Raw genomic sequence first — 54722 nt, 5'->3', positions numbered from 1 at the left:
TTTTACGTGCCGGCAAGTCGCAAACCTGGGCGGATCGTGCGGAGTGAGTGCCGCCTGTCAGGCATACCCAACGCGGCTTTCAATCCGTCATGAGCTTCGGGCCGTGCTCCGTTCGCGGTGCTTTCTGGCGCGGGATTACTCCGCGAACAGGACGGACGTTATCATTCCGCCGAGCGTGCTGTCCCGTCGAAAGCACCCTCTGCCTCCCAGCGGCGCGCAATGGATCCAAGGGTGTCCAGCACACCGCGCAGCTCCGCGCCGCGTTCAGTCAGCCCGTATGTGACAGCGGGCGGGATGGTCATGGCCTGCTCGCGCCAGACCACGCCGGCATGTTCCAGCATTCTCAGCCTCTCAGTCAGGACCCGGGTGGAAATTCCAGGCACCAGCCGTTTGGTCGCGCCGAAACGCTGTGGACCCTGTTCGGACAGAACCCAAAGGATATAAATCGTCCAAGGTCCCGTGATGACACGCAGCAGCGCCTCCATCGGGCAGGAAGCTGGTTGGACGCTTTTCATTTTGGATAGCCCTCGCAGTCCACGAAAGTAAGTTACTTTTAAGTGCCTACTTTAACTGATGAAGCAAGGCACCTAATGATACTATATGGAAAACGGCAGCCTAACAACCCGCCGAAAACCGGGAGAGCGGCAGTGAGTGACAACGTGGCAAAATATGTCTACTGGATCGCGACCGGCCTTGTGGCGCTGGTCTATCTGGGTGCGGCGGCCTTCTACATCTCATCCCACGACATGGTCGCGGGCATGTATCGCGAGGTGTTGGGCTATCCCACATACATCATCTGGCCACTCGCAATTTTGAAGATCGTCGGTGCGGTTGTGATCCTCTGCCGCCCTTCGGCGGTGCTGGCAGATTGGGCCTATGCGGCAATGTTCTGGCATCTGGTGCTCGCCTTCGGGGCGCATGTGGGCGCAGGCGATCCGGGTTGGCCGCCGGCGCTGGCGACCTGGGTATTCCTGATCATCTCGTGGCTGACCGCCAATCGCGTGCGTGCGGTCAAGTCGGCCTATGCACCGGCAGTTCCGGCAGCGCCAACCTGATCTGCTGCGGAGTTGCCACGGCGCCGCCCATAGCCTCGGACTTTGGGGTACAAAGGGACGACAACATGACTGAAAAGCAGCCGACAGTGTTTGTTCCCCATGGGGGTGGCCCCTGTTTCTTCATGGACTGGAACCCGCCTGACGCCTGGGATCGGCACCGCAAATTCCTTGAGGACTTGCCTGCGAGCCTGCCGGCAAGGCCCAAGGCGCTCCTCGTGATCTCGGGCCATTGGGAAGAGCGGGTCTTTACCTTGCAGACCAACCCCGCCCCGCCTCTGCTGTTCGACTATCAGGGATTTCCGCAGCATACCTATCAGCTGACCTGGCCCGCGCCGGGCGAGCCCGCGCTGGCGACCCGCGTACGCGCACTTCTGGAAGGCGCGGGGTTCCAGACCGGGGCCGACGCTGTGCGTGGCTTCGATCACGGGGTATTCGTTCCACTAAAGGTGGCTTTTCCTGAGGCCGACATCCCCACCGTCCAATTGAGCCTGCGCGACGATCTCGACCCCGAGGCGCATCTTGCCGTCGGTCGCGCGTTGGCGCCCTTGCGCGACGAAGGGGTGCTGATCATCGGATCCGGCAATACCTATCACAACATGGGCAAGATGATGCGGGCGATGAGGGGCGGACCGGACCGCCCGGTGAACGGCGGAGACTTTGACCGATGGCTCACGAGTGCGGTGACCCATGAGGACCCCGCAGTGCGCCATGCCATGCTGGCCGAGTGGGATCAGGCGCCCGGCGCCCGCGACGCCAATCCGCGCGAGGAACATCTGATCCCGTTGCACGTCGTGGCCGGGGCCGCGCTTGCGGATCGGGGGGAGAAGACCCTCGAAGATGACGTGTTGGGCGCGGTCGAAAGCGCGTTTAGATTTGGATAGGACCAACCATGAGCTTCGAACTTCCCCCGCGGCAGGGCCCGCGCCCCGACACCACCGATTGCGCCCCGCATGAGCAGGTGTCGCAGACCTCCTCGGCAGAGATCCACGCATTGTTCAAGGAGAAGGCCTTCGCCCTGCCCTTCGTCGAGCGCTGCCGGTCGGGCATCTCGGTGCCCGGCGCCGAAGCACTGGTCTTGCCGGTGGCGCATGCCTGCGGCCCGCGTGAAGCCTTCATGATCGGACGCGAATTTGCCCATGTGCATCCCTCCTATGACGGTTCGTCGCACATGATGCTGCCTCTGGCGGCGGTCGAGGAACTCATCGCCAACGGCTGGGGCGAACCGCACCCGATGGCGTCGGCCGGACACATCCCGGCAAATGCCGTCATGGCCTTTGCGCCGCGCGATGGGTCAGAGGTCGACGTCATGATCAAAATCCTGACAACGAGCTGGGACTTCGCCCGCGGCAAGCTGGCCAACCCCGCGCAGGTTCACATCCACGGCTGACTCTCTCTCAAAGAACAGGAATACGCCCATGGCAAGCTTTCAGAACGGACCATTTATCGTCACAGGCGCCTCCGGCCAGCTTGGACGCCAGGTAATCGATCAACTGATCGAGGCGGGCGCCGGTCCGATCATCGCGGTCACGCGCAACGCCGACAAACTCGCCGAGTTCAGGGACAAGGGGGTGGATGTTCGCCAAGGCGATTTCAACGCGCCCGAAACACTGGGTCCGGCCATCGCGGGCGGCAAGCGGATCCTGATCATCTCCACCGAGGATCTGGAGCCGGGCAAACGGCTCGCGGCTCATTCCAATGCGATCACCGCCGCACGCGAGGCGGGTATCGCCCACATCGTCTATACCTCGCTTGCCAGCCCGGTACCCGAAAGCCCCATCACTTTCAGCAAGGATCATCAGAATACCGAGAAGCTGATCGAGCAAAGCGGCGCCAGCTACACGATCCTTCGCAACAACCTTTACACGGATCTGTTGCTTATGAGCGGACCGCAGGCGATCGACATGGGGCAGCTCTTTGCCGCGGCAGGGGACGGACGGGCGAGTTACGTCACGCGCGCCGACTGCGCCCGCGCCGCCGCTGCCGCGCTGATGAATGCGACCGACCGCGAGGTCCTGGACATCACCGGGCCCGAATCCACCGGCCAGGCCGATATCGCGGCGCTTTTGTCGGACATCGCCGGCAAGGACATCCCCTACGTTCCGATGCCGGCCGAAGACATGGTGCAGGCGATGATCGCAAATGGCCTGCCCGAGTTCATGGCGCGTGTTTTCGTCTCTTTCGACCAGGCAATCGCCGAAGGCTACCTTGATGTGGCCAGCGACGATCTCAAGACGCTCACCGGCAAGTCCGGACAGTCGGTTACCGATTTCCTGACCGAAAACCGGGCGGTGCTTCTTCGGGCGCCGCAGTAACTATAGAGGCGGACAAAATCATGAAACTCTACAACGCGAATTTCTCGCCCAATGCGCTGCGTGTGCGGGCGGTGGCACACGAACTGGGCGTGGACCTCGAAATCGTCCAGGTCGACATCCGGGCCGGGGACAACCGCGCGGCGGAATTTCTCGCTCGCAATCCCAATGCAAAGGTGCCCGTTTTGGAGGACGGGAATTTCGTGCTTTGGGAATCCCGGGCAATTTGTGCCTATCTGGCGGGGCTTCGGCCCGAGGCGGGCCTCTATCCTGAGGGCCGCAAGGCGCGGTCCCTCGTCGATCAATGGACCTGGTGGCAAGCGATCCACCTTGGCCCGGCGATGCAGAAATTGTCCTTTGAGCTGTTTCTCAAAGAGAAATTCGGCATGGGCGATCCCGATCCGACCGTGGTCGAAGCGGAACGAAAAGCCACAGATCAGTTCCTTGCCGTTCTGGAAACCGGACTCGACGGCAAGGACTGGATCGCAGGCGCACTCAGCCTTGCCGACTTCTATCTTGCGACCACCTTCATGTATCGCGATCAAGCGGGGATTTTACTGGACCAGTACCCAGGAGTTGCGAGTTGGATCGACCGGCTAGAAGCGCGTGACAGCTGGCAAGAGGCTGTGGCACCCCTAAGGGCGCTTTTCCGCTGACGTCGTGATCCAGGGGGTAACATACCCCTGACGAGTGCCGAGGTTGACGATACGGTCGGCCGTTGTCATCGCTTTGATCTGATCGTGGGTCAGAAAGTCAACTGACCCAGCCTCCCGATCAGGTCATCCAGTTCGCGGATCATCCGCTCACCTGACAGTGAGCGATCCACCACAGTGGCCGCCAAGGCTTCGCGCGTGCAGTCATCCACGATGCACAACACACGGAACCTTTGGCCATTAGCAAAGGCATCGGACACGAAGTCCAACGACCAACGCTGATTGGCGCGATCCGGCACTAGGATGGGCCTGCGCGTACCCAGTGCGCGTTTGCGTGATCACCTGCGGCGCACGGCCAGCCCTTCCTCGCGATAGAGACGGAAAAGCTTCTAATGGTTCACTTCAAAACCCTCTCTGGCCAAAAGGATGCCCTAACTACGATATCCGAACCGGCGACGTTTATTCGCCAGTTCCCGCAGCCATTGGCGCAGGGCGTGGTCGCTCCGATCCTGATTCCGATATGACTGGGAGTTCCATAAGTCCTTGATCCAGGCCTGTGGGTCACAAAATCTGTTGTCGCTTCATGCAGTTCTTTACGAAAAATATCTGCGGTACCAGATGTTGGTTCTTACATACCGTGGGCAAGAAGCCGTGGAAGAACATCGAAAAAGGCCTAGTCCACATGCTTGCGGCCTTCTGACGTTCTGCGAACTTGGCTGGCATGACCCCGGGTCCGACGCGGATAGCGGACTTAACTCTTGCTGCGGGTCTTAGGCGCGCCGCTTTCGCCCGAGAAGTATTCGTCCCAGGTGCGCCCGAGTCATGCGCACTCTTGGCCAAGAGCCAACTTAACATATGCTTGCTTATACGTTTTTGAGCCGTCACCCGGCAGATACTAAGCTGCAATCCGCCACATCCGGAACCGCCCCTGCCCTGTAACCTCGCGGATCAAGCCTTTCTTTTCCATCCACGCGAGGTTTCGTTGCATCGCCGCGCGACTGGCACCGATCTGAGTCTCAGCCATCGGCGCGGACACCAGAGGCCATTCCGCGAAGAGAGTTAGCAAAGCAGGAGGCGTCTTGCCTGATAGTTTCGCCAGTTCGCCCTCTGCCTGAACCGTCCAAGTCTCAACCAAATCCAAATGCCGCATCGCCGTTAGTATCGCGCTGTTCATCCCGTCCAACCAGCGGGCCAAGCGTTCAGGTGGCACGCCCGAGGCCCGCAGCCCCCCTGCCCCGCCCATGGCCAGCGGCGCAAAGATGGCTCCATTGCCGTCGCTGGCCGCGATCCTACCAGCAGTTACAGCGGCCTCAATACGGTCTCCATATTGGCCGAGGCCAGCCAGACTCCAGAGGTGAAACCCCATGCAAGCGCTCGTGATCGGGTGGAGGTCAACCGCTGCTGTCATCACGTCCAGCCAGCTCCCTGCACGCTCGTCAAAGCGCTCGGCATTGTCCTCGAACTTCTCAGGATCACGCCGATCCAGGAAGGACGCCAAATCTACCATTGGCTCCGGACCACTTGTCAGGCGTCGCACGGCCCATCCGGCCCGGGCCAGTGCTTCCGAGTCATCCTGCACTCCAGACAAACGCATGGATATCCAAAGCGCCAGCCGATCGGGGCTCACACGATCGCCTGCGAACCAGCTGAGATCCGCCGCCTCTATTAGAGCCAGTCTGTGCCGCCAGCCCTCCGGGCCGCGCAGCAACCGGTCATCCAGAGCACCCAGGCGTCCAGCCACCTTTGCCAGCCGCGCAGTATGAGCACCCTCTGCCTTTGCCCAATCTTCGATGACTACGGTATCAGGCGGTTCCGCCCGCGGCCCGGGAGGCAGATCATCCGGTTCCTCTTCGAGCGGCCCGGGCAGAAACCAGAGGTCTTCTTCGTGAGCCTCCTCATCCCCCTCGGTAATGATGAGAGGGTCATCGAAATCATCACTAAAAGTAGATGCTTGCGGCGTCATGTGTGTAAAATACCACCTTTATGCACATTACCCAAGAGATTTTGTGGCCATTGCCCATGCTCTTTACATAGTATTCGCGGGCGACTGCCGGAGGAACCTCTCTGATCGCGTTCAGGATAAGGAAACCAAGGGGTTCTGCACCAGCACGACGAGAGAGCACTCTCTTGCATTCGTTTACAAACGGTCGATTGCTGACGTGTTTCGCAATTGCAAAGAGCCAGAGAAAGGGAAGCCCGTGTGCCGGGCTTGAAAGGAAAGAGAGAGCCTCTTCCGGGTCCGGCGCGACAAGGATCCTGACCATGGCCAAGACCAAAACCACGACGCGTTCGAAACCCGCCACCTCAAAGAAAACCGAAACCGCCGGATCGGCTGCGCCTGACGGCGCCGCCGACATCCGGATGATCCCGCTCGACCAGCTGGAGCCGAGCCAACTCAACGTCCGCAAAGTCGCCGCGAGCGCTAGCGACGACGCCGAACTCCTCGCCAGCATCCGCGAGACAGGCATCAAACAGAACCTAGTGGTTCATGCGCTGTCAGAGACACGTTTTGCTGTTGACGCCGGTGGCCGTCGCCTCAAATCGCTGAAACAGCTGGCCGAGGACGGTGTGATCCCCGCAGACCACCCGGTGCCCTGCCTCGTCGAGGACGAACGCAACGCCATCCTCACCTCCGCCACAGAAAACCTTCAGCGCGCAGCCATGCATCCGGCGGACCAGTTCGAAGCTTTCGACAAGATGATTGGCGAAGGGCGCAGCGAGGACGAAATTGCGCTGAAATTCGGTGTCTCCGTCGACCTGGTACGCCGTCGGCTGAAACTCGCCCGTGTCGCGCCCGAAATCATCGAGCGATTTCGCGCGGGGGATCTGACCCTCGAATGTGTGATGGCCTTCACGCTGACCGATGATCATGATCGCCAGCTGGCGGTCTGGAACGCGGTGAAGGGCGGCTATCACATCCATCCGCAGAGCATCAAACGCCAGCTGACCGAGACCGCGCATTCGGCGAACTCGGCCCTCGGGCGCTTTGTCGGCATCGAGGCCTATGAGGCGGCGGGCGGCGTTCTGCTTCGCGATCTCTTCGACGATCGCGCCAGCGCCCATATGGAAAACCCCGAACTCCTGGAGCGCCTCGCCATCGAGAAGCTGCAGGCAGCGGCCAAACCCTTCGAGGGAACGTGGAAATGGGTCGAGGTGCATCCCTCGGTGGACTACGGCGCGTTTCGGAGTTTCGGACGGGTCTATCCGCAGGATATCGAACCGGATCCGGACCTGCTCGCCGAAGAGGAACGTCTCATCGCGCGTGAAGAAGAACTGGCGGCGCAGAATGACGGCGAGGATTGGACCGACGCCGAGACCGAAGAATATTACGCCATCGAGCCGCGTTTGCGCGAGATCGAGGCTCTGCAGCGGGAGCGGCAGCCTTATGCCGAGGAAGATCGTGCTATCGCCGGTGTCGTTCTGACCATCGGTCATGACGGTGCGCTGCGTGTCGAGAAAGGCCTCGTGCGGCCAGAAGATATCCCCGCTGCGGCGGTGCCGGGCGAAGATAGTGCTGATGCGGGTGATGCTCCCTCCTCTGCCCGCCCGCATGTGACGCCGCCGACCTCCTCTTCGCCCGTGCCGACCTCCGACCCAGCGGCCACTTTGCGCAAGGCGGACGGCATTTCGGCGAGCCTGGCGGATGATCTGCGTGCCACGCGTCAGCACATCCTCAGGGCGCATCTGGCGGCGGATTTCGAAGTGGCGTTCGATGTGATGCTCTACGCGCTCTGCGAGCAGGCTCTGGGGCGGTCCTACAACAATGAGGCGCTCGACATCTCGGTTCGACCTTTCCAGGCGCAAAACCGCGAGGTGCTGCATGCGGATACCGTCGCCCAGAAAATGCTCGAGGCGCTGGAACAGGATCTCGCCACAAACTGGATGAAGCTGGAGAAACCCGAGGACTTCCGGGCGATGTCGGCACTACCGATTGCGGATAAGCAGGCGCTTTTCGCCTGGGCGACGGGTCTGGCGGTCAAGCCGCAGCTCTCCTCCGACAATCGTCCCTCCCCCATCATCGAGGAGATCGGCGCGCGGCTCGATGTCGATGTGGCGGCCTGCTGGCGCCCGACCGCCCAAAACTATTGGGGTCGGGTCAACAAGGGCCATGCAGTGGCTACGGCGCGCAAGCTGATCGGCGACGATTACGCCGAGGATCGCAATCGCGAGCGCAAGGGCGATATCGCCGCGGCGATGGAGCGGGCTTTTGCCGAAACAGCCGGCGCGACGGAAGGTTTCGACGCCGCGACGGTTGCGAAGACGACGCGCTGGCTGCCCGACGGGATGTTGTTTGGCGGTGCGACGGAGGCTGTTGCCAACATGGGTAACGATTTGCGCGAGGCCGAAGAAGGCGACGTGCCCGCCTCAGATACTCAGATCGATGCCGAGAAAGACGAGCCGTCATCTTTGCCCGCTTTCCTCAGCGGGGATGCAGCCTGACGAAGCGAACACTGATCTAATCACGACATGAGCCTTGGGCCGTCCTCACATCGAGGGCGGCCCTTTCCGGCTGACGGGTTTCCTGCAGCCGGTGTCGGATTGGCTGGCCCGTCCCGGAGAAATCTCATGACCACCACACTAGATCTCGATCCCGTCAAGGAAGCCGCCCTGATCGCCGCTCAGAATGATGCCTTTCGCCGCTCCATCCTCGGGACAACCCCCGTCGCGGACGCACCAAAGGGCCAGTTTGTCATGACGCGCGGCGTTGCAGCACTTGAGCCGGAGGCCCAGCTTGCTCTCACCCGCAGCGTGGCTTCATTTGACGGGTTCAACGCTGACAGCGATCCTCATGGCTGGCACGAGATGGGCGTCATCGACCTCGACGGCACCACGGTCTGGTTCAAGATCGACCTCTACGACACCGACTATCAATTTGGTTCGCCCGAGCCATCCGACCCCCAACAGACACGCCGGGTCCTGATCCTGCTTCTGCCGTCAGAATACTGATGCCCCGCCTTCCAAGCACCACCTCGGATCGCCCTTGCACCAAGGGCGGTCCTTTTGCGCTGACGGGTTTTGAAGGGGCACGATCTCCGCGCCCCGCCCGCCACAGGAGACCAGAGATGGCCAAGACAATTGACTACGAGATCACGCTGCACCCCGCGCATCGCGACGGAGCCTTCATCGTCACTCAGTTCCAGATGATGGAAACCTGCCCGAAGACGCGCGTCCAGGCGGCCGGCATGGACGATCTCATCGACCAGGTGACGCGGTTCGCCATGGATCACGGGAAAAGCTGCCGTGCTTCGGTACGCTGTCTCGCTCCACGCAAGCCGCCGGGTTTCGGCAAGGCAACGGCCGAGCTGTACTTCAACCTCGAGGACCGCACCGGCTCCGTGTGAACCTTCAAAGCGTTGAACAGACGCAGATCACATGGGCGGCCTTGAATCGATGGCCGCCCGCCTATTCCCTTCGAAAGGAATGTCAAAATGACACAAGCGATTTATACGCGCAGATGCTCGAATCCCAGAGACGCGCTGCCGAACAGCGGGTCGAGACCCGCGCGGCGCTTCTCTCCGAGCTGCGCGCCATCGGCGTAACCGGCATCGAGGTGCAATACGAAGGCTACGGCGATTCCGGCAATGTCGAGGACGTTGTCGTGACGCCCGACACGATCACCCTCACGGAAGAGCTACGGCGCCGGGTCGAGGACTTCGGCTGGGACTTCGCCTATGCGCTCAGCCCCGGCTTCGAGAACAACGAAGGCGGCTATGGTGAACTGACCTGGGCGCTCGAGGCGGACAAGAGCGATGTCAGCCACTCGAACCGCTATATCGAAACCGACACCACCGAACATGAGGGGCTCTGATATGGCACACCCCCTCCACCACGCCGAAAGCTCCGCCCGAAAATTTGGTGGTATTCCAGAGGATTACCAACACGTGCATGATTGGTTCGATGCGTCCAAAGAGCACCTGGCCCTCTTCGTCCACAGAGCCCACCGTCACCACTGTCTAGGGGTATTTGAAGCCGAACGACAGTTCGGCCACAGCCTGACCAACAGCGCGGGCCGGGTCGTCCCGATCCGCTGGATCGGCGAGCAGCATGTGCGCGAGGATTGCCAAGGGCGTATCCCGTCGCTGGCGGACTGGCTCGGCCGCATTCAGCCGGAGCCGTGGATGGCCAATGGCCGGATCGACAACGATCCGACGCAGAATGGCAGCGATCCGCGCGCGGCTTGGGTCGCGGCAGTGGCCAATCACCAGACCATTCTCGGCTTCGAGGATTGGCTTCTGAAGGTTTCTGTCGAGCACGTCCAGCATCGCCAGAACCGCGCCGCCGCCTGATCGGCGGGGGGCGGCCTCACCAACAAACTCATCTCATCCAGATCGACCCGCCTGTGCCCATATCGGCCTGGCAAGTCGTCTTCGTTTCAAGAAAGGACATTGACATGCACGATCCCGTCTATGAGGAGGCCTATCACGGCCATACAATCAAGATTTTCCAAGACCTCGATCCCGAAACCCCACGGGAATGGTCCAACCTCGGCACATTGATCTGTTGGCACCGGCGCTATCGGCTCGGTGACAGCCATCAGTTCGACAGCCCCGAGGCGTTCCTGCGCGATCTTGCGGGTGTTTCGGATCAGAGCGATCTCTCGATGGAGCAGTTGCGCGAGCGCGCCGCGCGCAAGGCGATCCTGCTGCCCGTCTTTCTCTATGACCATTCCGGGCTCGCGATGAACACCATCGGGTTTCATTGCCCGTGGGATTCCGGCCAGGTCGGCTACGTCTATGTAACGCGCGAAGCCGCTCAGAAGGAGTATGCTGCGAAACGTGTCACCAAGGCTCTGCGCTCAAAGGCTGAAGACATCCTGCGCGGTGAGATCGTCAGCTGCGACGCCTATCTTGCCGGCCGGGTTTACGGCTACATCATCGAGCGTGACGGCGAGGAGGTCGACGCCTGCTGGGGCTTCTTCGGCGACTATGAGCTCGACTGCCTGTCCGAAGCGCGGGCGTTTGTGGACCAGTTGATCTTGCGAGACGTACACAGACCCCCGCCGCCGAGCATGGCGTAAGCCCACCCCCGAGTTGAAATGCGCGAAATACTCATATATCTTATTCATGCGTATTTCGGAGGTGAGCATGGCAAGCACAAGCGTCACACTTGGCCCCCATTGGGACGAATTCATTGCCCTGATGCTGAAGGAGGGGCGCTACGGGTCAACCAGCGAGCTGATCCGCGCCTCTTTGCGCCTGATGGAAGAGCAGGAAGGTCAGCGGGCGCGGCTTCGCGTTGCATTGATGGAGGGCAAACAATCCGGTGATGCTGGCCCGCTCGACATGGACGCGATCAAGCGCGAAGCGCGGAGCCGCTCCGGCGCTTCTGATGCGTGAAATCCATCACTCCCAGGCGGCAAAATCCGACCTCGTCGATATCTGGGTCGAGACACATGGGCAGTGGGGCGAGGCACAGGCGGACCGCTATCTTGACGACATCGAGCGTGCCCTGAAGGGGCTCATCGCTAACCCGCAAATGGGGTCGGAGTGTTCCGATCTCTTGCAGGGTGCGCGTAAACTGATCACGGGACGGCACCTCGTTTTCTACGAGGTGGATTCGGACAGGATATTCGTGATCCGGGTCCTGCATCAATCCATGGACGTGCCGCGCCATTTGCGGCCGACCTGACACCGGGTCATTGCGCAGCGGGGCTTTGCCATGAAAGAGCGAAAGACAGGGCGGGAGGGGTGACCCCTCCCGGGTGAGAGAGTGCGCGCGGGGCTTGGGGCCAACCCTCAACCTCGGAGATTGCCGATGAACGCTCACCCCCATTCCGTCCCGCTTGAGATCGAGTCCGAAGCCCCAGCCCTGCCAGATACCTCGCGCTCCGCTCAACACCTGATGCGGGCTGCAACTGCCCTCGTCCCCCAGTTCGAGGCGGGCAAAGCGATCGACGCCGCCGCCCTCCGCGCCGCGATGGAGGATGCTTTCGGCGCCAGTGACGCCAACGGCGCCTGGGTCTGGAAAGACGCCTATGACGCCGCAGAGATCGCGCAGATCCAGATGCTTTCGCGCTACGGCGCGCTGATGCAACGCCAGGCAACCTCGCCTCAGGCATTTCTCTCGATGATCGAGCGCCTCGCCGGTTTGGCTCCGTCGCACACGCGGCGTTCTGAAGACAGCGTGCGTCTGCAACAATTCTCAACCCCCCTGCCCCTCGCGGCCATTGTCGCCCAAGCTGCGGGGTTCCGCGTTGACGATCTGGTGGTCGAGCCTTCGGCGGGCACCGGCATGCTGGCAATTTTCGCCCGGATCGCAGGCGTGCGGTTGGCGCTGAATGAGCTTGCGGAGACCCGCCACGCTTTGTTGGGTGAACTGTTCCCCGATGCCACCGTTTCAGCCCACGATGCCGCGTCGATCGACGACCGGCTAGACCGGTCGCTCACACCCACGGTCATCGTGATGAATCCGCCGTTTTCGGCTGCGAACCATGTCGAAGGCCGGTTCCGGCAGGCCACCAGCCAGCATGTTATTTCCGCCTTGGCGCGCCTCGCGCCGGGCGGGCGCCTTGTCGTCATCACCGGCGAGAGCTTTCGCCCGTCCACCAAGAGTTTCCAGTCGACGTTTCAGCAGATCGGCCAAAGCGCCGATGTCGTGTTTTCCGCTGCGATCGACGGCAAGGTCTTCGCGCGACACGGCACCACGATCGACACGCGGCTTACGGTGATCGACAAGCGAGTGGGGGGCGAACAAGGGACCGCACCTATCGACATCGAGGCCGCCTATCATCCGCTCTGCGCGACCACGGGTGATCTTCTCTCCGCGGTGCTCACCCATTGTCCCGCGCGCCGCAGCCCCCCGCCCTGCCCCACTGGCGCCGCTCTTTCGGTGCCACCTCGCCCGACCCGCACCAACCTGCATGCCCTGCGCAACGCCGCCCGCCAGGAAACCCGCGCCCTCGCCGAAGAACGCGCCAAGCATCCCTTTGACGACATCGACACGGCCCCGCTCGACTACCTGCCGAGAGTCTGGAGCGAACCAGAGGGCGCGCTGCAGGATACGGTCTACGAAGCCTATGACCTGCAATCGATCCGGATCGACGGCGCGGCCGCTCATCCGACCGCACTCGTGCAATCCGCGGCCATGGCCTCTGTCCCGCCGCCTGTCCCGACCTACCGCCCAATGCTGCCGAAGACCCTCGTCGCGGACGGTCTCCTCTCTGCGCCGCAGCTTGAAAGCGTCATCTATGCGGGCAATGCCCACGAGACGCACCTGAAGGGCTGGTTCAAGCGCGGCGAGATCGAAGGCCAGCCGATGGCGTCGTCTGAGGGCGACAACGGTGCCTTTCGCCTGCGCAAGGGCTGGTTCCTGGGTGATGGCACCGGCTGCGGCAAGGGGCGGCAGGTCGCGGGTATCATCCTCGACAACTGGCTGCAGGGGCGTCGCCGCTCGGTCTGGGTCTCGAAGAGCGACAAGCTCATCGAGGATGCGCGACGCGACTGGATGGCGCTTGGGGGGCGTGAAAGCGATATCGTGCCGCTCTCGAAATTCCGCCAGGGGGGCGATATCCGTCTCCCAGAGGGCATCCTCTTCGTCACCTATGCCACCCTGCGCTCGGCCGAACGCGACGGGAAGGCTTCGCGCCTCGACCAGGTGACGTCCTGGCTCGGTGAGGGGTTCGATGGGGTGATCGCTTTCGATGAAAGCCACGCCATGGCGAACGCCGCCGGCGAAAAATCCGACCGTGGCGACAAAAAGGCGTCCCAGCAGGGCCTTGCGGGCCTCGCGCTGCAGAACGCCGTGCCCGACGCGCGCGTCCTCTACGTCTCGGCCACTGGGGCAACAGTCGTTAGCAATCTCGCCTACGCCTCCCGCCTCGGCCTTTGGGGCACAGGCGATTTCCCTTTTGTGACCCGCGCCGAGTTCGTCGCCGCGATGGAAGCCGGTGGCATTGCTGCCATGGAGATGATCTCGCGCGACCTGAAGGCGCTCGGGCTCTATCTGGCGCGGTCCCTCTCCTATGCCGGGGTCGAATACGAAATGCTGGTGCATGAGCTGACGCCCGCCCAGGTCGCGATCTATGACAGCTATGCCGACGCCTACCAGATCATCCACACCAACTTGGAGGCCGCCCTTCAGGCCTCGGGTATTTCCTCCGAGACCGGTACGCTGAACCCCCAGGCGAAATCCGCCGCGCGCTCGGCGTTTGAGAGCAACAAGCAGCGCTTCTTCAACCATCTCATCACCGCCATGAAATGCCCCTCGCTCATCCACGCGATCGAAGCGAACCTGGCGGCGGGGCATTCGGCCGTGATTCAGGTGGTCTCGACCAGCGAGGCGGTGATGGAACGTCGCCTTGAAGAGATCCCTCCCTCGGAGTGGGACGATCTGCAGGTCGATTTTACGCCCAGGGAAAACATCATGGACTATCTGATGCATTCCTTCCCGACGCAGCTCTTCGAGCCTTACACCGACGAGAACGGCGATCTGCGTTCCCGCCCCGCCCTCGATGGCGACGGCAATCCCATCATCTGCCGCGAGGCGGAGCGGCGGCGGGATGATCTTGTCGAGCATCTTGGTGCGCTCGCCCCGGTGCAGGGCGCGCTCGACCAGATCCTCTGGCATTTCGGCGGGGAGGCGGTGGCCGAGGTCACCGGACGCAAGCGGCGCATCGTAAAAACGCGTGAGGGGCGGCTCAAGGTCGAAAACCGTCCTGCCTCCTCCAACCTTGGCGAGACGCAGGCCTTCATGGACGACGCCAAGCGCATCCTGATCTTCTCCGATGCCGGTGGCACTGGGCGCAGCTACCATGCCGATCTTGGTGCGAAGAACCAGCGCCTCCGCGTTCACTATCTGCTGGAGCCCGGCTGGAAGGCAGACAATGCGATCCAGGGGCTGGGGCGCACCAACCGCACCAACCAGGCGCAGCCGCCGCTCTTCCGCCCCGTTGCCACAGACGTGAAGGGTGAGAAGCGGTTTCTCTCCACCATCGCGCGCCGCCTCGACACGCTCGGGGCCATCACCAAGGGGCAGCGCGAGACCGGGGGTCAGAACATGTTCCGCGCCGAGGACAACCTCGAGAGCCCCTATGCGCGGGCGGCGCTGCGGCAGTTCTTCTACAAGCTGCGCGCGGGCAAGATCGAGGCCTGCTCCTACGCCAAATTCCAGGAGATAACTGGGCTGACGCTCGATGAGGCGGATGGCACGATGAAGGAAAACCTGCCGCCGATCCAGCAGTTCCTGAACCGCTGTCTCGCGCTCCGCATCGACATGCAGGACGCAATTTTCGAAGCTTTTGGCGGATTCCTCTCGGCCATCATCGAAGATGCGCGCCAGGCGGGAACGCTCGATGTCGGGCTAGAGACCCTGCGCGCGGAAAAATTCGAGATTGTTGATCGCAAAGTGATTTTCGAGCATGAGGCGACGGGGGCAACGGCCACCGCCCTGACCGTGGAGCGCACGGATCGCAACGACCCGCTGACCCTGCCCCGCGTGAAAGCCATCTGCGCCGACACAAAAGGCGCGACGCTGTGCTGGAACAAGACCTCTAAACGCGCGGCCCTGATGGTGAAGGCGCCGGCCTTCATGGACGAGGATGGCGTGCCGATCCTGCGGGTGAAACTGCTGCGGCCAATGGCGACCGAGCTCTTCGCGCTCTCTGAGTTCTCAAAATCGCATTGGGTAGAGGTCGATGACGCGATGTTCGAACAGCTCTGGCAGGCCGAGGTCGACGCCGTGCCGGAGTTCACCACCTCGAAGATCACGCTGATCTGCGGCCTCCTTCTGCCGATCTGGGATCGGCTGCCCGCCGACAACATGCGCATCTACCGCCTGCAGACCGAGGATGGAGAACGCGCCATCGGCCGTCTGGTCAGCCAGGAGCAACTCCTGAACGTCTACGCGCGGCTCGGGCTCGATTGTCAGATCGAGATGACGCCGCAAGAGGTCTTCGCAGCGGTCATGGACGCGAAGACGACCCTCAGCCTGCTCGGTGGCTATCAGCTGCGCCGGTCGCTGGTCATGGGACAATCAAGGCTCGAACTCATCGGTGCGTCGGGTTCGGCCTTGCCCGGTTTGAAAGCCTTGGGCTGTTTCACCGAGGTGATCCAGTGGAAGACGCGGGTGTTCATCCCGGTGGATGGCACCGAGGCGCTGGCTCGCGTGCTCGCCGCGCATCCGGTTGGCGCCAACGCCGCGGATGCCGCCGTATGAGCGCGCGGCGCAGTATCGCAGACCTCTCGGCCGATCTGGCAGACCGGGCCGAGGGTTTCTGCCGCCAGTATTTTCCCGAGGGGCGCAAGCAGGGCAACTATTGGCAGGTTGGCGATACCTCGGGCGCAAAGGGTCGGAGCCTCGCCGTCCGCCTCCAGGCGGAAGGTGGTCGCAAGGCCGGGTCCTGGCAAGATTTCGCGACGGGTGAATATGGCGACCTGATCGACCTGCTGCAGGAACGGCTTGGATCGGTGACGCTCAAGGAAACGCTGAGGGAGGCTCGATCCTTCCTCGGCGAAGCCCCCTGCCCTGCCGAGTCTCGTTCTACTCGAAAGGCTGAGCGCCCGGATGCAGCCTCCAGCAAACGCATCGCGCGGGCGCGGAAGCTCTTTGCCGCTGGCAAGCCGGTCCTTGGCACCTTGGCCGCCACCTATCTGCAAGGGCGCAGCATCACACGGCTTGGCCCGGCCCTCCGCTATCACCCGCGGGTCTTCCTGCGGCCGGGCGAGGACGACCCTGATCTGCCGCAAAGGGCCCCTGCCCTGCTCGCGAAGATCACCGACAATCGCGGCCAGATCACCGGATGCGCAAGGGTCTATCTCGACCCCTCCACCGGCGGTTTGGCCGAGATCGAGAGCCCGAAGCGGATCCTCGGACAGCTGCACGGCCATGCCATCCGCTTCTGGTCCGGCACCGGGCGCACTGATCTCATCGTCGCGGAAGGTCTCGAGAACACCCTCTCGGTCGGAACCGCCCTGCCAGAATTCGATCTCGCCTCCTGTCTCACCGCCACCCATCTCGGCCTCTTCATCCCGCCGCCGGGCATCACGCGCATCTGGATCGCGCGGGACAATGACGAAGCTGGATGTAACGCATCAAGGAGATTGCGTAACCAACTGGAATCTCTTGAAATTGCCTGCGGTGATCTCGTGCTGGCCATGGGGGATTTCAACGACGATCTGCGGGCATTTGGCAGAGATGCGCTGCGCTGGTCTCTGTTAGGGGCCATGAAAGTACAAGGTCTGGAGATCGAGGACGACTGACCGCCAACCTCCCTGGGGATGTCCGACAGGACAAAGGTTCCGCGGGCTTGCTCTGATCCCGTTTGGATAAGGGGAGCGATGGACCGGCGGGTCGGGGCAGAGCGCCCCTCGCCCGGGCAGCAATGCGCCCCGCACCAGAAAATTCCCCTGCCCCTTCGGGCCATTCCTCGCGGGACCAATTTTCCGGCCCTGGGCGCATTCTCCGCTGCGCTCCGATCCTGACGGATGCGGCCCGGTCGCCGCTGGTCCTGATATCGCCCCATCCAAATTGGGTCAGATCAAACAGAGGAACCAGACAATGCCCCATCAGACAGACATCCAAGAGGAGACCGGCGTGACCTCCGCCATCCTCGACCACCTCGCACTTCACGGCGCAACACCGGGACCCGGCGAGACCGATCACCGCCCCCTGCCCCAACCTGATGAGGTCGAGCTCGCCATGGCGACCCTCTTCGACACCACCATCGGCCTTCTCAACGGTAGCCAGTTGGAAGACAATCTCGAAGAGATGCTCTGGTCCCTGACCTCGATCTTCCATCGCCGGCTTGCCCATATCCAGAAGCTCCTGGACGACAACGAATTCGAGGTCCGGGAAAGTTTGGGCGTACAGGACGGCTCCGAGGTCGCCTCGGTCGAGCTCGAGCGCCTCCAGATGATCGGGCTCAAGCTCTGGGACCATCGTGACGCCTTCGAACAGATGCGCGATCTGGCCGTGGACCACTTCTCGGCCGCCACCGGTTCGCCTTGGCTGCCCCGCACCGGTTCACGCGTCTCGCATCGCGGCCTGACCTCCGCCGTGGTGGACAGCCGGGCCTATCTTTCGGCCAAGCGCCGCAAGGAGACAGAGGTACACTGCCCCGAAGGCACGCGGATCGCGTTCTCGGGCGGGGACTATCAGGCCTACGACCTGATCTGGTCCGTCCTCGATGCCACCCTTGCGAAATATCCCGACATGGTGCTGCTGCACGGCGGTACGCCCAAAGGTGCCGAGATGATCGCGGCCCGCTGGGCAGATACCCGTGGCGTTACCCAAGTGGTCTTCAAGCCCGACTGGAAGAGCCACGGCAAGGCCGCCCCCTTCAAGCGCAACGACAAGATGCTCGAAACCATGCCACAGGGTCTGATTGCCACGCCCGGTTCGGGCATCACCGAGAACATCGTCGACAAGGCCCGCAAGCTCGGAATCCGCATCAAGAGGATCGGGGCTTAGGCCCTGGTACATTCCGACGTAGCGGTTCGAATGCGGACATCGGATCTGAGTAGTGGCAATGACCGGACTGCGGGACAGAGCTGATGGGGTGGATGGCTCCTGCTTCAACCGGCGTCGCAATGCGCCATAGTGCAGGTGTCAAAATCTGCTTATGAGAGGAGCCACCCCATGCAAGTTACCACAATCGGTGTTGATCTGGCCAAGAACGTTTTCCAAGTCCACGGGATCACCGCGAGCGAAGAAGTCGTGTTCAACAAGCCGCTGCGACGAGCGCAATTTCTGCCGTTCTTTGCAAAACTGGAACCGTGCCTGATTGGCATGGAGTCGTGCAGCAGTGCGCATCATTGGGCCCGTGAACTGACAGCTCTTGGTCACGAGGTTCGGCTGATTCCGCCGATGTATGTGAAGCCATATGTCAAACGCGGTAAGTCTGATGCCATTGACGCCGAAGCAATTTGCGAGGCAGTGACTCGACCCACCATGCGGTTTGTTGCGACCAAAACAGTCGAGCAGCAATCCCTGTTGTCGCTGCATCGGGCGCGTGACCTTTTGGTGCGCCAAAGAACGCAACTCATCAACAATCTGCGTGGTCTGGTCGCGGAGTTCGGTATCTTCATTCCCAAAGGGCTGGCCCGTGTGATTGGATTTGCTGAGGACATCACTCTTGGTGAAGTGCTCGACTTGCCAGACATCGCCAACGAGGTGATCCGCAACCTGTCAGAACAGCTCATGGCTCTGCATAAGCGGGTCCGATGGTATGAAGAGCGCCTCAAGCAAGTGGCCAAAGAAGATACGCGTGTCCGTTTGCTGCGCACTATACCCGGCGTCGGCGCGGTGACGGCTTCTGCGATCATCGCCAGCATTGGAGATGGTCACCAATTCAAAAACGGCCGGGAGTTCGCAGCATGGCTGGGTTTAACGCCTGCCAACAAATCCAGCGGCGGTAAAGAGAAGTTGGGGCGGATCACCAAGATGGGTGACCAGTATCTGCGATCATTGCTTGTCGTTGGTATGACATCACTCGTTCGACAAACACGATCCCACCCCGAGCGAGCCAGCAAATGGCTTACATCCTTGCTTGAACGCAAACCTGCGCGTGTCGCAACTGTTGCCATGGCCAACAAGACCGCCCGGATCGTCTGGGCTGTCCTGACCCGCAACGAACCCTACAGCCCACGCACTATAGCCTGAGACGAAAAGAACAATGAGTTAGCAAGACCCGCGAGATGATGGTGCATAAGTCTGCCGCCAAAGCCAAGACACTCCGCCGAATGGCGCGGGCATAATAGCCCGTAAAGCTGATAGGAACTTGGTTTGCGGAACCCATCAGGGCCAGCGGTCAAAACCGCGCAAACAGGCCGGACACATGACTGCTTCTGACAAATGCACAAATCAGATCAAAAATGTCTTGCTATGCAGGAGCCATCCACACATGCCATTCGCTGCGGCTGCTCCAAAGGCAGCTTTAGAACGAACTATGAGTCCAGGTCCTTTTTGAGCCATTTGACAAAGGTTGAGACTGCCGGTCTTTCAAACTTCTCGGCAAGTGCGACAGCATAATATGCAAAGGCGGTCGGCCATGCGGCACCCAATGCGCGCACCAACTGCCCTGAAGCCAAGCCCTCGTTCACGTAGACATCATTCAACAATGCCAATCCCTGACCGTCGATCACTGCCTTAACCGTTAAAAAGTCGTTGCCGTATTGTGTGCCGTAGGTCGCGCCGCTGGCCTCAATGCCCTGCGCCTCAAACCAGATCGACCAATCCTTACCTGTGGCATCGGGCAATAAACTATACCGCAGACAGTCAGATGGGTTTTCAAGCGGGCCAAGGCGGTCCAAGAGCTTGGGACTGGCGACAAGCATCAGCTCTGGAGAACATAGCCATTCGGACTGCAGTCCCGGATAGTCGCCAAGACCATGGCGGATCGCCAGATCAACGGGTTCTGACCTGAGGTTCACCAATCGGTCTTCGGTTTCGACCGAAACTTTGATTGCTGAATGCGCCTCTGCAAACCGCCCTAGACTGGAAACAAGCATGGAATGGGCAAAAGTCGCCGATGTGGTGATCCGCAGCTTGTGACCGAGACCAACAAAGTGTTTTTCGTGAGCTGCTTCAATCGTCGAGAACGCCCTACTGACGTCTGATTGAAGCGCAAGACCTGCCGTCGTGAGTGCGATTCCATTTTTACTACGGGTGAAGAGACGTACCCCGTGGCGCTCCTCGACTGCACTGATGCGTTGACTGATCGCACCCGGCGTCACGCCAAGTTCGTGCGCGGCGTCCTGCATTGCGCCTGCGCGTGCGACGACGTGGAATGTGTAGAGGTCCTGGATGCGAAGTGCCATTCATCACTTTAGATCAGCTAAAGTTATTTGACCAGTTTCTCGTTCGTCAAAACGCAAGTTACGTGGCATTTCGCGAGGACAAGGAGATACACCATGTCAGCAACCACATCCGCCCAACCACGCCAGAACTGGACCGTTGTCATCTTCGGGTTCCTGGCACTGTCGCTCGCCTTCTCCAGCCGAGCCGCCCTTGGATTGATCATGCCTGTTTGGCAAACCGAGTTCGGGTGGACCAGTAGTTATATCTCTAGCGTCGGAGCGGCAGCGCTCTTGATTATGGCTATTGTTGCCCCATTTGCAGGGCGCTTGGTGGATCGTCGCGGATCGCAGTTCACACTCAACCTGGGCATGGGATTGCTAGGGGTCGGCTGTGCAATCGTGGCACTAATGAACGGCAAGCTGATGTTCGTCATCGGCTTTGCCGGGTTCTGTGCCATCGGCTTTGGAATTGTCGCGACCCATGTTGTGGCCACGGCAGTCACCCGCATCTTTTCCGACAATCAGGGGCTGGCGACAGGGATTGGCACATCAGGTGCGACGGGTGGTCAATTTCTGATCGTCCCTTTGATCGCAGCGCTATTGGCATTTGCAAGCTGGCGCTGGAGCTTTGGTGCCTTATCGCTTGCGAGCCTCGCGTTGATCCCATGCATTCGGATGAGCATGCGACCAGATATGTCATCAAACGAAGCCGAAGGGCGAAAAGACGACCCATCAACAATGCGGCAGGACTTCACCTCCATTGTACGACAGCCTGCCTTTCATCTCCTGTTTTGGAGCTTTCTGATTTGTGGGTTTACGACGACTGGCGTCGTTGAAACACATTTGCTGCCCTTTGCGGCATTCTGTGGATTTCCACCCATTCCAAGTGCAACCGCCTATGGTTTGCTGTCCCTCGTCAACCTCATCGGCATGATAGCTGCCGGTTGGCTCACGGATCGTGTCAATCGTCCGATGTTGCTGGCAGCAATATACATGCTGCGGGCGCTGACATTCATCCTACTCGGCAGCATTCCCGGAACATCTATTGAAATGCTGTTCTTGTTCGCCGTTCTGTTTGGCGCGGTCGACTATTCGACAGTTCCCGTCACGGCCAGTTTGGTCGCGAGCCATGTTGGGATCAAAACGATGGGTCTCGCTATGGGTTTGATCTCTGCAGGCCACGCCCTCGGCGGGGCAATGGGTGCGTTCGCTGGCGGCTATATCTTTACCGCGACACAGACCTACACCCTTGTCTGGACAGGCTCAGTTTGGTTGGCAGTCGGGGCCGGAGCGTTGGCGTTGTTTTTGAAAGCACACCCAATAACCAAAGCTGCGGCATCTTGAAATGCGGACATTCAGTCGCTTCGCAACATCCGGTAAAGTGGGCTCTGAGCCGCCATTCGCCGCGCAAACTCTCAATGTCCGCATCGGAGTCTGACGCCTCATCCGATCTTGGCGCGTTTGTCTAGTCACCTATCCAACGGCGTCGCCCATGGCGCACCAGCAACAACTTCCTGGTTCGTTTGGCCTTGGGGTGATGCGTCGAGGCCGGGTCTTGGTCCAGAGTGTGCGAACAGTCGGATACACTCCGGCAAGAAGTTGGGTACAGCATCGACCGCAGTTCAGCTGCATCTCCCTCGGCTGTTGACCCATCTTCCTTCGCGGCCACCGCGCTTCTCCCGATGTCTGAGTTGCATGACATGCTGGTCGCAGCTGTCGTCGCGTCCACAAAGGTTGTCGCCGATCTTTTTCCCCTGACCCTGCGGGTCATTCCGCGCGGACCAAAAAGACCGGCGCCTGCCCCTCTCCGCTACGCTTCGCCTTCGGTGTGGCCGGGCCTTGGCCAGCTGCAAGGTGACCATCATTGCAACGCAAACAAGGAGAAGAGCAATGACCACGAACTGCATCAAATTCACCAGCGCCGATATCGAAACCGCCAAGGGCGTCGGCTCCATCTCGACGCTGACCTTTGACCTGGACATCACGGTCGAACCCGTCGCGAGCGCGAACCCGATGGCCCCCACGCACCGCGTCCTCGGCCGCTCCCCGCGCGGCAAGCTGGTCGAGTGCGGCGGCATCTGGAAGAAGCAGAACAAGGAGACCGGCGCTGACTACTACACGCTGACCATCCGCGATCACGGCTTCAACGCCAACCTCGGCAAGGCCGCGAACCAGGACGATCTGTCCCTGCAGGCCATCATCCCCTGGGGTCCAAAAGACGCCGCCTGAGACCAAAGTTGGCGGGGGCTTACCTCCGCCAATTCGTTTACAGCTGTAAACTCGACCTAGATCGCGGCCGTGGATATAGTCTCTTCAAGCATTGATAGACACTATATAGAGGAAAAATCTTGACTTAGTCGCGTGAATCACTGCTTTTATCCCCAAGTGGCGCGGAAAAGGCCACATTTCCGAAATTGGGGCAACCAGATGATTCCTGTGACACCATTGGCAAATGAGCGCCCTTCGGCTCTTGCAACGGAGATTTCCGAACGGCTCAACGCTGCCATCAGGGAACATCTGCTCTCTGCTTTTGCCCCAGACAACACGAAGACGCTACGCTCTTTTTCGGCACCTGAGGCCGCTGAGCTCTTGGGGGTATCCGGACAGTTCATGCGAAAGGTTCACGCTGAGGGCACAATCCCTGAACCTGACGATATCCGGGGTGGCCGACGCTACTACACAGCCCAAGAGATATGGGACGCGCGCGAAGTTCTAGAGAAGAGCTCTCGGAAGAAAGGCCGTTATCTGCCTCGCCGCTCGGGAGAAGAGCAGTTGCAAGTTTGGCAGCTGATGAATTTCAAAGGCGGTTCCAGTAAGAGCACGACGAGCGTCCACCTCGCCCACTACTTTGCTCTTCGAGGATATCGGGTCTTGGTTGTTGATCTGGATCCTCAGGGATCTCTCACATCAATGTGCGGGATCAGCCCTGAAATCGAGTTCGATGGACTGACTGTCTATGATGCGATCCGCTACGACGAGCCGGTGAACATGGCTGATGTCGTCGTTCCGACATACTTTCCAGGGCTCTCGATTGCGCCGTCCCGCTTGATGCTGTCCGAGTTTGAGACTGAGTCGGCCGTTCATTCGAACCCAGACCAACCATTCTTTACTCGTATCCGAAATGCTTTGGCACAGGTAGAAGATGACTTTGATCTGGTTCTTATGGACAGCCCGCCACAGCTTGGTTTCCTGACCATTGCTGGGATGGCTGCCGCTAGTTCTTTGGTTGTCCCTCTAACACCTTCGATGTTGGACGTTTCGTCAACTGCTCAGTTTCTTGAACTAGCCGGGGCGTATATGGGTGTGATCGAGGATGCTGGCGCAACTCTCCAATATGATCACTTCAAATTTCTGATCACGCGAGACGAACCAACGGACGTTCCCTCTCAGCAGCTAACGTCTTTCATGCGGGCTTTGTTTCAAGACCGTGTCATGTCGGCAACCGCCTTGAAGAGCACGGCAATCAGTGACGCGACCATGCTCAAACAGTCGATTTATGAAGTGGTCCGTTCCGAAATGACACGGGCCACATATGATCGTGCAAAGGGCTCCATGGATGCTGTGGGACATGAAGTCGAAACGATGATCCAGCAATCGTGGGGGCGTAAATAATGGCTAGGAAATCACTTCGCGATATGTCCGGAATTGCAAATACGATCGCTCGTTCTGGCGGGTCGCTGTCAGAGAGGCCGTCGAAGACCAGTGCTCCGGCTTTGGGGGCCCTTCAAGGTTCTCTGGCATCTATCCGAGAAATTGATCCCAATATAATCGACGATTGGGGGCCAGTAGATCGCCTTGAAGAGTTTACAGCTGTAAACGCCGAAGACGATGACGAGAGCTTCGAAGGACTAAAGAACAGCATCCGAGAAGGTGGTCAGCAAGTGCCTATTCTCGTTCGGCGATCAAAGGCGGCTGAGGGGCGTTTCGAGGCGATTTATGGGCGGCGGCGCTTAAGGGCCTGCCGTGAACTCGGCATCAAGGTTCGCGCAAACGTCCAAGATATCGACGACGCTACGGCTTTGCTGGCGAAAGGACTGGAAAATGCCGCGCGCCGAAACCTCTCTTTTTACGAGAAGGCGCGGTTCGCCGTGGCCATCCAGACGGCGGGCCACGACGCGGCAACTGTTCGGCAGGTTCTCAACCTCTCTGCGTCGGGTCATTCACACCTTACAAAGGTAACACAGAACGTCCCGGTCAAGGTCGGCGACCTGATTGGCGCGGCACCAAAGTCCGGGCGTCCAAAATGGACGGAGCTGGCTGAGTTATTTCTCTCGAAGAAGCTAACTGAACGCGCGGCGCTCGATATCTTGGCCAGAATCAGCGCCTCATCGGGTTCGGATGATCGCCTCGAATTTCTCATTAGGGAAGCGACTAAGCGCGGCGCGAAGACGTCGAGCGGGGTAAGAGAGATAACGCCGTTGGAAGGCGTGACTATCAAAACTGGCCGCGGAACGTTGTCATTGTCAGTCAAGAAGTCTGGCGCAAACGCTGAGTTTGCGACCTGGCTTGAGAGCAATCTCGCAGAGATAATCAAAAAATCCTATGCCGAATTTTCAGATGTAAATTCGGTGGATGACAACTGAGGACGAGCAGAAAGGAGGAACGGCAAACAAAGAAAACCCCCGAAACCGGAGCTTCGAGGGCTGCTGCGCAGAGCGCAATTCTTAGATTAGACACCTGGAATCTAGCAGCCAACGAATCACCACACAAGAGAAAACGCTTCTGAGCGAACGGGATTTCTTTGTCGCTGGCATAAAGATGGGAAAATTTAGTGATGCTCCACAGGGAGCGGCTGAGACAGGCATGTCTCAGAACAAGAGAGTTATGTCCAACATAGGCCAACGGTCAGGGTGGCGAAAAGCAACGGCCGGGCTAGCTACTGCTGAGCAACTTGCCCAAGCCGGTGAACGGGTAGCAGTACCCAAAACACGGGCATTTGTCGCGCTCAAGCGCGTTGGTGCACATATCGGCCTGAAGGCTGGCGACATGATGCTCCTCGACACGCTCGGGGCCTTCACGCAGGCCCAGGATTGGGAGGAGGGGCAGCGCCCGATCGTCTGGGCGTCGAACGCCTATCTGATGGAGCAGACGGGCTTTTCGCTCTCCGCGCTCAAGCGCCATGCGCGGCGCCTCGCAGAGATCGGCGTGATCTCCTTCCAGGACAGCCCGAATGGCAAGCGGTGGGGCCGCAGGAACGCTGAGGGGCGTATCGTCGAGGCCTACGGCTTTGATCTGTCGCCGCTGTCGGCCCGCGTCGATGAGTTCGAGGGACTTCATGCCGAGTTGCGGGCCGAGCGCGAACTCTGCCAGCGCCTGAAGCGCCAGATCACGGTGGCACGCCGGATGATCCGAGCCCGGATCGAGGCAGCTCTCAGCAGCGCGCTGCGTGGGCCCTGGAGGCAATTCACGGGGCTTTTCGAAGAGCTTCTCGACCAGCTACCGCGCCGACACGAAGCGTCCGAACAGCTGGTGCGCTTGCTCACATGGTTCAAGGAACTCCAGGAACGGGTTGAGGCGGCCTATCTCAAAGCGACTGGCGCGGTGAAACCTGTGGAAAACACCGATAACAAAGATGTCCATGTCATAGAGAAGACTCAAAAAGTGAACCCCAGGGAGGTCATTTCCGAACCTCATATACTAATTACAAAACAACTTAATCCTGTAATTAGTAATTCCTCTGAAAAAGAGGAAGCGGCGGGTGTGGTGCCCAATGCCCCACCCGAAGAGCGGGTTAATAGGGATCTGGAAGACTGGGTTGCCGAGGTGCGCAAGAAGCGCACAGCGCTCGACCTGCCGACAATCATGCAGGCCTGTCCGGAATTCGCGTCTTGGGCGCGTAATATGGGTGGATTCCTGAAGGATTGGGGCGATTTGCACCGGGTTGCCGGTCAACTCAGGCCGATGATCGGGATCTCGGAGCATGCCTGGAACGTGGCGCAGGACCGAATGGGCACTCAGGTGGCCACGGCAGCGTTTGCGCTTGTCTTCGAGAAGCACAGCGCGGGTGAAGTTTCCTCGCCGGGTGGATATCTGCGCGGCATGGTCGAGAAAGCCGGGGCAGGGGAGCTGCATCTGGAGCGCAGCTTCTATGGTAGGCTCAGTGGGCAGGCAGCGTGACGTATTGATAAATAAGTGGCATTGGCATATATTGCCAATAAAGGAGACCTGACCCATGGTGACACGCAACGTTGTCCTGACCGAAACCCAAGACCATCTGGTTCAAGCGCTGGTGGCGTCCGGGCGATACCAGAATGTGAGTGAAGCCATGCGCGCTGGCCTGAGGCTGCTCGAGCAGGAAGAGGCGCAGATCACGGGCATCCGCCAAGGACTTCTCGAAGGTCTGGCGCAGGCAAATGCGGGTGATTTTGCGGAAGGCAGCGGCAAAAATGCGATCCGTAGGGCCTTTGCGACTGCGCGCACGCGTTCATGAGCCGATCCATCCGGCTGACCCGTCGTGCAGAAGCCAGCCTCACTGAAATCGCCAGATGGACGATTGAGAATTTCGGGCTGCGCCAAGCGGAGCTTTACGAGGCCGAATTGCTCAACCGCTGTGAGAGTATTCTGAATGGCCAAGCCCATAGTCGGAGTTGCGCAGTTCTCGTTGATGATGTCGACGACCTGAGGTTCATAAGGGCAGGGGAGCATTTCCTGGTCTTTCTGGATCGATCGGACGAGGTCATCATCGTGGACATCCTCCATTCCCGCAGCGATCTCCCTCGCTATGTTGCCTCACTTTCGGCTTTGAAATCCGAAGACTCCTGATCCACATCACAACCCGGCTGCCCTCGTCAGGTTGACGCGGAACCTGTCTCGGCGGCGCTGATAGCGGCGAGTCATCTCGGCCGAAGCGTGCCCCAACTGCTTCTGGACATAGCGCTCGTCGACTTCGGCGGAGCTGGCGAGACCGGCGCGCAAGCTGTGACCGGAGAACAGCGCCAGGCGGTCTTTCTCGGGCAGATCCGACCGGATGCCGGCGTCCAGCACCGTGCGCTTGATCAGGCGTGCGACATGCTTGTCGTTCAGCCGCGCCTCTGATGCCCGTTTGCCATCGCGCGAGGTCCCGACAAAGACCGGACCGAAGTCGATCTTGGCGAAATGCAGCCATTGCTCGAGCGCATGGACTGGGCAGGTTTGATCCTTGGAGCCACGGCCAACCTCGACCTCGCGCCAGCCAGTCTTTGCATTGAGGGTGAGCAGGGCGCCCTTGTCGAAGATCTCGATCCAACCGCCCGAGTCCGGCGTATCGTCCTTGTGAACGTCGAGGTTGACGATTTCCGAACGGCGGAGGCCGCCAGCGTAGCCGATCAACAGAATCGCCCGGTCCCGGAGCCCGCGCAGATCGAAAGGAAGGGTAGCCACCATCGCGAGGATGTCCTCGGCCAGAATTGCCTCCTTCTGAACCGGCGGACGTGCGTGCCTACGCTTGATTCCGGCCAGCACCGACGCGATGTGCCGGTTCTTGCGATCGAGGGCAAAGCCGCGCTGCGCATAGTTCCAGGCGAGGCCCGACAGGCGGCGGTCGATGGTGCTAACCGATCGGGCAGGGGAGGGGCCCGTTCCGGACGCCAGGTCCGCAAGGTAGAGCCCGATCATTTCGGGTGAAGGGGGCAGAGGCTCCGCGCCCTTCATCCGGCACCAGCGCGTGAAATGCGCCCAATCCTTGGCATAGGCCTTCAGCGTATTGTCAGAAGCTGCGGCGTGGGCATAGTCGCGGGCCGTATCGACGAGGCGATCCAGGCTGCCGGAGCCCGCGACGTGGGCGGGTAGGGAGATATCGTCGCTTTTTTCTTGATCTCTCTCGTCGTCCTGAGCGATACTAAACGCACCAGAGTTTGATGATGTCGATTTCTCGTCCTCTGCGGCCATTTCCAGTGATTCCAGCGATGAAATTGAACTGTCTCGCAGCATATCTTTTTGTGTCCGATAATGCAAATTTATTGGACATAACTGATGGCGACAAGGTGGGGCGGTTTGCGCACTAAATAGTAGGCAAAAGCGCCGTGAGAGGATAGTGTTGCGGCATGACATATCAGGCCGCCACTATTTCGAACCACCTGAACACCCTACCGCAGCTGCCGGGATGGGTCACCTCAGGACGTGCCGAAACCCTTGAAGATGTTGCGTTTTTGTCGGGCGCGGCGTTGAACCACCTGCATCTTGTGTTGGGGCGCGTGGAGGTGCCCCAAGCCTTGTTGCGGGATCGGCTCGCGCTGCGCGCGGCCGAGGCTTGTATGGCCTTTTCTGGCCGACCGGAACGGGCAGGGGAGCTGCGCGACGCGATTCATCTTCTGCGCCCTAGCGATCTACCTGGCCCCGCGGGGGAAACTTACCTTGCCTGGCGTCGCGCGGTGGAACGGTCGGTGTCGGTCAAGGCTTTGAGCCGAGCTTTACCGACGTTCGAGTCGTGCCAGATCGCCACGTGGCTTGATACGGGGAAAGGGTTGCCGGTAGCCCGTGCCGCGATGGTGCTGGAGGCGGTGCTGACCGAAGTGCCTCGGGCCGATGTGCTGGCGTTGATCCTCGCGGATATAGCCCTCGCCCAAGCACTTGGTTGGGGTCATCTGATGCCGCTGCTGGCGACTGGCCTGAAACGGGCTGACCTGCGCAAGCAAGGCGATGATCTTCGCTTCGCCTGTCATCTCGCGCTGATCTCCTCAGTGGTTGAGGTCGTGCGTCTCTCCGCCGACCTCGCGCGGCGGGCGGCGCATCTCAAGGCGGTCGCACCCAAGCTGCGGGCGAAGGGGGCGGGGGAGGCCGTGGAGATGTTCCTGACCCGCGATGCGGTGGCGCCTTCGGCCTTGCCCTTGCCGGACCGCGCTGCGCGGCGGCTCTGCGACCGGCTGGTCGAACTCGGCGCGGTGCGTGAGCTGACCGGCCGCGATACTTTCCGGCTCTACGGGGTGTAGCGATGGCAAAGGACAGATCGGAACCGGAGCTTGATCGCGCGTTGACGGACCTGCCGCCGGAGCTGCGCTGGCGGGAATGGATGCGCCGCATCGAGGGGGTGCTGTTTGCCTCCGCCTCCCCTGTGCCGCGCGAATATCTCGCCCGCGTGGTGGGGCAGGAGGCCTCGGTCGATCTGCTGGTCGAGGACCTTGCCGCCGATCTGGAAGGGCGGGCCTTCGAGATCGCGCAGGTCGCCGGCGGGTGGATGTTCCGGACGCGGGCCGCCTACGCGCCGGCGATCCGCGCCGCGGCGGATGTCGGGGACCAACTGCTCGATCTGAGCGAGTTCGACGTCGCGGTCCTGGCCGCCATCGCTTACCACCAGCCGATCACCCGTGACGGGCTCAAGGACATCTTCGGCAAGGAAATCAGCCGCGATTTGATCGGCCGACTGCATGCGCGCAACCTGATCGGGACCGGGCCACGGTCGCCTCGACGCGGGGCGCCCTATACCTTCGTCACCACCGAACAGTTCCTTGTCGCGTTTGGGTTGGAGAGCCTGCGCGATCTGCCCGATCGCGAGCAGTTGGAGGACGCGGGGGTTGTGGGCGCAGCGCCACAAGTCGATTTGGGCTAACGCGTTGGCGATGCGGAGCGTGAAGTCCACCGTTCTGCTTATCGTTTCACTTGCCGTGCAACGATTCATTCGCGTGCCAAGAAAGTTTTACGATTACAATGTGATAATCGTTTCAGGATTTCCAAACGAAGCCTCATGCATCTATTGGCGACAGGGTATTCCCTCCTTGTCGTTGTGGGCGGATTGTGTTGAAAAACTCCGGTTTTCGCGAAAATGGGTAAAAAATTTGTCCATAGAAGGCCTCTCCGAAAATTCGTCGAGGGGGTCGGTCTAAGATCAGCGTTGGCAATGTCCGACGCTCCCAGATGCTCCACAGGGCACTCGGCTTCAATTTGGCAGGAGCGCCGAATTCTGGCAGCAAAATACAACTGCCAGATTTTCGGGTTTTTCAACACAATCGGCGGAAAGCGGCCCCGGAGGCTGCTGCACTGCAGACGCAGCAAACCAGTAATAGCGGTCGTTCGTGACGAAGCCCCGTGACAAGACCCCGGGGATGCATGGGCGTCACCTTGGTACATTGATGCCGTCGGGGGGGACACATCGTCAAAACCGCGCGACTGCCCCGGCACCGCCCCGGCGCAAAGATGCGCCGGGGCCATTCTTTTGCGATCACGCCTGACGCAGATGCAGATCCCGTGCGCGATCGAGCGCCTTCATCTGGTCCCCGGTCGGGTCTGCCGTCAGCAGCGAGGGCTGGAACCGCACGGTTTCGATCTTGGCCACCCCGATGAAATCGAGCCACCAGTCCAAATAGGTCGAATGGTGATCGGTGCCGTATTTGGCGTGTGCCCCCGGCGCATAGACCCCGGAGGTATAGAACACCCGCGCCGACTTGCCGCGCAGCAAGCCGCTGTAACCGGCCTCGGGATCGAAGCCGAAGAGCAGGCCGGGCTGGGTGATGATGTCGATATATTGCTTGAGCTTGTAGGGGATGCCGCCGTTCCACATCGGCACCGAGAGCACATATTCATCCGCCTCGATAAACCGGTTCGTGACGGTGACCACCTGGTCCCAGGCGCTTTGGCGCGGCGCGTCCATATCGCCCACGCCGAAGAAGGTCATCTTTGCCGCCGCCTTGTCGCCGTCGAATTCGGGCAGATCGGCGCGCCACAGATCGAGCCGGTCGATGCGGATCTCCGGCTGCGCCGCCTGCCGCGCCGCAAGATAGGCCTCGGCCAGCTTGCCGGATTGCGACATCGCACCGCGCGGCGAAGCCGCAATATAGAGAATCTTGGTCATTGGCTTGGTCCTTTGGGTTGGGGTAATCACTGGGTGAAGGTGTCGCGGATCGCGGCGCCGATCTCCGGGGCGTGGGTTTCCAGAGCGAAATGGCCGGCGTCGAGAAGCCGCGTCTCGGCATTGGGCAGCAGCTTTTGCAGGCCGGTCACGGCATCCATGGTGAAGAACGGGTCATTCGTGCCCCAGACGATCAGCGTGCGCGGTTGCGCGCTGGCCAGATAGGCCTGCCAGGCGGGGTAGGCGGCGACGTTGTCACGATAGTTCCACAGATACTCAAGCTGGATGGCATCGTTGCCCGGGCGGTCCAACCCGGCCTGATCGACGACCCAGGCATCGGGGCTCAACCTGTCGCGTCTTGTGCTGCCCTGCTCGTATTGCCAGCGCGTCGTCTCGGGCGCGAGGAACGCGCGGACCGGCGCCTCGGTTTCGGGCGTGCGCTCGCTCCAGTACGGGGAGAGCTGCGCCACCACCTCCGAGGACCAGCCTTCGGCATGCACGGTGGCGTTCTGGAACACAAGGCCCGCGATGCGATCCGGATGAGAGACAGCAAGCCGCATGCCCACCGGACCGCCGTAGTCCTGCATATAGAGCGTGTAGTCCTCGAGCCCGAGAGCCTCGGTAAAGGCGTTCATGGTCTCGGCCAGGGTGGCGAAGTCATAATCATAGTGCTCTGCCGCCGGCGCCGAAGACTGGCCGAAGCCGGGGTAGTCGGGGGCAATGACGTGATAGCTGCCCGCGATTTCCGGGATCAGGTCGCGAAACATATGCGACGATGCGGGGAAGCCATGCAGCAACAGCATGACGGGCGCATCCGGCGGTCCGGCCTCGCGGTAGGCGATCGAGAGGCCGCCAACGTCCGCGCTGCGGTAGCTCACAGGCCAGGAAGCGGGGTCGCCCGCGACGGCGGCAGAGGCGAAGAGGGGCAGCGCAAGGGCTGCCGCAATGGAGAAGCGGCTCGAGGAAGATCGGGTCATGTTACACCGTTGATTGAGGTTCAAGGCTGGTTCGGTGATCCTTTGGTAACCGTCAAAAATAATTTTATACAGTTACTTTATTGTGATGGGGCGCACGGAGTCGTAACTGGTGAAATGCGCTGAAACCGGTTATCAAGGCGAATCGCAGCCTTGCCTCGCAGACGGAGGAGCAGATGACCGAAGGCACAAGACCGGCGCCGTTCTTCATCGGCGAGAGCCCGGCGCTCGATTTCCTGAACAGTGTCGCGATGCCGCGCTCCGTGCGCTACGACTGGCTGGAGACCGGCCCCGATCTGTTGGACTGGCTTGTCGCGGCGAGGCTTGCCTCGGAGGTGGAGCTGGCCCCGTTCCGCGCGGCGGCCGCCGCGCCTGCACTGGAACAGGCCCGGCAGCAGATCGTGGCCTTCCGCGAACGGCTCCGGCCCTTCGTCGCACAGGCCAGCGATAGCGGGTTAAGCGATGCGCGCCACCCCGTGATTGCCGAGATCAACGAGATCCTCGCGCGCGGCGCGCGGTTCTTGCAGATCGCCCCCGCCCCCGCCGCAGAGCCCGGCGGCGACCGTGCGCGCCCCTTTATCCTGACCGACAGGCACCCGCTGACCGCCCCGCGCGATCTGATCGTCAGGATCGCCGCAGCCGCTGCGCGCCTGATCGCCGAGGCGGATTTCCACTATGTGCGGAATTGCGAGGGGCCAAGCTGCACGCTTTACTTCCTCGACATTAGCAAGAACCACAAGCGTCGCTGGTGCTCGATGGAGGTCTGCGGCAACCGGGCCAAGGCGGCCGCCCATCGCAGGCGTTGACCGGCGCGCAGGCCCCGCCGCAAGATTACCGGACTTTCTTTGTCACAGACTCGCTTGCCCCCGCCTCTTTCTTGACATGCGGTTGGGACTGGCCCGGCGCAAATCAGCGAGGACGCAAGATGAAAACCCATGACGTGCAATCCATCAGCATCGCAAGACCCCGCGCGGAGGTGTTCGCCTATATCGCGAACCCGGCGAACCTGCCCGAATGGACCAACGCGTTCAAATCCGCAGACACGGAGCGCGCCGAACTGGTGACCCCGAACGGTTCGGTTCCAATCCAGTTGGAAACTCGCGCTTCTGCCGAGCATGGCACGATCGACTGGATCATGACCTTCCCGGATGGCTCGATCGGCGCGGCCTATTCCCGGGTGACCGAGGATACGGGAGATAGCGCGATCTATTCCTTCGTTCTGATGGCTCCGCCGGTGCCGCTCGAGGCGCTGGAAGGCGCTTTGGAGGAGCAGAAAAAGACACTCGCGACCGAGTTGGTGTCGCTGCGCAAGCGGCTCGAAGTATGATCCATCTGGACCCGGACCAGGTGAGCGCCGCGCGGCAAGGGGACCGCGCGGCGCTGGCATCCGTGGTGAAGTCCCTCCAGGGCCCGGTCTTAAGGCTCGCGCTGCGGATGCTGGCGCATCCTGCAGATGCCGAGGACGCCACGCAGGAAATCCTGATCCAGATCATCACCCATCTCGGAACGGTCCGCGACGACCGGGCCGCCGGGGGCTGGGCGCTGAAGGTCGCCACGCGGCACCTTGTCGGGATGCGCAAGCGCAGCCGAGTGGAGGCGATGCGGATGAGTTTCAAGGATTTTGCTGACGATCTGGAACATGGATTGGTCGACGCCGAGGGCGATCAAGCCGAAAGCGCGATCACGGCTATCGCGATTGAGGAGATCAAGGTTGGCTGCACGCTGGCGATGCTGACCTGCCTCAGTCGCAGCCTGCGCATCGCCTATGTCTTGGGCGACATTTTCGAGATGTCCGACAGCGAGGCGGCGGAGGCGCTCGAGATTTCCGCCACAGCCTATCGGCAAAGGCTGAGCCGAGCCCGGCAGGAGGTCACGCGCTTCGTCAAGACCCATTGCGGGATAGTGGCGCAAACCGCGGCCTGCAGATGTGAGAAACGCCTGACGGCGGCACGGGCGAGCGGCCGGATCACCTTGGGCGCTCCGGCGTTCCCGCTGACCTCGCCGGCCTGCGACATCCGCGACCTGCGGCGGCGGATCAGGACATTGGAAGAGGGGCGCAGGGCGGCCGCGCTCATTCGCTCGAACCCGGATTTTCCGACCAATGTCGGCGATCTGATCCTGGAGGCGATGAAGTAACGCCGCCAAGGGACGGCTTCCACGCCAGTCGGTCTGATTGCTCGAACGCTGGCGGCGTGCCTCCTCCAAGGCTGCGCGGCGGCTTGGCGCGCGCGGGGGAGGGGCACCGCGCCTGCCCGCATTCGGCCAATTCTGCGCCTCAGACGGCCAAGGGCAAGTTTTGATCCCGGATTGCGCGTTGAGCTGATACAGAGGACTGTCGCACAGACAAGGACGCCCGGAGATGAACAAACAGCCCCTCCTGTCACGGCTAGAGAGATCGATCACCACCGCCTTTCTGTCCGGTCAGACAGCGCGGGGGGTCTGGATCAATGGCTGCCAACAGGCGCAGACCATTACCAGGATGGATATCTCCGCCCCGATGCTGATGTTCCCGATCATTGGGCTCAAGAGGGTCGTCGCGGATCGGCAGACCTATGTTGCACATCCCGGGCAGGTTCTGATGCTCCCCAAGGGCGTGCGATGTGATGTCGAGAACATTCCAGACCGTGGGCAAAGCCGGTTTCTGGGCGCATCGCTGGTCTTTGACCGGCAAACCATGGACCTGTTCGGCAAGGTCTATTCCGATGGGCAGAAGGACTGGGATCTGACACCGAAGTGGAAGGCCGCCGGGTCAGAAGAGCTTTTCGCCATCGTCGCGGACTGGATCACACATGACCAGACCTATCCCTCAGACCTGACCCAGACCCGCCACCGGCTCGTCGAGATCCTCCTGATCCTTGCGCGGCAGGGTCTGGCCGGAAACCTTCTGATCTCTGGCGGGGAAACTCTGTCAGAGCGGATCACCCAACACTTCAGGACCGATCTGTCGTACGATTGGTCCATGAAGGATCTGACCCGGATCCTTGCGGTGAGCGAGCGGACCCTTCGCCGCCGACTGCAGTCCGAGAACACCGGCTTTCGTGATCTGCTGGAGGATACGCGGCTCAATCAAGGGGTAGAGCGGGTCATCTCCTCTGACATGCCGATCGGACAGATCGCTTTTGAGTGCGGTTACCAATCGCAATCGCGCTTTGCCGAACGGTTCCGCCTGCGTTTCTCCATGAGTCCGACCGAGTTGCGTGCGACGCAAGGGCGGCCGATGGGCGAACTTGTGACCCTGAACCCGCAGCGCGCGCGCAATTGACCGTTTGCGGCGCGCCCTTGACCATCCGCAGCGCGAAAGCCCCCCGTATATAGCCCAAGTCTTGTCCAGCAACTCTGGAAAGGACCTCTGAGATGTTCTCCCCCAAACCCCTCCTGCTCGCTGGCGCTGTAATCGCTGTCTTGCCTGCCTTGGCGATGGCAGAAACCGAAATTCTCCTGCCCGATGCCGCATTCGCGCCGGAAGGCATCTCGCATGACGCCGCGGGCAACCTCTATGTCGGCAGCCTGACCCAGGGACGGATCCTCAAGATTTCGGCCAGGCGGAGCATCTCTGAATTCGCGCCTGCCGGGGCAAATGGCCTTGTCAGTGTCGTCGGGGTCCATGTCGCGGGCGACCAAGCCTATGCCTGTTCGTCCGATCCGGGCGTCAGCGCATTGACGGGAACCGCTGTCCCGGCACTGACCGCCTTCGGCACGCAAACCGGCGCGCCCGCGGGCCGATACCCGCTGCCCGAGGGGGGCATGTTCTGCAACGACATCGCCGCCTTGCCCGATGGCACGATCCTGGTCACCGACAGCTTTGTGCCCCGCATCTATGCCCTGGCCCCCGGCGCGGATCGGCTGGACATCTGGCTCGACGACGCCCGCTTTGTAGGCGAAGGCTTCAACCTGAACGGAATTGCCTATGATGACGGGGCGGTTTTCGTCGCACGCTACAACACCGGCACGTTGCATCGGATCGCGCTGGACGCAGAGGGGCGGGCCGGGGTGATCACGGATCTGACGATGTCAACGGAGATCCATGGCGCGGACGGTCTGACGGCGCTAGGCGGTGGCAGGTTTCTGATTGTCGAAGGCGGAGGATTGTCTGCGGGCGCGCGCGGTGCCCTGTGGGGCGCCACCGTTTCGGGCGCTCAGGCGAAGCTCGAGGTGATCGCAGAGAATCTGAACGTCCCGACGACGGCGACGGTCATCGGCCAGACGGCCTATGTCGTCGAAGGTCAGCTCGACCATCTGTTCGACCCGACGGCAGGTGCGGCCGATCCCTACCGCATCCTTGCGATCGAACTGCCCGCAGAATTTCGATAATCCCAAAAAGGAATTAGCCATGACAACGCATGTGATCGTGCTCTCGAAACCGGACCCCGCCAAGGCGGACGGTGCCAGACGCTACGCGGACGCGGTCCAGCCCCTGCTGAAGGCCGCAGGCGTCGTCCCGACGCTGCGCGCGCCCGTTGCGGCGAGCGTGGCGGGCAAGGCCACTCCGGCCACGGTGTTGGTTCTGGAGTTTACCGATGAAGCCGCGGCGAGAGGGTTCTTTGATCAGCCAGCCTATCGGGACCTGATCCCGCTGCGAGACGACAGCTTTGTCCATATGGAAATCCATATTCTGGGCGGCTGAGCGATGATTGCGGCCCCGGCCTGTCACCGGACGGCGCCCGAACCCGGCCACACCGAGCGGTGCCCGCACAAGCGCGTAACGCAACTGTGAGGGTGCCTTCTCTTTCAATTAATAAGAGACTGGTCTATTCTCAACTCGTGAGCAGCCGGAGATCCCGAAATGGCACGACTGTTGATTGTCACTGAGAACTGACCCGGTATGCCGATAAATTGTCACTGAGAATTGACCCATGTGAACACACTGCCCCGACGGTTTTCGTTGGGGGGATTGGGAGTGATAGACATGGGATTTTTGAGTGTCATCAGACGCTGGGCATTGCGTGACAAGATGCCAATCAGAGAGATTGCCCGTCGGACGGGTTTGTCTCGAAATACGATCAAGAAGTACCTGCGCGAAGGCGCGGTAGAGCCAAGATTCAAGAGGCCCAAGCGTGCAAGCAAACTGGACCCCTATGCGGATCGGTTGTCTGCGTGGCTTTTGATCCAAACACGCAAGTCGCGGAAAGAACGGCGAACCTTGAAGCAGATGCACGCGGATCTGGTGAAGTTGGGGTATGACGGATCTTATGAACGCGTGGCGGCTTTTGCACGAGCCTGGCGTGATGATCGGCATCGTGCTGAACAGACGACAGGGCGGGGCACTTTTGTACCTTTGGTGTTCCAGCCAGGGGAAGCCTTTCAATTCGATTGGAGCGAAGACTGGGGCAATATCGGTGGTGAGCGGGTCAAGCTTCAGGTCGCTCATATCAAGCTGTCACATAGCCGAGCCTTCTTGGTCCGCGCTTATCCGCTGCAAACCCATGAGATGTTATTCGACGCCCATTGGCATGCATTCCGCGTGTTTGGTGGTGTGCCGGGCCGTGGCATCTACGATAACATGAAGACGGCCGTAGACCGCGTTGGGAAAGGTAAGCAGCGCGACATCAACGCACGCTTCAAAGCGATGGCCAGCCACTACGTGTTTGAGCCTGAGTTTTGCAATCCAGCCGCAGGGTGGGAGAAGGGTCAGGTTGAGAAGAACGTGCAGGATGCACGCAATCGCATGTGGCAGGTCATGCCGGTCTTTGCCGATCTGGAAGAACTGAATCAGTGGCTCGAAGGTCGCTGCATCGCGCTTTGGACAGAGACGCCGCATAAAGCTCTGCCAGGCTCCATCGCCGACGCGTGGGATGCCGAGAGACCCATGCTGATGGCCCTGCCGCCAGCATTCGACGGCTTCATAGAACACAGCAAACGTGTATCACCTACATGTCTGATCACTTTTGAACGGAACCGCTACAGCGTGCCTGCCAGCTTTGCGAACCGCCGTGTGAGCCTGCATGTTTATCCAAAAAAGCTGGTCATCGTGGCTGAAGGGCAAACGATTTGTGAGCATGTACGGATTATTGAGCGGTCACATCGCAAGCCCGGCAAGGTCGTCTATGACTGGCGACACTATCTGGCTGTTATCCAACGCAAACCGGGCGCACTTCGCAACGGGGCACCCTTCACGGAGATGCCCGCAGTCTTCCGCCAACTCCAAGATCACATGCTACGCAAGGACGGCGGCGACCGGGAAATGGTCGATGTCCTGTCGTTGGTTTTGCAACACAATGAAGAGGATGTTTTGCGGTCAGTGGAGCTGGCACTCGAAGCCGGCGTTCCCACCAAGACGCACATCCTAAACCTGCTCCACCGATTGATCGACCGCAAATTGACGGATCACCCAGAGATCGACCCGCCAGACGCATTGGCCCTGCAAATAACGCCAGAGGCCAACGTAGATCGCTATGACGGCCTGAGGCAGGCCGGGGAGAAACACCATGCGTCATGACCCAGCAGGAGCATCCATCGTAATCATGTTGCGCAGCCTCAAGCTCTACGGCATGGCAAACGCGGTCGAAGACCTGGTCGCCCAAGGTGCGCCGGCGTTCGGAGCCGCAACCCCGATGTTGTCACAACTGCTCAAAGCTGAGATCGCGGAGCGCGAGGTGCGTTCAATCGCCTACCATACGAAAGTGGCGCGCTTCCCTGCATACAAGGACCTTACAGGCTTCGACTTCTCTTCAAGCGAGATCAATGAAGCCACTGTGCGGCAGCTGCACCGATGCGAGTTCGTTGAAAGCGCAGAGAATGTCGTGCTGATCGGCGGTCCAGGAACGGGCAAAAGCCACACAGCAACAGCAATCGGCGTCCAAGCCATCGAACACCACAGGCGCAAGGTACGCTTCTTCTCGACCGTAGAATTGGTCAATGCATTGGAGCAGGAAAAGGCGCTCGGCAAGGCAGGGAAACTGGCTGAGACGCTAACGAAAGTCGACTTGGTTATCTTGGACGAGCTCGGTTACTTGCCATTCAGCGCGTCTGGAGGTGCGCTTCTATTCCATCTGCTCAGCAAATTGTATGAGCGCACCAGCGTGATCATAACCACCAACCTCAGCTTCTCAGAATGGGCGCAGGTCTTCGGAGATGCCAAGATGACCACTGCGCTCCTCGATAGGCTCACACACCGCTGTCACATTCTGGAAACCGGAAACGACAGCTACCGCTTCAAAGCCAGCTCTGAGGCTGCAAAGAAAACAGGAAAGGAGACCGCAACATTGACCACATCATAAACTACAGCGCATAACTGAAGGTGGGTCAAATCTCGGTGAAAATACCGGGTCAGTTCTCAGTGACAATCAACATAAGGGGGTCATTTTTGGACGCCGATCACCCCTCTACGGGGTCAAAATTGCATGCCGGTTCACATTTCTGATCCATCTTCAGCCGAGTAGTTTCTCTAGCTCTTCCCCTTGGGCGGCATGCTTCTTGGGGTTATCTGCTTTCAGCTTGTTCACGTTGATGAGCTTCCATCTGACCGCTGGAAGCTCGGCCGCTTGAGGGCGGTCGATCGCGTCGAAGTCGGGATCGCCTTCATGCAGGGTTCTCAGAAACCTTTTCGCGTCCACATCCATGCGGGATTGGATGTCCCCGATCAGGCGGTCGCGCGTTGCAATCAATTCCGTAAGGTTGACCGCTTCCTTCGTCATGCCCTCGAATTCCCGGGCATAGGGCTGATCCAGATCGATCAGGTTTGGGTTCAGAAGTTCGTGCGGCGGGCGGGGTGAACTCGCAATGTAGATCAGAAAAGTACGGAACAACTCGTCGGTAAACCCTTCATTCTCGTAGAGGAGCTTGACGTCGTAGAGGTCTCGCGGGTGCTGGCGATCGAGGGCCGCATGTAGCTTACCGCCGAACAAATCTTCGAAAGCGACGATGTTCATCGTCGCATATCCGAACTCCTGCTCGACGGCTTCGGAGACTTCACGTTGTTCCGGATCATGCACGACGCCCCGGGTAACGGGGGAGGTTTCGATTTTGATTTCGGCTGCGCCGAGGCGTGCGAGCGCACGCGTGGCGCCGCCGCCACCGCCGGCAATGCGCTGCGCTTTGGCGCCGGTGATGCCGCCTTCGATGGCGGCGGCAATCCGGTCCATCGCGTCGTTGATCTCGACGAGGCTTTCGGCGCGGTCCTTGACAGGCAGATAGGTCAGATCGATATCGACTGAGAGGCGCGGAAGGTCGCGATAGAAGAGGTTGATGGCCGTCCCGCCCTTGAGCGCAAATATCTCCTCCTTCGCGACATATGGAAGTACCCGCACGAGCAGGGCCACTTGGGCGGCATAGTCTTCACGCGCCATCACCACGTTCCTTTCTTGCAAACTCTTCGGGCACCATGATCCTGTAGCGCGGATGTATCTTGCCACCTTTGACCAATGCGCGATCCCCGCTGCCGAGGTCGAACTCTTCCGGATCGAGACGCTTGCGCCAGGCATGGTCGTGGCGGTCGGCAAAGACGAAGAACAGGCGTTTGACCTTGATCTTCTTGCAGCTTCTGAGCAGTGCCGAGAGGGTTCTCGGGCGCAATGTCGTCAGGCTTTCGAACGCCATGTCGAGGGTGTGAAAGCTCTCCTGATCCGGCAACTCGTCCAGCGCCTCAAAGATCGCGCGTTCCGGTGAGGACATCACCAGTTTCCAGTCCCACGGCAGGGACGATACTGTCTCTCCTTGATTATCTCGCGCGTCATCGACACCCAACTCCGGGTCGGAGAACAGCGATACGCTGCGTGTGCGGAGTTCGGTGTTGAGCGGCAGTTTTTCGAGCCAGTTGGGGATTTTTGAGCCGTAGAGCCAGACTGTGCTCTTGTCGCCGAGGGAGAGATAGTGCGCATAGCCTTGCAGGCTCAATGCCGTCACCCCGCCGATATGGACAGGGTAGTGCATGATGTGCTGGAGCGAGAGCAGGCAGGTCTTCCAGTCGAGGGTGTTCGTGGTGGCGCTGCTTGGTGAGGGGCGGCGGAAGACGCCGCGGCCAAGGCGTTCCAGCCAGCCGCGTTGGACATAGGCGTAGGACGAACGCCGGCCTATCCCGTGGTGCTCAAGCCAGACCGAGTCCACGAGGAACCCCGCGGGGACAGCCTCAAGAAGGTTCTTTAGTTTTTCGTGTTCTTGTCCGCTCATAGGCGACACAATGATATATTTTTAAAGAGATCGCCACTTGTTTCTTTGAAAACCTGTGAGATAGTCCACCAAGGATCGACAAACTCTGAAATTCTCAAAGAGACTGGTGGCTGTCAGCTCTGAAGCTCACCAGCAAAGCAGGGCGTGGGTGCCCTAGATTGGCCGAGGAGACGCTCGGCCATTCGGATCGAAAAGTTGAAGCTTTGTGCCCATGGCGAAGCCGCTGCGCCAAACCAGAGCCAGGTTTCACTTTCGATTGTGGCGTTCTTTTGCCCATACAAACATCGCACCGACGGCAGCATTGGCTTGCTGCACGCTGAACACTTCCGGTTCGAACGCGCCCGCCCATTGCTTTGTATCACGATGTTCCGGGTGGTGTTTGTCGGTCAGCGCGTCGAGAAACTCTTCATAAGAGTAGGGCCCGCCACTATCCTCTGGCGGACATGCGCGCTCTCCTGCCACACAGGCGGGAAAGTCCTGATCTGGCCTTCCGGTTGGTTTTCCAACCTTTTCGACAGTGACGAGGTGTCGCCAACCATCGCCGAAATCGTAAGTGTATGTGAACTGACTGCCATTCTTGACCAGCTCTCCAAGAGTAAACCTCTTCTCGTCCTTCCGGCCATCGTCAGGATCCCAGCTGTCGTCACTTTCGTCGCGGGCCTCGAACCTGTCCTCGCCAATCTCGAACTCATGCAAATGATAGTCTTGCCACGGCATAGCGCCCTGAAGAACGGAATGCAGGATGTCCAAGCTGATGTCATTCGGCACGAGGATACGGCGCCAGATGGGTGGTTTGATGCCAACCAGTTCGATTTTCAGCTCAATCAAAGTGTGTTCCGCCTGTCTCAATGGCCCTACCGTTGAAGTAACTTTCGATTTTTAGGCTGGCGCATTCAAGGGGAACCTTGGCCCCTCCTGCCCTTTGGTCAGGACCGCGCCCTACTCGGTCAGCTGCGCGCAGCCGCCCTCCCCGAGCTGAAACGCCGCCTCTCCCTGCGACGTGCTGCTGGCCGAGCAGTCTCCTCCGGAGCCAGCCCGCCAGCCGTCGCATGGTCGTGGCAACGCTTCATCTCGGCCGTTCCGGTTACGGTCGCTGGGGCGGGGCGGGTCGCCTCAATGGTCTCGTCCACCGCGCCTCAGCCGGTGTTGGTCCTCGCTTTGCCGAACATGCTGTTCAGCCATCATTGGCCGTAAACGATGTTCGACGCCCGCGGGATTGCTTTGGCAGCAGCTGGCAGAGGGCCGGTGATCAGTGCGATGCAAGAAATCGCAAACGATTGGGCTGCCGAAGAGGGGTTGTTCGAAATCGGGATGAACCGCGCGCGGTGCAGATGCCTCGACGGTCTGCTTGAAATCGCTCTGCCTGATGGCACCGCACGCAACCAGCTCGCCATGGATGCGCGAGGTTGCGCCACGTTGGGCAAGGCTCAGCAACGCGCGAACCCGTCCGACTGCGGTTTGTGGTGAGAGGGCAGAAAAGACACCGCCCCCGGCAGTTCCATCGGCTGTTCACCTGGGTTTCCTTCGCGGCCACCGCGCTTCTCCCGATGTCTGAGTTGCATGACATGCTGGTCGCAGCTGTCGTCGCGTCCACAAAGGTTGTCGCCGATCTTTTTCCCCTGACCCTGCGGGTCATTCCGCGCGGACCAAAAAGACCGGCGCCTGCCCCTCTCCGCTACGCTTCGCCTTCGGTGTGGCCGGGCCTTGGCCAGCTGCAAGGTGACCATCATTGCAACGCAAACAAGGAGAAGAGCAATGACCACAAACTGCATCAAATTCACCAGCGCCGACATCGAAACCGCCAAGGGCACAGGCTCCATCTCGACCCTGACCTTCGACCTCGACATCACGGTCGAACCCGTCGCGAGCGCGAACCCGATGGCCCCCACGCACCGCGTCCTCGGCCGCTCTCCGCGTGGCAAGCTGGTCGAGTGCGGCGGCATCTGGAAGAAGCAGAACAAGGAGACCGGCGCCGACTACTACACGCTGACCATCCGCGACCACGGCTTCAACGCCAACCTTGGCAAGGCCGCGAACCAGGACGATCTGTCCCTGCAGGCCGTCATCCCCTGGGGTCCCAAAGACGCCGCCTAAGCCGAAGGCCAGGCCGCTCCGGCGGTCTGGCTATTTCTCGTTCCTGGCAAGTAGCCCTCGCCCGACGCACTATCGGTGTCCGAAGGATGCGGCATATTTCGGAAGCGGATAGTCGGACTGGATAGGTCGCTGACTCGGCTTCTATCTTTCTGCTCAGTGACAACGTGCATAGCGCGAACCCGAGCCTGAACCGAATTTCCGCAGGGAGAACAGGCAGCCCACAGAGCGAGGCCAGCGCACCCCTTCTCTCATTCGAGCAACCCGCGCCTGGGTCGTGTTGGCGAAGCTCCCAGGGGCGCCGAACTCACACTGTGCCGCGAGGGTGCAAACCGCAGATCTCCGTCATGCATCCAAGGGCAACGTCTCACGCCAGGGCCACCGCCGCGCGCCTTTCCGTCGACCTGTTGGCCTTAGAGATCGCTAGCCCGGGGTCGAGCGGTCGGCAACGCCGAGGGCAGGTTTCTGGACGGCTTGCGCCTTGAGCGCTGCGGGGCATCGCTCACAACAAACCTGCCCTCGGCGTGCTCCATTTCATTCCGCCCCGTGCCGGGTGCAGCCCGCCCTCATGCCCCCGGTCTTTTCCACGATCCGTCCAACGACGATCAACGGAAAGGATCACACCATGACACTCGAACAATCCATCGACCTCGCAGAACTGCAAGCCGACATGGCCTTCGAGGCCTACCTCGCCGCCTTCGATGATGACGCCCATCCCGAGACCCTCGACAGCCTCGAGACCGAGGCTCTGATCGCCCGCAGCCGCTTCGACGACCAGCGCAATCAGGGACTGGGTCACTGACCCAGATACCCCTGCGGGTCTTCGGATCCGCAGGGGGCTGACGCTGTTTCGTTCAAGTTCTTGACGCCCTAGCCGGGCGTGACCTGCGCCATCCCGCGCGGCCCGTTTTCGTGCTCTTGGCGCCCGAGCCGTGATCGGCTCGGACTGCTCGTCCTTGCGTGCTGCTCCAGCACAAGGTTCAGCAGATTTTTTCGACCAGATTGCCGCGCATCGATGAGGACTGCGCCCGTTCCATGCCGCGCTGCGGAGCAGTCTTCAGTGCACCCTATTGCTAGCAAAAAGACACAACACGCTAAACGTAATATTGCGCAATGTGATGTATTGAAGTATAAGCGAAGGAGAGAAGAAAGACGTTGGCAGGATATGTCCAATGTTTACACATTTTGTCCGAGGGGTCTGTGATGGGCCGAGCCCGCAAAAATCTGACGCTAGAGGCGCGCATCGAAGTCGCGCGGCGCTTCGCGGCGGGCGAAAGCGCGAAGGACCTGGCAGCGGCGTTCGGCATCTCTCCGCGCCATGTGAACCGGCTCGCGAAAGAGGAGGCGGGCGAGGGGATCGCGGTGCGCGATCCGAGCGAGACAGTGGCGTTCCGGGCCAGTCAGTCTGAGCTTGCAGCGTTCGATGCCGAGTGGCGCGAACGGGGCTATGTCAACAGGTCCCAGGCGTTGAATGCGGTGCTGCGCGGGCGGTGCGGGTTCCTCGATGTGCCGCGTGATCTGGTCGCGGAATTCTGCGCCGCATGGCGTCAAGCGAAGGATGTGAGCGACGCCGGATTGGCGCTCGCCAAGGCGGTCCATCGTGGTCGGCTGGAGGTCTCGGAGGCGGATCGCGCGGTGCTGATCGAACTGCTCGATCTGGCGCAGTCCATGAGCCGTGAGATGGGCCGAATGAAGGATGCGGCGCAGGCGCTGCGTCATCAGGAGTGGCCGCAAAAGGAAGAAGGGCAGGGGGCGAAGAGCGCGGTTCTGGAGGATGGTCCGCGCGCGATCGAATGCGGATTGAGGCTGGTCAGGAATGGCTGATCCCCTCGCCCTCTACGCCTCGGTCATGGGCCGGCTCTGGGAGGATGAGCGCATCCGGGGCCAGGCCGCGGCGCGGATCGACGCGCGGCTGGCGGGGCGTCGGCAGGGTCGCAGTTTCGCGCGCGTCGGCTCGATGTCGGCGCGCAATGCGCTGAAGGCGGCGTCGGGTCAGAGCCGGGCGGCGGTGTTCAAACGGATCCGGGCCGGAGGCTGCAAGACGCAGGCATCCCTCGGGGCGCAGATTTCCTACATCAACGACAAGGCGGTCTACACCTACTCGACGATGACCAACGCGCTGACGGACGCAGTGGTCCTGACGGACGAGCAGAAAGAGGACATCATTGAGGATTGGGCGGAGACCTGGCGCGGCTCGACCAAGCTCGGCTTCACCTCGCACATGCTGCTGTCCTTCCCGACCGACGTGACGGTCGACCAGGTGCGCGACATCGCGATGGACTGGACGGAGCATTTCTTCGAGAGCGGCGAATACGGTGATCAATGGGACTACGTCCTCGCGGTGCATGACGACCGGGCGCACAAACACGCCCATATCATCCTGAACAATCGCGGCGTCGAGGAGGGCACCTGGTTTTCGTGTTGGGCCGAGGGCGTGATGTCGCCGCAGCTGATGCGCGAGAAGCAGGCCGAGATCGCGGAAAGATACGGCGTGATGCTCGACGCCACCACCCGGCTCGAGCGCGGCATCTTTGAGAAGCCTGCGGGTATCGAGGAAATCTACCGCGCCAAGGAAGAAGCCCGCCTGCCGCGTGAGATTGTCATGTCGGCCCAGGAATCTGCCATCGCGCAGGCCCAGGTGGTGGGCTTCGCCAAGGACTACAAGAACCTCGCCGACTTGCTGGACCGGATGGACCAGCGCCACATGGCACGTGCGGTCCGCGGCATGGCGGACGGGCTTGGCTCCGGCACGCCGTGGAACTTCACCGAAGGAGAGATAGACATGAAGGACATCAAGACCGTCGGTGACGCGATCGACTATTCCGAGCGCACGATCGAGGCGCTGAGGCTCAAGGCCGAGGAACTGGATCCGGCCGAGCGCGCCGCTTTTGAAGCCAAGGCCGCGCCGATCATCGCGGATCTCTCGCAGATGGTGCCAGACCCGGAGCTACGGGCGCGGTTCGGCAAGCAGCTCGAGGAACCCTATCCGCCGGGGGCGGGCAGCGAGGTGCTGATTGCCGCACTGCAGTCCGGCAATAACGAAGGGCTGCGCGACGTGCTCGAGCGCGCCGAGGAGGCAGGCATGGACAGCGAGGAACTGGTAGCCCGGATCGCGGCGGGTGGCACGCGGAACTACGGCATGGCACAGGACTGGGTCGAGCGGGACATGAACGCGGTTCTGGCGAAAGACGGTCTGAGCGTAGAAACCGCCACTGACGACCAACTGGATGCAGCCCTAGAAAAGGTCGACAGCGTGATGGACGCGCTGATGGAACGCGCCAAGGAGATGGGAGTCGAGATCGGTCGGACCCTCGCGGACGAAGAACAGGAGATCCTGCCGCTGATCGATGAAGACGACCGGACGCCAAATCCCTACCTGCAGGACCTCGCCGATATGCTGCGGGACGGCAAGCTCACCGAGGAGCAGGAAGAGGTTGTCGAGCGGACCCTGCAATCCGCGCTCTTCAAAGAGTTGGGCGAGGAAGGCTTGGCCGAACTCCGCCGTGGAAACTACGAGGTGCTGGACGCAGCCCTGCCGAGCAAGCTCGACCAGATCACCGTCACGCAGGAATTCCTCGAGATGACCTTCGAGGAAACGGGCGACCAGGTCTTCACCGACCGCGCCGCCGGGTTGCAGCAGGACAAGGCGACCGAGGTCGCGCGGTTGCGCGGTCCGCAGGAAGCGCAGGAGTTGGGCCGTGATCTTGGCCGCGACCGCGGTCTCGATGACGAGATGGAATTCTAAGGGGGAGATGACCACCATGACCAAGACACTTCCCCTCTGGGCTGCGCTTCTTTTCGGTGTGATCTGCGGCGCCATCATAGGCACCATCGTTGCCGCCTTCTACCTGACCCTGGCCCTGAAAACCGGGTTTCAGAGTTTCGACATGCTGGCGCTCTGGAAGGCCAGCGCAGGCACGCGCGCGGCGCATCCCGAGGCCTTCAAGGTGGGGTTTGGTGCCGTCGGCTTCGGAGCCATCGGCCTCGGCGCCCTGGCGCTGGCCTGGACCTGGAAGAAGGAGCGGGACGACTACGGTTCCGCCCATTGGCAGACCAAGGCAGAGCTGAAGAAGAACGACATGCTGCAGGCCCCGGGCAAGGGCTTTGTCTGCGGCAAGCTTGGTTCCCCGACGTCCAAGGCAGAGTTCATCTCCTCGACCACGATCCCGCATGTGATGATGGTCGCGCCCACCCGCGCCGGTAAGGGCGTGGGTTTCGTGATCCCGAACCTTCTGAGCTTCGCGGGCTCGGTCGTGGTGCTCGACGTGAAGGGCGAGAACTTCGAGAAGACCGCGCGGCTCCGGGCGCTGAACGGGGACGAGGTCTATCGCTTCAGCCCCTTCGATTGGGCCAACGCCACACACCGCTACAACCCGCTCGCGCGGATCGCCAAGGCACCGAGCTTTGCGCAGCGTTTCACCGAGGTGTCGATCCTCGCCGACCTTTTCCTCGACAAGGACAACAAGACCCTCGACACCTTCTCCGAGGCGGGCAAGTCGATCTTTGTCGCGGCCTGCCTGCTGGCGATCCAGCGCGGCACGCCGAACCTCGGCGAGGTGAACAGGATCGTCGCCGGGGGCGAATACAAGAACGCGCAATACAAGACCTATGCAGACGAGGCCGAGGAAGACATCCTGCGCGAGCTCTGGACCAACGCTGCTTCGGCCTCGTCGCGGCTGCTGACCTCGAACATCCAGGCGCTGATGACCGCCGGTCTCAAGCAATGGGACAACCCGGCGGTGCGCTCGGCCACCGAGGCGAGCGACTTTGATTTCTCGACCTTCCGGAAAACCCCGCAGTCGCTCTATATCGCGGTCTCCGAGGATCATATCGCGACGCTGGCGCCGCTCCTGCGCCTGATGTTCGCCGACCTCATCGCGTCGATCCGCCTGAACGAGCCGGGCCCGGATGAGCCCTGGCCCGTCATGATGATGATCGACGAGTTCCAGCAGATGGGGGCCATGCCCTATCTCGAGCGCGCGATCCATTCGCTGGCGAGCTACGGCGGCCGGGTTGCGATGATTGCGCAGTCACTGGCCTCGCTTGACCGGATCTACGGGCCCGAGGGCCGCGAAAGCCTCGAGAACGGGGCAGGGCTGAAGCTCTACATCACGCCTCGCGACCAGCGCACCGTGAAGGAGGTCTCCGCCGCCGTCGGCAGCACGACCCGCGAGGCGGTCACCAGGATGTATGGGCGTAACAAAGGTTTCCTCGGCGCGACCTCGACCTCGGCACGGCTGGAAGAACGGCCTCTGCTTTCCGAGACGGAAGCGCGCCTCATGGATCCCGACGAGGTGATCATCCTCGCCTCGCCCCAGCATCCGATCAAGGCGAGCCGGATCAAGTATTACGACGATCCCTTCTTCAAGGAGATGCTGGCCCGCCAGGAGGGCAAGCCGTTCCCCTATCCGCCGAGTGTGCAGGGCGTGGGGCCCTGGGGCGGTGACGGTGGTGACGAAGCCGGCGCGGATGAGCCGTTGAAACCAGTCGAACGCGCGCCTGTCCGGGATCGCTCGCAGCGTCGCGAAGCGCGCGCTATGAGCGTGAGGACAATGGAGGCCGGGCGCGGGCAGCCTGAGCCCGAGACGCTCGAGCGGGAAGCGGCCGTGCCGAAGGAATGGGAGGCGGTGTTGGATGCGCGGGAGGATTTCATTGAGGAGTTGTTGGGAGGGTGAGGGTGAATACGCTTTTGGATCGACCTGTTCGCGGCAGTCTAGTGTGTCAGTTCAGATGACGGATGGTGGCGATTCAACCATGATTTCAAAAATTTCGGCGATGTCGTTTGCAGCGCATGCTTAAGTTTTGATCGAGCGATTTCGCGCTGGGTCACGGATACTTCGGTGCGCTGGCAGAGATTGGACTCTTCGGCGCCTCAAAATGTTCTCCGGGGACGAGCAATTGATGATGACAGGTTCGCGGTCATGTCCGTGCAGTGCGGCCAAGGAGTTGACTTCGCTGCCGGATGGATCCGCCTACGCTGAGATTCTGAGCTATTATTCTGTGATGCGGGAGCAGGCGCGTTCGTGCCGATTAGGCAGCTCACTGAGCACAGCGCGACAGGTCTTGAGCGATACAAAAGAGAAGCGGGCATCGCGGGGACAAAGGTGCGGCAGCCTTGTCTCGTTTTCTGCTTGCATCGGTCGGGAGCCTTGGCAGCAACTTGGAAAGTTCACGCCTGATACGAGAAATATGTTGTTCTTGTTGTGAAAATTCGATCCCCACGGATGTCCGTAGAGGCGGCGGCCGCGCGTCTCGCGGCCGCCGCGTACTGGCACCGCTCAGGCGGCGGCCTTGCCGGCCGAGACCACCGGGAAGTCGATGTCGGTGGCCGCGACATGGTTGAGGTAGTTGGTGAAGATGTTCGCCACCACGTTCGCAACCGTCTCGACGATGTCGGCCTCGGTCAGTCCAGCAGCCCGTGCGGCATCGAGGTCTGCGTCCTCGATCATCCCCTTTGCGGCCACGATGGCGACCGCAAGCCTCAGGATTGCCGCCATGCGCGGGGTTTCCGCTCGGCCGGCGAGATGCGCCTTCACCGCCTCGGGTGCGACTTTCAGTCCGGCCGAGATCGCGGAATGCGCCGAGGCGCAGTAGTCGCAGGCGTTGGCGCCGGCAACGGCCAGCGCGATCGCCTCGCGGGTGCGGGCGTCGAAGCTGCCGCGTCCAAGCGATTCGCCGAGTCCGAGAAGCCCGGCAAGCACTGCCGGCTGGTTCGCGGCGACCCGGTAGAGGTTCGGCACCATGCCGATCTTGCCCTTGATGGCTGTGAAGAGCGCGGCGGCCTCAGGGGTGGCGGCAGAGTCGGAAATCTGGGTGATACGAGCCATTGGATTGTCCTTTCGATATGCAGGGGGATCAGGCCGCGACCATCGCGGTTTCGGGTTTCGAGAGGCCGATGACCGCGACGACGGCGGCGCCGTTCAGCCAGTAGTAGGCGGCATCGAGCCCGGAAAAGCCGAGCGCGAAGGGCAGGATCAGGAACAGGACGCCGACCGCCAGATCGACGGCGAGGTGCAGCTTGTAGGGCAGCACGCGGATCACGCCGAGGTGGTGGTCGGTGAACACGGTCAGCAGGAAGGCCGCGACGCCCACGATCGGCGAGATCGTGAGGGCGAGCGGATTTGAGGCACCGAGCCCGAGCAGGAACGGCAGGGCGATGAGGGCGAGCGCGACGGGGTAGTCGAGCCAGGCATGGATGGTCTTGGTGACGAAGCGCATGGCGCAGGGTCCTTTCGGTTGGGGATCAAACGACGAGCGACGCCGCCGTGGCCTCCAACCTAAGGGTACCGGTGCGGACGATGAATTTCAGATAGTCCATATAGTATTGCAGATCGTCCGAGAACTCGGACGCTGCACTATGCTGCCTCGTGTCGCGCGATGCCGGACTGCCGGAAGGCGGCGGGCGACACGCCGATCTCCTTCTTGAAGACCCGGCTGAAGGCGGATTCCGACGCGTAGCCCGAGACTTCCGCCGCCTCAGCCACCGAGAGCCCCCGCGCTGCGAGCGCCTCGCGCGCGATCTGCATCCGCCAGGAGGTGACATAGGCCATCGGCGTCACGCCGAGTCGGTCCGAGAACCGCTCGGCAAAGCCTGTCCGTGACAGCCCCGCCTCACGGGCGAGGCTGGCAACCGTCCAGTCGGCGGTCGGCGCACGGTGAAACGCGGTCAGCGCCCGCGCCAGATGGGGGTCGGCAAAACCAGCCACGCCACAGTCCGTCTCGTGCTCCGCCTCGATATGGGCACGGATCGCTTGGGCGAAGATCGCCTCGGACATCTTCAGAGCGATCAGATCGCCGCCGAGCCGTGCGCCGCCGGCTTCGGCCCCGATGACCTTGAGCGTGGCTTCAAGCCAGGGGCCAGCCTCCTCTCCATAGCCGCGTAAGTGGATAAAGGGGGGCAAGCGGTCGAACAGCAGATGCCGTGACCCTTCGGCCAGCGCGAAGTGCCCGCAGATCAGCTGCGTATCGCGCGGGCTCTCGCCGCCGCCCCAGACCAGCGTGCCGTGACCCGGAAACCCGGAGCGGGACAGCACGTCGTCCAGCGGCAACGCCTCGTCGGGTCCGGTGTGGCGGCAACTGAGGACATGGGCCGCCCCGTGGGGAATCACGATCAGGTCGCCCTGCGCCAGGTGCACGGGGACCTGCGCCCCCGCTAAACGCACCAGCGCCTCGCCCCGATGGGCAAAGTGGAAACGCGCCACGTCGCGGAAGGCGGGCACGCGGACGCCCCAGGGTTCCATGAAGCTCGTACGGAAATAGAGCGTACCACGAAGCGAAAGGCGGGTGAGGATGTCACTGAGCAGGTCCAACATGGCTAAGAGTTTATCAGCAATTTCAGGCACGTCCAGCTCATAGGACGATCTCGCATGAATTCCGGACTTTCCGGCATTCAAACGCCGGATGATCTCGGGCAGATCGGTGACATTCAAACCACCAACCCGGAGACACTCCCATGAAGACCTTGACCCTTGCCATTGGATTCGCCCTCGCCACGACTGGCTTCGCCGCTCAGGCGGACGAGCCGATGAACGACCTCGAGATCGCCCACACGGCCTATACGGCGGGCGGGCTCGACATCCGCTACGCGCATCTGGCGCTGGCGGTTTCCGAGAACGAGGCGGTGCGCGAATTCGCCCAGACGATGATCCGCGACCACAGCGCCGTCAACGAGGCGGCGGGCGCGCTGATCGCCGAACTGCAGGTGACGCCGCAGGACAACGGGCTGTCGCAGGCGCTGGTCGAGGGTGCGGCCGCCAAGCGGGCCGAACTGATGGCCCTGACCGGCAATGCGTTCGATTGCGCCTATGCGGCCAACGAGCTCGGCTATCATCAGGTCGTCAACAAGACCGTCGCCGAAAGCTTCATCCCCGTCGTCACGGTGGAGCCGCTGAAGGCGCTGCTCGAGGACGCGCTGGTGACCTTCAAGGCGCACGAGCAGCACGCGGAGAACATGGTCGCGGGGCTGACGTGCGCGGGCTGACGCCCCTGACCCGGCGCGGGTTCGGCCGGGGGCTGGGCGCGGCCCTGTCCCTGGCCGGGCTGCCGGGGCTTGCGCGGGCCCATGACGGCACGCACGAGGTCGAGGTGCGCATCGCCAGCTTCGCCTTCGATCCGGCTAGCGTCGAAGTCCTTGTGGGCGACAGCATCACCTGGACGAACGCCGATCTTGCGCCGCACACCGCCACGGCCGAGGACGGAAGCTGGGATACCGGCACGCTGGAAAAGGGCGGCCGCGCACGCATCACGTTCGACGCGCCCGGCGACTATTCCTACTTCTGCGCCTATCACCCCCACATGAAAGGAACCGTCACCGTCCGGACCCGGTCCGGCGCCTGACGCACGCACGGGCCGCCCTCTGTTCCCCAGACACCCCCAGGGCGGCCTGCGCGCCATTTCCAGAGGCGAATAGAATGACACAGTCCATCACACTCGTCAGCCACGCGCTGTGCCCTTACGTCCAACGCATCGCCATCGCGCTTTCCGAAAAGGGTGTGGCGCACGAGCGCGTCACCGTCGATCTGGCGAACAAGCCCGGCTGGTTTCTGGCATTGTCACCGCTCGGGCGGACGCCGGTCCTGAAGGTCGGCGAGGCGGCGCTGTTTGAATCCGCCGCGATCCTCGAATTCCTCGAGGACACGCTGCCCCAGCCGCTGCATCCCGCCGACCCGGTCGAGCGCGCACGGCACCGCGCGTGGATCGGCTTCGCCTCGGAATGCCTGAACGACATCGCCGGGTTCTACACCGCCCCCGATTCCGGGACGCTCGAGCGAAAGGCCGCGGCGCTCCACGCCCGGTTCCGGGTGATGGAAGGCCAGCTTCGCCCCGGTCCCTGGTTCGCCGGAGAGCAATTCAGCCTGGTCGATGCGGTCTTCGCGCCGGTCTTCCGCTACTTCGACACCTTCGACCGGATTGCCGACTTCGGCGTCTTCGATGGGCTGTCGGGGATGGCCGAATGGCGTCGCGCATTGGCCGAGAGGCCTTCGGTGCGGAACGCGGTCACGGCGGAGTATCCCGAAAGGCTGGCCGACTTCCTGCGCCGCAGGGACAGCGCGCTGTCGCGGATGATGGAGCTGTCCTGCCTCACGCTCCGGCAAACGGCATGATCGGCGCCGTCCCCGCCCTCCGCTTCGCGCGGCTGACCGACGTGCCACTTGAGGACCTCGTCGCGCACATGTCGGATCCGCGTCTGCGCGCGCACATGCCATTGCTGACCGGCAACTGGGGCGAGGCGGAGGCGCGGGCCTTCGTGGCGGCCAAAGAGGCGGCTTGGGCGCGCGACGGTCTCGGCCACTGGGCCTTCCTGGCCGGAAAACGGTATGTCGGCTGGGGTGGCTTCCAGAAGGAAGACGCGGAATGGGACTTTGGCCTCGTGTTGCGGCCGCGGGATTTCGGGCTTGGCCAGCGGATCACGCATGCGGCGCTCGACTTCGCGCGCGCCGATCCGCGCATCCCCTTCGTCACCTTCCTCCTGCCGCCTTCGCGCCGCAACCTCGGTGCGCTGCACCGGATAGGGGCGCAGTCTGTCGGCCGGCAGGACCACTCCGGCGCGACATTCCTGAAATTTCGTCTCGACACACCGTTGATCAACCAGCGTTCACAAGGAGAGTTCCCATGACCACCATCGACGATCTCAGCCTCGGGGTTGCCGACGTGCCTGCGGCGCGCGCCTTCTATGGCCGCGTTCTGGACGTCCTCGGCAAGCGCTGCCTCGCGGAAGGAGACGGGTTCGCCGCCTTCGGACGTGACCGCGTAGCCTTTCTGCTCCTGACTCCCTTCAATGGAGGATTGGCCTCCGCGGGCAACGGCGCTCACGTCGCCTTCGCAGCGCCGGATCGCGAGGCGGTCGCAAAGGCCCATGCCGCCGGGCTCGACGCCGGGGCCAGTGACGAGGGCGCACCGGGAGAGCGTGCCGCCTATCCGATGCCCGGCGTCTTAGCCGCCTATCTGCGCGATCCCTGGGGCAACAAGATCGAACTGGTCCATGGCGGATTCAGCGCCTGATCACGGCCCGGCCGAGATCGAACGGCTGCGCACGCAAGTCGC

The 54722-nt window shown here is 61.4% G+C and carries 58 protein-coding genes and 1 pseudogene; 46 read left to right on the top strand and 13 right to left on the bottom strand.

What is annotated here, in order from left to right:
- Positions 1-161: 161 nt before the first annotated feature.
- Positions 162-515 carry a winged helix-turn-helix transcriptional regulator gene (locus ARCT_RS0102790; RefSeq protein WP_224556225.1) on the bottom strand — a complete coding sequence of 118 codons (354 nt, stop codon included), beginning with the start codon at positions 513-515 and terminating at the stop codon, positions 162-164.
- Between the two features lie 132 nt (positions 516-647).
- On the opposite strand from ARCT_RS0102790, the gene ARCT_RS0102785 reads away from it, so the two are divergent.
- The 5 genes from ARCT_RS0102785 (at position 648) to ARCT_RS0102765 (ending at position 4020) form a co-directional block, all read left to right on the top strand.
- A complete protein-coding gene (locus ARCT_RS0102785; protein WP_027238706.1) occupies positions 648-1055 on the top strand; it encodes a DoxX family protein in 408 nt (135 codons plus the stop codon).
- Positions 1056-1120: 65 nt separating this feature from the next.
- Complete coding sequence (locus tag ARCT_RS0102780) at positions 1121-1936, top strand: DODA-type extradiol aromatic ring-opening family dioxygenase (protein WP_027238705.1); 816 nt, start codon at positions 1121-1123, stop codon at positions 1934-1936.
- A gap of 8 nt (positions 1937-1944) precedes the next feature.
- Positions 1945-2442, top strand: coding sequence for a luciferase domain-containing protein (locus ARCT_RS0102775; RefSeq protein WP_036784088.1), 498 nt, complete (start codon positions 1945-1947; stop codon positions 2440-2442).
- Between the two features lie 28 nt (positions 2443-2470).
- Positions 2471-3367: an SDR family oxidoreductase gene (locus ARCT_RS0102770; protein WP_027238703.1), complete on the top strand. Its 897-nt coding sequence runs from the start codon at positions 2471-2473 to the stop codon at positions 3365-3367.
- Between the two features lie 20 nt (positions 3368-3387).
- Positions 3388-4020: a glutathione S-transferase family protein gene (locus tag ARCT_RS0102765; protein ID WP_027238702.1), complete on the top strand. Its 633-nt coding sequence runs from the start codon at positions 3388-3390 to the stop codon at positions 4018-4020.
- Positions 4021-4121: 101 nt separating this feature from the next.
- Here the strand turns inward: ARCT_RS0102765 and ARCT_RS27795 are convergent.
- Positions 4122-4535, bottom strand: a pseudogene (locus ARCT_RS27795) (IS3 family transposase); the annotation flags it as partial.
- A 25-nt stretch (positions 4536-4560) separates the two neighbouring features.
- Here ARCT_RS27795 and ARCT_RS28905 point away from each other — a divergent pair.
- Positions 4561-4791, top strand: coding sequence for a hypothetical protein (locus ARCT_RS28905; RefSeq protein WP_369824838.1), 231 nt, complete (start codon positions 4561-4563; stop codon positions 4789-4791).
- Positions 4792-4912: 121 nt separating this feature from the next.
- Here ARCT_RS28905 and ARCT_RS0102745 read toward each other — a convergent pair whose 3' ends face one another.
- Positions 4913-5980: a helix-turn-helix domain-containing protein gene (locus ARCT_RS0102745; RefSeq protein ID WP_027238700.1), complete on the bottom strand. Its 1068-nt coding sequence runs from the start codon at positions 5978-5980 to the stop codon at positions 4913-4915.
- Between the two features lie 299 nt (positions 5981-6279).
- Between ARCT_RS0102745 and ARCT_RS0102735 the strand changes: the two genes are divergently transcribed.
- The 12 genes from ARCT_RS0102735 to ARCT_RS0102680 all read left to right on the top strand — a co-directional run bounded on the left by ARCT_RS0102735 (position 6280) and on the right by ARCT_RS0102680 (position 19614).
- Complete coding sequence (locus tag ARCT_RS0102735; RefSeq protein WP_027238698.1) at positions 6280-8457, top strand: ParB/RepB/Spo0J family partition protein; 2178 nt, start codon at positions 6280-6282, stop codon at positions 8455-8457.
- Positions 8458-8583: 126 nt separating this feature from the next.
- Positions 8584-8964, top strand: a complete 381-nt coding sequence (locus ARCT_RS0102730; RefSeq protein WP_027238697.1) for a DUF3768 domain-containing protein — start codon at positions 8584-8586, stop codon at positions 8962-8964.
- A 116-nt stretch (positions 8965-9080) separates the two neighbouring features.
- Positions 9081-9359, top strand: a complete 279-nt coding sequence (locus tag ARCT_RS0102725; RefSeq protein WP_027238696.1) for a hypothetical protein — start codon at positions 9081-9083, stop codon at positions 9357-9359.
- A 113-nt stretch (positions 9360-9472) separates the two neighbouring features.
- On the top strand, positions 9473-9826 hold the full coding sequence (locus ARCT_RS0102720; RefSeq protein WP_027238695.1) for a DUF6878 family protein: 354 nt from the start codon (positions 9473-9475) through the stop codon (positions 9824-9826).
- A gap of 1 nt (position 9827) precedes the next feature.
- Positions 9828-10304, top strand: a complete 477-nt coding sequence (locus ARCT_RS0102715; protein WP_027238694.1) for a DUF6915 family protein — start codon at positions 9828-9830, stop codon at positions 10302-10304.
- Between the two features lie 104 nt (positions 10305-10408).
- Complete coding sequence (locus tag ARCT_RS25160; RefSeq protein WP_240476208.1) at positions 10409-11035, top strand: hypothetical protein; 627 nt, start codon at positions 10409-10411, stop codon at positions 11033-11035.
- A 67-nt stretch (positions 11036-11102) separates the two neighbouring features.
- Positions 11103-11354 (top strand): type II toxin-antitoxin system ParD family antitoxin, encoded by a 252-nt coding sequence (locus ARCT_RS0102705; RefSeq protein ID WP_036784147.1) that lies wholly within the window; start codon positions 11103-11105, stop codon positions 11352-11354.
- Entirely contained in the window at positions 11347-11646 is a 300-nt protein-coding gene (locus ARCT_RS0102700) for a type II toxin-antitoxin system RelE/ParE family toxin (RefSeq protein ID WP_027238692.1), read from the top strand. Before ARCT_RS0102705 ends, ARCT_RS0102700 begins: the two co-directional genes overlap by 8 nt.
- 126 nt (positions 11647-11772) lie before the next feature.
- Entirely contained in the window at positions 11773-16170 is a 4398-nt protein-coding gene (locus ARCT_RS0102695; protein WP_027238691.1) for a strawberry notch-like NTP hydrolase domain-containing protein, read from the top strand.
- Positions 16167-17213 (top strand): DUF7146 domain-containing protein, encoded by a 1047-nt coding sequence (locus tag ARCT_RS0102690; protein ID WP_027238690.1) that lies wholly within the window; start codon positions 16167-16169, stop codon positions 17211-17213. Before ARCT_RS0102695 ends, ARCT_RS0102690 begins: the two co-directional genes overlap by 4 nt.
- A 298-nt stretch (positions 17214-17511) precedes the next feature.
- Positions 17512-18423 (top strand): DUF2493 domain-containing protein, encoded by a 912-nt coding sequence (locus tag ARCT_RS0102685; protein ID WP_027238689.1) that lies wholly within the window; start codon positions 17512-17514, stop codon positions 18421-18423.
- A gap of 168 nt (positions 18424-18591) precedes the next feature.
- Positions 18592-19614, top strand: a complete 1023-nt coding sequence (locus ARCT_RS0102680) for an IS110 family RNA-guided transposase (RefSeq protein ID WP_027238688.1) — start codon at positions 18592-18594, stop codon at positions 19612-19614.
- Positions 19615-19898: 284 nt separating this feature from the next.
- Here ARCT_RS0102680 and ARCT_RS0102675 read toward each other — a convergent pair whose 3' ends face one another.
- A complete protein-coding gene (locus ARCT_RS0102675) occupies positions 19899-20771 on the bottom strand; it encodes a LysR substrate-binding domain-containing protein (protein WP_027238687.1) in 873 nt (290 codons plus the stop codon).
- A gap of 93 nt (positions 20772-20864) precedes the next feature.
- On the opposite strand from ARCT_RS0102675, the gene ARCT_RS0102670 reads away from it, so the two are divergent.
- From ARCT_RS0102670 to ARCT_RS0102640, 7 genes are all read left to right on the top strand, one after another.
- A complete protein-coding gene (locus tag ARCT_RS0102670; protein ID WP_027238686.1) occupies positions 20865-22094 on the top strand; it encodes an MFS transporter in 1230 nt (409 codons plus the stop codon).
- Between the two features lie 546 nt (positions 22095-22640).
- The gene (locus tag ARCT_RS0102665; protein ID WP_027238685.1) at positions 22641-22979 is read left to right on the top strand and encodes a DUF736 domain-containing protein; all 339 of its coding nucleotides are present in this window, start codon (positions 22641-22643) and stop codon (positions 22977-22979) included.
- Positions 22980-23177: 198 nt separating this feature from the next.
- Positions 23178-24362: a plasmid partitioning protein RepA gene (gene repA / locus ARCT_RS0102660; RefSeq protein WP_027238684.1), complete on the top strand. Its 1185-nt coding sequence runs from the start codon at positions 23178-23180 to the stop codon at positions 24360-24362.
- Between the two features lie 23 nt (positions 24363-24385).
- Complete coding sequence (repB, locus tag ARCT_RS0102655; protein WP_240476207.1) at positions 24386-25333, top strand: plasmid partitioning protein RepB; 948 nt, start codon at positions 24386-24388, stop codon at positions 25331-25333.
- A gap of 241 nt (positions 25334-25574) precedes the next feature.
- Positions 25575-26867, top strand: a complete 1293-nt coding sequence (repC, locus tag ARCT_RS0102650) for a plasmid replication protein RepC (protein WP_027238682.1) — start codon at positions 25575-25577, stop codon at positions 26865-26867.
- Positions 26868-26922: 55 nt separating this feature from the next.
- Positions 26923-27180 (top strand): type II toxin-antitoxin system ParD family antitoxin, encoded by a 258-nt coding sequence (locus tag ARCT_RS0102645; RefSeq protein ID WP_027238681.1) that lies wholly within the window; start codon positions 26923-26925, stop codon positions 27178-27180.
- On the top strand, positions 27177-27512 hold the full coding sequence (locus ARCT_RS0102640; RefSeq protein ID WP_027238680.1) for a type II toxin-antitoxin system RelE/ParE family toxin: 336 nt from the start codon (positions 27177-27179) through the stop codon (positions 27510-27512). Before ARCT_RS0102645 ends, ARCT_RS0102640 begins: the two co-directional genes overlap by 4 nt.
- A 6-nt stretch (positions 27513-27518) precedes the next feature.
- On the opposite strand, the gene ARCT_RS0102635 is transcribed toward ARCT_RS0102640, so the two are convergent.
- Positions 27519-28616, bottom strand: coding sequence for a tyrosine-type recombinase/integrase (locus ARCT_RS0102635; RefSeq protein ID WP_027238679.1), 1098 nt, complete (start codon positions 28614-28616; stop codon positions 27519-27521).
- Between the two features lie 155 nt (positions 28617-28771).
- Here ARCT_RS0102635 and ARCT_RS0102630 point away from each other — a divergent pair, with 155 nt between their 5' ends.
- Both ARCT_RS0102630 and scpB read left to right on the top strand, forming a co-directional pair.
- Entirely contained in the window at positions 28772-29656 is an 885-nt protein-coding gene (locus ARCT_RS0102630) for a DUF1403 family protein (RefSeq protein WP_027238678.1), read from the top strand.
- Positions 29657-29658: 2 nt separating this feature from the next.
- Positions 29659-30273, top strand: coding sequence for an SMC-Scp complex subunit ScpB (scpB, locus tag ARCT_RS0102625; protein ID WP_027238677.1), 615 nt, complete (start codon positions 29659-29661; stop codon positions 30271-30273).
- Between the two features lie 609 nt (positions 30274-30882).
- On the opposite strand, the gene ARCT_RS0102620 is transcribed toward scpB, so the two are convergent.
- On the bottom strand, positions 30883-31512 hold the full coding sequence (locus tag ARCT_RS0102620) for an FMN-dependent NADH-azoreductase (RefSeq protein ID WP_027238676.1): 630 nt from the start codon (positions 31510-31512) through the stop codon (positions 30883-30885).
- A gap of 26 nt (positions 31513-31538) precedes the next feature.
- Positions 31539-32486, bottom strand: a complete 948-nt coding sequence (locus ARCT_RS0102615) for an alpha/beta fold hydrolase (protein ID WP_027238675.1) — start codon at positions 32484-32486, stop codon at positions 31539-31541.
- Between the two features lie 173 nt (positions 32487-32659).
- Here ARCT_RS0102615 and ARCT_RS0102610 point away from each other — a divergent pair, with 173 nt between their 5' ends.
- The 8 genes from ARCT_RS0102610 (at position 32660) to istB (ending at position 39700) form a co-directional block, all read left to right on the top strand.
- A complete protein-coding gene (locus ARCT_RS0102610; RefSeq protein WP_027238674.1) occupies positions 32660-33289 on the top strand; it encodes a CGNR zinc finger domain-containing protein in 630 nt (209 codons plus the stop codon).
- Positions 33290-33408: 119 nt separating this feature from the next.
- Positions 33409-33810 (top strand): SRPBCC family protein, encoded by a 402-nt coding sequence (locus ARCT_RS0102605; RefSeq protein WP_027238673.1) that lies wholly within the window; start codon positions 33409-33411, stop codon positions 33808-33810.
- Positions 33807-34619, top strand: coding sequence for an RNA polymerase sigma factor (locus ARCT_RS0102600; protein WP_027238672.1), 813 nt, complete (start codon positions 33807-33809; stop codon positions 34617-34619). The genes ARCT_RS0102605 and ARCT_RS0102600 overlap by 4 nt, the downstream gene beginning before the upstream one ends.
- Positions 34620-34842: 223 nt before the next feature.
- Positions 34843-35745: a helix-turn-helix transcriptional regulator gene (locus tag ARCT_RS0102595; protein WP_027238671.1), complete on the top strand. Its 903-nt coding sequence runs from the start codon at positions 34843-34845 to the stop codon at positions 35743-35745.
- A 155-nt stretch (positions 35746-35900) separates the two neighbouring features.
- A complete protein-coding gene (locus tag ARCT_RS0102590) occupies positions 35901-36794 on the top strand; it encodes an SMP-30/gluconolactonase/LRE family protein (RefSeq protein ID WP_161631282.1) in 894 nt (297 codons plus the stop codon).
- Positions 36795-36813: 19 nt separating this feature from the next.
- Entirely contained in the window at positions 36814-37107 is a 294-nt protein-coding gene (locus tag ARCT_RS0102585) for a DUF1330 domain-containing protein (RefSeq protein ID WP_027238669.1), read from the top strand.
- A 282-nt stretch (positions 37108-37389) separates the two neighbouring features.
- Complete coding sequence (gene istA, locus ARCT_RS0102580) at positions 37390-38919, top strand: IS21 family transposase (protein WP_027238668.1); 1530 nt, start codon at positions 37390-37392, stop codon at positions 38917-38919.
- Complete coding sequence (istB, locus tag ARCT_RS0102575) at positions 38909-39700, top strand: IS21-like element helper ATPase IstB (RefSeq protein ID WP_027238667.1); 792 nt, start codon at positions 38909-38911, stop codon at positions 39698-39700. Before istA ends, istB begins: the two co-directional genes overlap by 11 nt.
- 150 nt (positions 39701-39850) lie before the next feature.
- Here istB and ARCT_RS0102570 read toward each other — a convergent pair whose 3' ends face one another.
- The 3 genes from ARCT_RS0102570 to ARCT_RS0102560 form a co-directional block, all read right to left on the bottom strand.
- Positions 39851-40768, bottom strand: coding sequence for a nucleotidyl transferase AbiEii/AbiGii toxin family protein (locus tag ARCT_RS0102570; RefSeq protein WP_027238666.1), 918 nt, complete (start codon positions 40766-40768; stop codon positions 39851-39853).
- Positions 40758-41588 carry a type IV toxin-antitoxin system AbiEi family antitoxin domain-containing protein gene (locus ARCT_RS0102565; RefSeq protein WP_027238665.1) on the bottom strand — a complete coding sequence of 277 codons (831 nt, stop codon included), beginning with the start codon at positions 41586-41588 and terminating at the stop codon, positions 40758-40760. Before ARCT_RS0102565 ends, ARCT_RS0102570 begins: the two co-directional genes overlap by 11 nt.
- 246 nt (positions 41589-41834) lie before the next feature.
- On the bottom strand, positions 41835-42416 hold the full coding sequence (locus tag ARCT_RS0102560; RefSeq protein ID WP_240476206.1) for a plasmid pRiA4b ORF-3 family protein: 582 nt from the start codon (positions 42414-42416) through the stop codon (positions 41835-41837).
- A 369-nt stretch (positions 42417-42785) separates the two neighbouring features.
- Here ARCT_RS0102560 and ARCT_RS27790 point away from each other — a divergent pair, with 369 nt between their 5' ends.
- The 6 genes from ARCT_RS27790 (at position 42786) to ARCT_RS0102530 (ending at position 49354) form a co-directional block, all read left to right on the top strand.
- Positions 42786-43055, top strand: coding sequence for a hypothetical protein (locus ARCT_RS27790; RefSeq protein ID WP_027238663.1), 270 nt, complete (start codon positions 42786-42788; stop codon positions 43053-43055).
- Between the two features lie 288 nt (positions 43056-43343).
- Positions 43344-43682, top strand: coding sequence for a DUF736 domain-containing protein (locus ARCT_RS0102550; protein WP_027238662.1), 339 nt, complete (start codon positions 43344-43346; stop codon positions 43680-43682).
- 622 nt (positions 43683-44304) lie between these two features.
- Positions 44305-44481 (top strand): hypothetical protein, encoded by a 177-nt coding sequence (locus tag ARCT_RS28315; protein ID WP_169731203.1) that lies wholly within the window; start codon positions 44305-44307, stop codon positions 44479-44481.
- A gap of 401 nt (positions 44482-44882) precedes the next feature.
- Entirely contained in the window at positions 44883-45503 is a 621-nt protein-coding gene (locus ARCT_RS0102540) for a helix-turn-helix domain-containing protein (protein ID WP_027238660.1), read from the top strand.
- The gene (locus tag ARCT_RS0102535; protein WP_027238659.1) at positions 45496-47424 is read left to right on the top strand and encodes a relaxase/mobilization nuclease domain-containing protein; all 1929 of its coding nucleotides are present in this window, start codon (positions 45496-45498) and stop codon (positions 47422-47424) included. Before ARCT_RS0102540 ends, ARCT_RS0102535 begins: the two co-directional genes overlap by 8 nt.
- 16 nt (positions 47425-47440) lie before the next feature.
- Positions 47441-49354, top strand: a complete 1914-nt coding sequence (locus tag ARCT_RS0102530; protein ID WP_027238658.1) for a type IV secretory system conjugative DNA transfer family protein — start codon at positions 47441-47443, stop codon at positions 49352-49354.
- A 603-nt stretch (positions 49355-49957) separates the two neighbouring features.
- Here ARCT_RS0102530 and ARCT_RS0102525 read toward each other — a convergent pair.
- From ARCT_RS0102525 to ARCT_RS0102515, 3 genes are all read right to left on the bottom strand, one after another.
- A complete protein-coding gene (locus tag ARCT_RS0102525) occupies positions 49958-50506 on the bottom strand; it encodes a carboxymuconolactone decarboxylase family protein (RefSeq protein WP_027238657.1) in 549 nt (182 codons plus the stop codon).
- Between the two features lie 28 nt (positions 50507-50534).
- Positions 50535-50897, bottom strand: a complete 363-nt coding sequence (locus ARCT_RS0102520; protein WP_027238656.1) for an SPW repeat domain-containing protein — start codon at positions 50895-50897, stop codon at positions 50535-50537.
- Between the two features lie 137 nt (positions 50898-51034).
- The gene (locus ARCT_RS0102515; RefSeq protein WP_036784144.1) at positions 51035-51991 is read right to left on the bottom strand and encodes an AraC family transcriptional regulator; all 957 of its coding nucleotides are present in this window, start codon (positions 51989-51991) and stop codon (positions 51035-51037) included.
- A 140-nt stretch (positions 51992-52131) separates the two neighbouring features.
- Between ARCT_RS0102515 and ARCT_RS0102510 the strand changes: the two genes are divergently transcribed.
- From ARCT_RS0102510 to ARCT_RS0102490, 5 genes are all read left to right on the top strand, one after another.
- Complete coding sequence (locus tag ARCT_RS0102510) at positions 52132-52659, top strand: DUF4142 domain-containing protein (RefSeq protein ID WP_027238654.1); 528 nt, start codon at positions 52132-52134, stop codon at positions 52657-52659.
- Positions 52647-53015 carry a cupredoxin domain-containing protein gene (locus tag ARCT_RS0102505; RefSeq protein ID WP_051360503.1) on the top strand — a complete coding sequence of 123 codons (369 nt, stop codon included), beginning with the start codon at positions 52647-52649 and terminating at the stop codon, positions 53013-53015. The genes ARCT_RS0102510 and ARCT_RS0102505 overlap by 13 nt, the downstream gene beginning before the upstream one ends.
- Before the next feature lie 74 nt (positions 53016-53089).
- Complete coding sequence (locus tag ARCT_RS0102500; RefSeq protein ID WP_027238652.1) at positions 53090-53782, top strand: glutathione S-transferase family protein; 693 nt, start codon at positions 53090-53092, stop codon at positions 53780-53782.
- Positions 53779-54294 (top strand): GNAT family N-acetyltransferase, encoded by a 516-nt coding sequence (locus ARCT_RS0102495; protein ID WP_027238651.1) that lies wholly within the window; start codon positions 53779-53781, stop codon positions 54292-54294. Before ARCT_RS0102500 ends, ARCT_RS0102495 begins: the two co-directional genes overlap by 4 nt.
- Positions 54291-54680, top strand: coding sequence for a VOC family protein (locus tag ARCT_RS0102490; RefSeq protein ID WP_027238650.1), 390 nt, complete (start codon positions 54291-54293; stop codon positions 54678-54680). The genes ARCT_RS0102495 and ARCT_RS0102490 overlap by 4 nt, the downstream gene beginning before the upstream one ends.
- The last annotated feature ends 42 nt before the right edge of the window (positions 54681-54722 follow it).

Origin of the sequence: Pseudophaeobacter arcticus DSM 23566 (assembly GCF_000473205.1) — a bacterium.
In the GTDB taxonomy this organism is placed as follows: Bacteria; Pseudomonadota; Alphaproteobacteria; order Rhodobacterales; family Rhodobacteraceae; genus Pseudophaeobacter; species Pseudophaeobacter arcticus.
This window is presented reverse-complemented; position numbering and strand designations above follow the sequence as displayed.

Bases quoted from the DNA above. Each gene is read 5' to 3' on its own strand.
- ARCT_RS0102790 (WP_224556225.1), bottom strand. From the start codon at position 515: ATGAAAAGCGTCCAACCAGCTTCCTGCCCGATGGAGGCGCTGCTGCGT.
- ARCT_RS0102780 (WP_027238705.1), top strand. From the start codon at position 1,121: ATGACTGAAAAGCAGCCGACAGTGTTTGTTCCCCATGGGGGTGGCCCC.
- ARCT_RS0102775 (WP_036784088.1), top strand. From the start codon at position 1,945: ATGAGCTTCGAACTTCCCCCGCGGCAGGGCCCGCGCCCCGACACCACC.
- ARCT_RS0102770 (WP_027238703.1), top strand. From the start codon at position 2,471: ATGGCAAGCTTTCAGAACGGACCATTTATCGTCACAGGCGCCTCCGGC.
- ARCT_RS0102765 (WP_027238702.1), top strand. From the start codon at position 3,388: ATGAAACTCTACAACGCGAATTTCTCGCCCAATGCGCTGCGTGTGCGG.
- ARCT_RS0102745 (WP_027238700.1), bottom strand. From the start codon at position 5,980: ATGACGCCGCAAGCATCTACTTTTAGTGATGATTTCGATGACCCTCTC.
- ARCT_RS0102735 (WP_027238698.1), top strand. From the start codon at position 6,280: ATGGCCAAGACCAAAACCACGACGCGTTCGAAACCCGCCACCTCAAAG.
- ARCT_RS0102730 (WP_027238697.1), top strand. From the start codon at position 8,584: ATGACCACCACACTAGATCTCGATCCCGTCAAGGAAGCCGCCCTGATC.
- ARCT_RS0102725 (WP_027238696.1), top strand. From the start codon at position 9,081: ATGGCCAAGACAATTGACTACGAGATCACGCTGCACCCCGCGCATCGC.
- ARCT_RS0102720 (WP_027238695.1), top strand. From the start codon at position 9,473: ATGCTCGAATCCCAGAGACGCGCTGCCGAACAGCGGGTCGAGACCCGC.
- ARCT_RS0102715 (WP_027238694.1), top strand. From the start codon at position 9,828: ATGGCACACCCCCTCCACCACGCCGAAAGCTCCGCCCGAAAATTTGGT.
- ARCT_RS25160 (WP_240476208.1), top strand. From the start codon at position 10,409: ATGCACGATCCCGTCTATGAGGAGGCCTATCACGGCCATACAATCAAG.
- ARCT_RS0102705 (WP_036784147.1), top strand. From the start codon at position 11,103: ATGGCAAGCACAAGCGTCACACTTGGCCCCCATTGGGACGAATTCATT.
- ARCT_RS0102700 (WP_027238692.1), top strand. From the start codon at position 11,347: ATGCGTGAAATCCATCACTCCCAGGCGGCAAAATCCGACCTCGTCGAT.
- ARCT_RS0102695 (WP_027238691.1), top strand. From the start codon at position 11,773: ATGAACGCTCACCCCCATTCCGTCCCGCTTGAGATCGAGTCCGAAGCC.
- ARCT_RS0102690 (WP_027238690.1), top strand. From the start codon at position 16,167: ATGAGCGCGCGGCGCAGTATCGCAGACCTCTCGGCCGATCTGGCAGAC.
- ARCT_RS0102685 (WP_027238689.1), top strand. From the start codon at position 17,512: ATGCCCCATCAGACAGACATCCAAGAGGAGACCGGCGTGACCTCCGCC.
- ARCT_RS0102680 (WP_027238688.1), top strand. From the start codon at position 18,592: ATGCAAGTTACCACAATCGGTGTTGATCTGGCCAAGAACGTTTTCCAA.
- ARCT_RS0102675 (WP_027238687.1), bottom strand. From the start codon at position 20,771: ATGGCACTTCGCATCCAGGACCTCTACACATTCCACGTCGTCGCACGC.
- ARCT_RS0102670 (WP_027238686.1), top strand. From the start codon at position 20,865: ATGTCAGCAACCACATCCGCCCAACCACGCCAGAACTGGACCGTTGTC.
- ARCT_RS0102665 (WP_027238685.1), top strand. From the start codon at position 22,641: ATGACCACGAACTGCATCAAATTCACCAGCGCCGATATCGAAACCGCC.
- repA (WP_027238684.1), top strand. From the start codon at position 23,178: ATGATTCCTGTGACACCATTGGCAAATGAGCGCCCTTCGGCTCTTGCA.
- repB (WP_240476207.1), top strand. From the start codon at position 24,386: ATGTCCGGAATTGCAAATACGATCGCTCGTTCTGGCGGGTCGCTGTCA.
- repC (WP_027238682.1), top strand. From the start codon at position 25,575: ATGTCCAACATAGGCCAACGGTCAGGGTGGCGAAAAGCAACGGCCGGG.
- ARCT_RS0102645 (WP_027238681.1), top strand. From the start codon at position 26,923: ATGGTGACACGCAACGTTGTCCTGACCGAAACCCAAGACCATCTGGTT.
- ARCT_RS0102640 (WP_027238680.1), top strand. From the start codon at position 27,177: ATGAGCCGATCCATCCGGCTGACCCGTCGTGCAGAAGCCAGCCTCACT.
- ARCT_RS0102635 (WP_027238679.1), bottom strand. From the start codon at position 28,616: ATGGCCGCAGAGGACGAGAAATCGACATCATCAAACTCTGGTGCGTTT.
- ARCT_RS0102630 (WP_027238678.1), top strand. From the start codon at position 28,772: ATGACATATCAGGCCGCCACTATTTCGAACCACCTGAACACCCTACCG.
- scpB (WP_027238677.1), top strand. From the start codon at position 29,659: ATGGCAAAGGACAGATCGGAACCGGAGCTTGATCGCGCGTTGACGGAC.
- ARCT_RS0102620 (WP_027238676.1), bottom strand. From the start codon at position 31,512: ATGACCAAGATTCTCTATATTGCGGCTTCGCCGCGCGGTGCGATGTCG.
- ARCT_RS0102615 (WP_027238675.1), bottom strand. From the start codon at position 32,486: ATGACCCGATCTTCCTCGAGCCGCTTCTCCATTGCGGCAGCCCTTGCG.
- ARCT_RS0102610 (WP_027238674.1), top strand. From the start codon at position 32,660: ATGACCGAAGGCACAAGACCGGCGCCGTTCTTCATCGGCGAGAGCCCG.
- ARCT_RS0102605 (WP_027238673.1), top strand. From the start codon at position 33,409: ATGAAAACCCATGACGTGCAATCCATCAGCATCGCAAGACCCCGCGCG.
- ARCT_RS0102600 (WP_027238672.1), top strand. From the start codon at position 33,807: ATGATCCATCTGGACCCGGACCAGGTGAGCGCCGCGCGGCAAGGGGAC.
- ARCT_RS0102595 (WP_027238671.1), top strand. From the start codon at position 34,843: ATGAACAAACAGCCCCTCCTGTCACGGCTAGAGAGATCGATCACCACC.
- ARCT_RS0102590 (WP_161631282.1), top strand. From the start codon at position 35,901: ATGGCAGAAACCGAAATTCTCCTGCCCGATGCCGCATTCGCGCCGGAA.
- ARCT_RS0102585 (WP_027238669.1), top strand. From the start codon at position 36,814: ATGACAACGCATGTGATCGTGCTCTCGAAACCGGACCCCGCCAAGGCG.
- istA (WP_027238668.1), top strand. From the start codon at position 37,390: ATGGGATTTTTGAGTGTCATCAGACGCTGGGCATTGCGTGACAAGATG.
- istB (WP_027238667.1), top strand. From the start codon at position 38,909: ATGCGTCATGACCCAGCAGGAGCATCCATCGTAATCATGTTGCGCAGC.
- ARCT_RS0102570 (WP_027238666.1), bottom strand. From the start codon at position 40,768: ATGGCGCGTGAAGACTATGCCGCCCAAGTGGCCCTGCTCGTGCGGGTA.
- ARCT_RS0102565 (WP_027238665.1), bottom strand. From the start codon at position 41,588: ATGAGCGGACAAGAACACGAAAAACTAAAGAACCTTCTTGAGGCTGTC.
- ARCT_RS27790 (WP_027238663.1), top strand. From the start codon at position 42,786: ATGTTCGACGCCCGCGGGATTGCTTTGGCAGCAGCTGGCAGAGGGCCG.
- ARCT_RS0102550 (WP_027238662.1), top strand. From the start codon at position 43,344: ATGACCACAAACTGCATCAAATTCACCAGCGCCGACATCGAAACCGCC.
- ARCT_RS28315 (WP_169731203.1), top strand. From the start codon at position 44,305: ATGACACTCGAACAATCCATCGACCTCGCAGAACTGCAAGCCGACATG.
- ARCT_RS0102540 (WP_027238660.1), top strand. From the start codon at position 44,883: ATGGGCCGAGCCCGCAAAAATCTGACGCTAGAGGCGCGCATCGAAGTC.
- ARCT_RS0102535 (WP_027238659.1), top strand. From the start codon at position 45,496: ATGGCTGATCCCCTCGCCCTCTACGCCTCGGTCATGGGCCGGCTCTGG.
- ARCT_RS0102530 (WP_027238658.1), top strand. From the start codon at position 47,441: ATGACCAAGACACTTCCCCTCTGGGCTGCGCTTCTTTTCGGTGTGATC.
- ARCT_RS0102525 (WP_027238657.1), bottom strand. From the start codon at position 50,506: ATGGCTCGTATCACCCAGATTTCCGACTCTGCCGCCACCCCTGAGGCC.
- ARCT_RS0102520 (WP_027238656.1), bottom strand. From the start codon at position 50,897: ATGCGCTTCGTCACCAAGACCATCCATGCCTGGCTCGACTACCCCGTC.
- ARCT_RS0102515 (WP_036784144.1), bottom strand. From the start codon at position 51,991: ATGTTGGACCTGCTCAGTGACATCCTCACCCGCCTTTCGCTTCGTGGT.
- ARCT_RS0102510 (WP_027238654.1), top strand. From the start codon at position 52,132: ATGAAGACCTTGACCCTTGCCATTGGATTCGCCCTCGCCACGACTGGC.
- ARCT_RS0102500 (WP_027238652.1), top strand. From the start codon at position 53,090: ATGACACAGTCCATCACACTCGTCAGCCACGCGCTGTGCCCTTACGTC.
- ARCT_RS0102495 (WP_027238651.1), top strand. From the start codon at position 53,779: ATGATCGGCGCCGTCCCCGCCCTCCGCTTCGCGCGGCTGACCGACGTG.
- ARCT_RS0102490 (WP_027238650.1), top strand. From the start codon at position 54,291: ATGACCACCATCGACGATCTCAGCCTCGGGGTTGCCGACGTGCCTGCG.